Origin of the sequence: Flammeovirga sp. OC4 (assembly GCF_000812565.1) — a bacterium.
GTDB lineage: Bacteria > Bacteroidota > Bacteroidia > Cytophagales > Flammeovirgaceae > Flammeovirga.
The window spans coordinates 57672-115342 of record NZ_JTAM01000019.1 but is presented as its reverse complement, the minus strand read 5'-3'; the positions used below and the strand labels follow the sequence as shown (position 1 = coordinate 115342).

The window sequence follows — 57671 nt, the reverse complement described above, 5'->3', positions numbered from 1 at the left end:
TGAGCGCTGATAGTTGATAGCAGTATTGACTACTATTCTTCGCATCCAGTGTTTTAAAGAAGATTCATTTCTAAACGAATCGATCTTCTTGAATATTTTTACAAAAGATTCTTGCAAAATATCTCTAGCATCTTCCTCGGTTCTTGAATATCGGCATGCAACTGCCATAAGTACTCCGCTGTACTGTTCGTATAATTTACGTTGCATTTTTTTATCACCGACTTTACAACCTTGGATTAATTCTTCATCTCTTAACATGATGGATTAAGTTAAGTTTATACGACCCTAAACAAGGGTTAAAAAATCAATACTACAGCTACTACATGATGCAAGACGTTTCTTATTTAATTTGACACTATCAAGTAGTTTAACTGTTTCACCTTAAGTCAATTGTGTCGTAAGCATTCTTTAAATGCTCACTATTATAGACACATAAAATGTAAAAATTGAATAGAGGTTTATGAAACTGAAGGTATGGAAATATTATTATATACTGATTATTAGGTAGTTATATTTTAAATTATTTCACATCTCTTCTTAATTGATTGTAAAAAATTACTTAATCTATCTTAAAAACGATTGATTTTGTTAATAAAATTCAATTAGAATTTTCCGATAAATCCAAAGTGGATCTTTGCTAATTGAGTAGAGAAAGGAATCTCATTTGTCCTTCCTAATGCATAGGCTATTGAGAAATCTCCTGAGGCTGTTGAAATGTTTACACCGGCACCAACTCCCATCGGAAAATCCCATATGTCTTCTATTCCACTCACTCCAATATCAGTGAATACAAAAAGAAAAGATTGATCTCCCATATTTATTCTTGGCTCAAAAGTGAGGTAAGTATATCGATCTACAAATAATTCTCCTTCATTAAATCCTCTTAATGACCTAAACCCACCCAATCTAAATAACTCATTTTTAAATAAGTGATCTCCCAGCATCTGAGCTCCTTCTAATTTTAAATACCCTTCCAACCACTTTGTGATACCAAAGTAATACTCCAATTCAAGGTACCATTGAAGTAATGATGAGTTTTCAGGAATTCCTTCGTAAACATCAGAAGATAAGGCAGGGTTAAAAATAATATTTCTTTGTCCCCCCGTAAACATCAACTTATACCTCCAACCTCTTCTTGGTGAAATAGGGTTATCTAAGTTTTGCCATTCATATCCTAAAGAATAAAGTACAGACTGAGTATCGTTTAATGTATCCACATCATTTTCATTCAATTCTCTTAGAATACGATTCGATTCCCAAGATGCCCCCAGGAGCAAACTCGCTCTAGTGGATACTCTTTTTTTGACCTGTATAGTGTTATTTACTTTTAAGAAAGTAGAGTCTTGTTGTTGTATATTGATATCATAAGCAAAGTCAACCGTTGATCTAAACAACCTTGGATACTCAAACTTTGCATTAAACCACTGAGAATCGTTATCTGGTTTTCTCCAATCAATATAAAAGCGCTTACCTGTTCCGAAAGGATTCCATAGGTCTAAAAGTATTTGACCTGTAATCAATAATTCTCCTTCATCTTGACCGTTAGGAGCCATCCCCAACATGCCATCAGCTCTGCTTGCTTTTCTTTTTTCTAAGGGAATCTCTACCATTGCTTTCCCATATTCAAAAACTACATCTGGTTTCTTTTTGAGTTTTAAATAAGGTGTTTCTTCTAGAATTACAGTGGCCTTGTCTACATTTCTCTGTCTAAAAGTTTCCCCTTTTTTCAATCCTAAATATGCTTCAAAAAATTTTTTCTGTACACCTAGAGGAGCATTTCTCTTGACAATCAAAGTATCCAAAATCACAGCATCGCCAAGGTTTACTTTCAATAATCCATTTAAAGTTTTTCCTTCAAATCTTATTGAATCTATACTTACTGCTGTAAATGGATAGCCTTGGTTTTCATAATAAGTAACTACTTGATCTTTGGCTTCGTTTAAATCTTTCAATCGTACCCACTTCTCTACAGCATTTCCTCTCCAATACCTTCCTTTTAATATTTGAGGATTGACGGATTTAACATCAACTTTAATTTCCTCTGATTTGGGACCTAAAAATACCTGATTGATATAATCTGTATTATCGCAATAAGATGTATCAATCGATGCTAAAAAGTAACCTTCGTCTCTCCATAAATAAAGAAGGTTTTCACTAAAACCTTTACACTCTTCTATCGAAAAAAAAGTGATATTTTCTTGATAATAAGGTTTGTCTTTTTGATCATCTACAAATTCAAAACGAACTGTATATGCCCCGTCTTGGGCAAATAAAACAGACTTAAAAAGCAAAAGTAGAGTACTCAAAAAGAATACTCTACTTTGGCAAAATGGTATTATATGTTTAAAAATTTTATTCAACCACTATTGATTTTGCTCCATGATATGAGCGATACTCTCCATTGTACATTGCGTCAGCACTTACTGGACCTACCTTGAAAGTACCTTTACTAACTGCTCTTACAACATAATAATATGTTCTCGATTTTGTTGTAGCAGTAACAAAGAAATTCACACGGTCGTCTCTGAAATCAACATGCTGTGGTGTAGAGGCTTTATCTCTAGTCCATTTTACACCAGGAACTGCCCCTAGTCTTGGATTTTCGATTTCAAAACCTGCCGGTAACATGTCTGTAACCACTACATTTTCGATCTTTTTTCCATCTGAATGTAATGATATTCCTACGATGATCAATTCATTTTGCTTAAACTGATCAGAAGTAATTACTTGCCCTTCACGATTGTAATAGATTCTTCTTACTTTCAACCCTTTGTCTTCTTCAGGATATTTTCCAGAAGCATTCAGTCCTTCCAACTCTGCAAAATAATACAATTCTCCATTTCCAGAAGTCGCAATGTTTAATTGCTTACCTAATACCTCCTTAGTTAGAGTTAAGTCTTCATTATCAAAACTTGCTAGTTTTTTACCGTCTGCATTGATTGAAGCCTTCACTTCCTGAGAATTTGCTTTCTTGGCCAACTTTCCTAATGCCAACAAGCTAAATGCTCTTTCTTGGGTCGACATCCAACTTTCTGTCTTCATGCTTTCAGTTAAATGTCTAGCAATAGTTCCTATCTGAGCATTTTTAGGATCAGTTCCTAAAAGTGCATTTAATACTAATGCTTGATCTCTAATGTAAGAAGAGAAACTTCCTCCAAACTCTTTTTCAGCTTTGTCTGAATTCAGTTTATTAGGTAAAAGAAGGCGATATGTTTTTTGATCTCCCGCTCTCAAATAAGTAGTGGCAAGGATGTATTTTGAATTTCTAGGAATCAGTTTTTGATTCTGTTTATAGTAATTCATCGTAGCTATATCTGCTCTGCCAGCTTCTGCTAAGATATATAAAGAGTAAAATACTGTTTTACTAGCCGCTTTTTCAATAACTCTAGTACCATTACTGTAATAATAGTAGTTACGTGTACTCTTCTTCTTTACTTTTTTACTCAAATAATCCAGAAGTTTATCTAAAGTCCTTTGATTTACTTGATACCCATTTTTCTGAGCTTCCATTAAGAAATGAGCAGCGTAAGCTGACCCCCAGAAACTTTCATAGCTCCCTCCTTGCCAATACGTCAAAGCACCATTATAAATCTGCATACTCTGAAGCTTTCTTATTGCCTCATTGATATTATAATCAACACTTCCTTCACTTACGCCTTTTGTCATTTTAGATGCCAAGTCTGCTAAGTACAATTGAGGGAAAACTGCAGAAACAGTTTGCTCTACACATCCATAAGGATATCTCACTAAGTAATTCAAGTCTTCTGCAAATTGTAGCATTGGCGATTTACTCAGCCAAAGTTTACCATTTACTGAAGAACTGATATAATCTTTCTTAAGGTCTACGTTTTTATTACTTCCTGCCTTAATAACTCCTGATGCTGTTGATTTCAATAATGAGGTAACAGGTCTTACATTCAAGTTGGTCTTAGTAATAAAATCTTCACCATTGGCATTGGCAACGACTACTACCTTCCCTTCACCGATCTCTTGAGCTGCTGTTAACTTAAATCCAACTCTCTTTTCAGAATTGGCAGGGATTGTCACCGTTTCTAATTGTGATTGATTTACAGTCAGAGCACCTGAGACATCAACTTTAGTTTTAACCTTCAAGTCTTTATTAGTGGTATTGGTCATCATAATACTAGCATCATTCACATCTGAAGGACTCAAGAATCTTGGTAAAGACGCACTCAATACCAGTGGATCTTTCACTTTCATTCTCGCTTCAGCTGACCCAAATGCTTTTTCCTTATTCGCAACTGCCATAATTCTCAGTTCACCAGAAAACTCAGGAATATCTACTTTAAATGTCGCTTTTCCATCTGAATCTGTCTTCAATGTTCCACTCCAGAAAGCTACTAAGTTTACCCTATTGTTCACCATTGGATTTGCTCTAGCACCTAAATTTGCCATATCAGAACCGAAGCTATTGGCTTGTTGCTTAAACTGCATGACCAATGGATAAACATCATACGTATTTACACCTAATGCTCTATTTTGATAGAAGTAGTTATAAGGACTTGGTGTTTTATAATTTTTGATTTGAAGTATTCCTTCATCCACAACAGCAATAGTCATTTCGATATTTTTCTCACCATTTTCTGCTACTACCTCAATCTCTTGCGTTCTATTGGATCTACTTTCTTTAGGTGCATTGATTTTTAAGGCTAATTTTGATTTTGGTGATTCAACTTTTATAGAAGTAAAACCATGTGCAACAGTCAATGGAAGTGCATTATCTTTGGCGCCTTTGATTAAAGTTGCGGTTACAAATACATTAGGAAGGTGTTCTTCTTTAATTGGTAACTCCAATGAAGCAGATTGCTCATCGGTATCCAATTCATAATGTGATAATACATCATCTTGCTCTACTGTAACCAGTAATTTACCTTTAAAAGGAGCCTTGAATAATAACTTCGCTTTATCTCCAACCTGATATTTAGGGTTCTCAGCTTCAATAGTTACTCTACCTTCTTTATCTACTTGGAAAGCTGTACTTGAAGTCATTCCCCATCCATACGCATAATATCTCTTTGAGATGTAAGTCTTCGCTTTTGGAAGTCGTATTCTTACCTCGTATTCACCTGAAGCTTCAGGTAAGAAATCATACGTAGTGTTTTTACCATTTATAGTAATAGATGTTTTCTCCAGTGCAATTTCTTTCTTACGAGAAACATAGCGGTATCTACCATTATAAGTACTTTCCATCACAGATTGCCACTCATAACGTACTAACTCTACCTCAGCTTTTACGCCACTTTTTACTTTTCTATTTTGATCAACCGCTACTAATGGTAATCTCGCTTGTTGTCTAGTTTTGATATACCAATCTTGATCCTTCACTCCCAAGAAATAGTTTTGAGTAGGAATTTCAATTGTGTTTAATCTTCTGACAGGTCTGCCTGATTCATCAAAAACAGTTGTATACAATTTCCCTTCAAGGATACCACTATTTTTATATATTCCATCTATAAGGAACGTCTCAGCGAAAGAACCACCTGCATCTGTTTTAGCTTGACGCAAATGATCATCATATCGTAAAGATATGTTCCCTTTTAAGTTGAAGTTATATTCCGATAACTCTTTTACATAAAGGTTTTTTCTACTTAACGAGAAGTCGATTTCATAACTTCTATCAGATGCCGGCGTTCCAAATAAATTCATTGCAGTAGCATTTATTTCGAATTTACTATCTACTCCCACCTGCTCCTTATCTAATTTTGTAGTGACCTTAATTCTATCCGGCATAAAGTCCTCAACACTAATTCTTTTTGACGAAAGAATTATATCATTAGCGGTGCTTACTTCAATCGTATAATAGCCAGTCACACCACCGTCCATCAATTTTACCGCTGATTCATAAGAACCTTCTTCATTAAGCATCCCTCTTTCAGATTTCAATAAGTTACCATCTGGTAGGTATACTTTTATTTTGATTGGTTGATCTGAAATAGGATTCCAGTCTTTGTCTCTAGTAATTGTTTTGAAATAAATCGTTTCTCCAGGTCTATATAAATTTCGATCTCCATAAATATAGGTCATCAAACCTGTACTATTTAATCGCATACCACCTACATCAAAACGCTCAGTTGCAACCCTTGTTTGGTCATAGTTTAGATAGTTGAAATCATTATCTTTTTCAGCATAGATCATTCTTATGTTGAAACCTTTAGTAGCACTTTCAAGGTCCTTAAACTCTGCTACACCTTGAGCATTGGTATTGACTGAAATTAATTCTTGATTATTTCTACTGACTAAAGTAATTTTTGTATTCGCAATAGGTGAAGCATCTGCAATTGAATTAGCATATACTAATACACTGTTCTTTCCTTGTTTTACTAAAAGACCGATATCAGAAATACTGATCAGTTTTCTAGCAGCTAAATACCTTTTCTTTGAACTACGTATCTCAACGACATAAACCCCATTGAATCTGTTTTCATCTAAAAAGTCCAATGAGAAAGTCTGGAAATTACCACTCGTTGGTAAATCATTAACGGCTACATTCTTTTGAGAGAATACCTCATCGCCTAGTTTATAATATTGTGGCCCGTAATAGTAGTAATCACTTTCCTGATAATTACTATTATCGTCAAAGAAAGCATAAAGATTGTTCTTATAAATCTTATAGATATTGATGTCTACCTCAGGAACACTGATAATATTTAAATCAATCTTCTTGCTACTTTTGTTAGACATATAAATTGATTTCTTATCCGCAAAAGAAATACTTGGCTCTACTTCACCAAAGACAATCTTCTTTTTATATCTTGACCCGAGCTTAGTTCTAAAAACACCTTTCACTTCCGGTGAAATAGATACGGTATAGGATTGACCTGATTTAAAATTACCCACTAACTGTACACCACTTTCTATGGTTTCCACTTCAAAAGCTACTTTTGGCGAAACAGAAATTTTTGATTTCAATTTCTCATTATAGATTCCTTGATTGGCCTTAATTTCAATCACATTCTGAGTCGAAAGAATTTTAGCAACCACAGATGATATTTGGAATTTTTCCTTTTTAGGAATAATCGATTTCAACTTTTGCTCTTTTGAAGCCACTTTGGCTCCCTTTAGCATAATTCCTTTTTGAACAATAATATTCACTGCCACTTCCTTCTCTGGAACTTCACCTTTAATAGCTAATACTAATTGGGTTCCTTTTCCTTTTGAAACTAACTCACTTTTTAAATCTCTATCACCATCTTTGATAATAATTTTTTGAGCTACCTTTTCTCTATCTACCGAATAGTTAAAATTTAAAGTTAGATGAGGTTCCGCTTGATTATTCTTCCCTAAAGCCCACGCAATACTTGCATAATTTACTTTTAAATAAGGCGTATGAAAAGAATAGTTGAGTTGGCTTTTATCTAATACGATTCCTTCTTTTGCAAAAACACTTTCTGATAGTTTTAGTGTATAATCTGTACTTGGGCTAAATCCATTTTCAGGTGAAAAGATCACAGTATTTTTGGCTGTCCATTTAAACTTACCTTTTACTTCTGGTGAAATTGTAAAATACTGTTCATTCAGCCATTCATCATTTTTTGATTCTCTTATTTCTTTACTAAGGGTAACTGAAAGGTTCTGAAATGTTGAAATTTCACCATCAAAATTATTGTAAATAACCTTCGTTTCTTCATCATCTGAAGTGGTTGTGCCACAACCAATTAATAAATTAAAAAATAAAAGCAGTAATAGGCATGCTTGTAGTTTTTGTTTCATTTTTTTACATGGTTTTGAACACCTTTGAATAATCAGTTACAGCTTAATTGAAGTTCAAAGTATGTTCTTATGGAAAGTTGTCTTTGTGAACTTATTAAAGATACAAAAAAAGTCATATCGTAGATATGACTTTAATATATATTACATAAATGTTTTAATATTCCCATAGTAGGGCTTCGTATTCCATTAACTTATAAACCGCTTCTTGTGATTGATAAAGCGATTTTTTATTATTTCCATACATCATAATGATTGAATTATTCTGTGGGTTTTCGAACTTGATCAATCGTCCATCATATAATTCCAATGCAAATGCATCTCCTAAATTTCTATTTTGAGCTGAATTAGCAGCGTTAAACCAAATTGCATCTGGATCTTCTATTAATTTCCCATTTTCATCTCTTTTGTGGAAAACCAATTCATTTAATTCTCTGTAAGAAAAAGATCCTAATTCAATATCAATACCCTTTGGGTTTTCTGAAGCAGGAATAATTAAATTAATCGCTACTAAGTCATTATACATTTTTGATCTTCTCTTATCAAAAACTCTATCTACTTTTAATTCAATAGCCCATAGTCTTTCAGGAGAATATTCTTCACCTGGTTTTTGACCACTATCATTTTTGAAAGTCATACCATCAACATCTCCCCAAGCTTCGTCATCATCATCAATTGTATCTCCTACAGTTTGAGGAATAATCAAACGAGATAAAAACTCTTCTTTCGATAACCTTGTATCTAAAGTGTCACTTGTGAAAGGTACAATCCTGTCATTCTTAACAGCATCAATTATGATTTTCGTTAATTCTTTATTTTTAGAAAAGAATCCATAATTAATCTTAGTCTGTAAATTCACTCTAAACCATAACGACTTTTTCCACATCACCTCATAATTCTGGATATCCATCATAGAGTGAGGGTTTGTCAAAGTATCTGCCATTTGAGCTTTTGACTCATTGCTTACTATGAATAAAAAAGCTGTTAGTATATATATAAATATTCTGTTCTGCATAATGATAGATGGATTATTTCATATTGTAACAGACTTATTAAAAATATCATGCCACATTGATAAAGTGACAAATTTAAAGAGTATTTACTGTTAATGATTAAAATGATGTAAGTCTAGGCTCAAGATTAAAGGAAATTTAGGTTTAATCAGCAGTTTTTTAAATAAATTATCTGTTATAAAAAAAGTGCCTCAAACTTTCGTTCAAGGCACTTAAATATAAATATTTCTATTTTGAATTACATTGCTAACAACTTGTCTTCTAATTTCTTAAGAATACGTTGTTTTGTCTTCAATTTATTCACATAGTTATTACGCTCTTGGTATAAAGCATAATTTTCAGTGTTTTGCTCCGCATTTGGAGATGATAAAATCGAAGAATACTTCGCATTGAATTCAAATAATTCTTGCTCGTCTTTACGGATAGACTCTCTAAGAATATCTAATTTGATTTTTAATTGCTCAAAATCAGATAAGCTGTATAAGTCTGGCTCCTCATTCTTAGCAGTACGCTCCAAGAAGTGACTCTCAAAGATTTCGTTACAAACGATACGGAAACGTAAGTTCATTTCTTTATCCTCTTGAGAAGGCTCCTTACCTAATGATTTCCAACCATTTTGTAATTGCTTAATGTTAGCAATGTTGAATGGTGCACCATCGCTTAGGTACTTTTCTGCTGTTTCTAGTAAATCTTTTTTAGATTCTAGTGGAGCTTTGTTTGACATCCCACCCATATCTCTTGTGCTATATGCTGGTCTATCACCACCTCCGCCATAGTTGTTATCACGTTGTTGGTATCCACCATTGTCACGTTGTTGGTATCCACCACGTTGTTGGTAACCACCATTGTCGCGTTGTTGGTATCCACCACGTTGTTGGTATCCACCGTTATCACGTTGTTGGTAACCACCATTATCGCGTTGTTGGTATCCACCACGTTGTTGATAACCACCATTATCACGTTGTTGGTATCCACCACGTTGTTGATAACCACCATTATCACGTTGTTGGTATCCGCCACCACCGCGTTGCTGGTATCCGCCACCACCGCGTTGTTGGTATCCGCCACCACCGCGTTGCTGGTATCCGCCACCACCGCGTTGCTGGTATCCGCCACCACCGCGTTGCTGGTATCCGCCACCACCGCGTTGCTGGTATCCGCCACCACCGCGTTGCTGGTATCCGCCACCACCGCGTTGCTGGTATCCGCCACCACCGCGTTGCTGGTATCCGCCACCACCGCGTTGCTGGTATCCGCCACCACCGCGTTGCTGGTATCCGCCACCACCGCGTTGCTGGTATCCGCCACCACCGCGTTGCTGGTATCCGCCACCACCGCGTTGCTGGTATCCGCCACCACCGCGTTGCTGGTATCCGCCACCACCGCGTTGCTGGTATCCGCCACCACCGCGTTGCTGGTATCCGCCACCACCGCGTTGCTGGTATCCGCCACCACCGCGTTGCTGGTATCCGCCACCACCGCGTTGCTGGTATCCGCCACCACCGCGTTGCTGGTATCCGCCACCACCGCGTTGCTGGTATCCGCCACCACCGCGTTGCTGGTATCCGCCACCACCGCGTTGCTGGTATCCGCCACCGCCGCGTTGTTGGTATCCGCCACCGCCGCGTTGTTGGTATCCGCCGCCACCGCGTTGTTGGTAACCACCACGATCTTGGTATCCGCCACCACCGATTGAGCTGAAGAATTTAGCAGTTTCACGTTTGAAGTCTTGTACTAAGAAGCCCATTTTCTTCTTAGGTACGTTACCAACTTCTCTCCATTGAGCCTGTAAATCTTTTACTTCTTGAGCGTGATCTTCACCACCACCCATACGGTTGATTCTTCTTACTTTAATCAATAATGCTTCGTATTGATCAATGTATTCTTCATGAAGAGCATTTTGCTTTTCATAGAAATCACTTCTAGCTTGGTAGAAGTCATCCATATATTGGTTGAACTTCGTAGACAGTTCTTCTTCTTCTTCTTTAATAGCAGAACCTGTCTTGATCCAGTTCATTTTGATCTCTTTGAAACGAAGGGAAGCTTCTTTCCAATCAGTGCTATCTTTCCACTGTTCAGCTTCTTTGAGAAGAGCAGTTTTGATTTCTAGGTTTTTAGCTCGGTTGACAGAAATGTACTCGTTGATTTCATCTTCTAATACATTGATGATTTCGTAAAGTTCAGTAAAGTCACCTAATCCGTTGAATGAAGCTAAGTAAGTACGCATGTGGATCAACTTCATTAAGAATGATCCTTTATTTTCTGCTGTATGTACTGCTTCTTTAACTGCTAAAACTTTGTTTGTTACCATAGTGAAACGGTCTACAAAATATTGTAAACTCTCTTCTTCACTTTCTCTTACGACTCCAATTTCTCTGTCTTGGAAATGGTAATATCCTCTTAAAAATACTTTACCATCTTGTACATAGCCGTACTCTGTAATGTTCTTGTGCTCGATAATTTGGGAATCTGACATCGCTATTCGCCTGTTTGGTCTTTTAAATGATAATAAAAGCTGTTGATTAAATTATTAATAAAATAAATTGGTGAAGATAATATCAATTAATACTTAGTCATTAACGTAGTATTAAAATGCATTTGATCAACTTTAAGAATTGAAATGATCAATAGTTTCTGATAGTCTCTTACAAACCGAATTATGATAATTTTTTAAATTAACTGTAATTTTTATCTATACGTTTTTAAATTATTTTATTAGTCAAACTATATATTTACTACGAATGAGATATATACTTAAATAAGTTATAAGAATTGTGCCACTTTATATTATATACATGGTGTTTTTCTCACATTCTCTAATTATTATGCAATTTGCTACCTTTGATTTTGATTTGCAAATTTTACCACGATATACTCACTTTTATTAGTGATTAATTTAAGTATTCTCCTACATTTACGGAAAATATGAGTTTTTAGTTCAATAATTTAAAGATATGAGCAACAATAACGAAACTGTCATCTTCTCAATGGCGGGTGTAACGAAAGTATATCCTCCTAATAAACAGGTCCTTAAAAATATTTATTTATCCTTTTTCTATGGAGCCAAAATTGGTGTCTTAGGTCTAAACGGATCAGGTAAATCTTCTCTTTTAAGAATCATTGCTGGGGTTGATAAAGAGTATCGTGGTGAAGTCGTTTTTTCTCAAGGATATAGCATTGGTTACTTAGAGCAAGAACCACAACTAGATCCTGAAAAAACGGTGAAAGAAGTTGTTCAAGAAGGAGCTAAAGAAACGGTAGATTTACTTCAGGAATTTGAGGAAATCAACTTGAAATTTGCTGAGCCTGAGATTCTTGAAGATCCTGACGCAATGAACAAACTCATTGAGCGTCAAGGAGAAGTACAAGAGAAATTAGATAATCTTGATGCTTGGGAATTAGACAGCAAGTTAGAAAGAGCAATGGACGCTTTACGTTGTCCTCCTGAAGATCAAAAAGTAGGTGTACTTTCTGGTGGTGAGAAACGTAGAGTTGCTTTATGTAGATTATTATTACAAGCCCCTGACGTTCTATTACTTGACGAACCTACCAACCACTTGGATGCGGAGTCAGTATTCTGGTTGGAGCAACATTTACAACAATATAAAGGTACTGTAATTGCCGTAACCCACGACCGTTATTTCTTGGATAATGTGGCAGGGTGGATTCTTGAATTGGACCGTGGTGAAGGTATTCCTTGGAAAGGAAATTATTCTTCTTGGTTAGATCAGAAACAAAAGCGTTTAGCGAAGGAAGAAAAGCAAGAATCAAAACGTCAGAAGACATTAGAGCGTGAGTTGGACTGGATCCGTATGACTCCTAAAGGTAGACATGCCAAACAAAAAGCGCGTTTATCGTCTTACGAAAATCTCTTAAACGAGGAAGCGAAGGAGAAAGAACAACAGTTGGAACTTTACATCCCTGCTGGACCAAGGTTGGGTAGTAAAGTAATCGAAGCAAAAGGTGTTTCTATGGCTTTTGATGATAAAGTGCTTTATGAAGACTTAAACTTTACGTTACCACAAGGTGGCATTGTGGGGATTGTTGGGCCGAACGGTGCTGGTAAAACTACTTTATTCAAATTGATCACGGGTCAACTTCAACCTAATAATGGTACTTTTGAAGTTGGAGATACAGTTCAAATTGGATATGTAGATCAAGAACATGCATTGATGGATCCTAACAAGACAGTTTGGGAAACTATTTCTGAAGGTAATGAAATCATGGAAATTGGTGGCAAGCAAGTCAACTCAAGAGCTTATGTGAGTAAGTTCAACTTTGCAGGAAATGATCAATCGAAAAAAATCAGTGATCTTTCTGGTGGTATGAGAAACAGAGTGCAGTTAGCAATGACCTTAAAAGAAGGTTCTAACTTGTTATTACTTGATGAACCTACCAACGACTTGGATGTTAACACTATGCGTTCGTTAGAGGAAGCATTAGAAAACTTTGCAGGTTGTGCCGTGATTATTTCTCACGACCGCTGGTTCCTTGACCGTTTAGCTACTCACTTATTGGTATTTGAAGGTGATTCAAAAGTACGTTACTTCGAAGGTAACTTCTCAGAGTATGAAGCGAAGAGAAGAGAAGAAGTAGGTGATACAACGCCAAAAAGATTGAAATATAAAAAATTGATGAAATAGTTTTTTTACAAACTTTTCTAAAAGATGCTTCTTTTATCTAATAATGATAATAGAAGCATTTTTTTTAAACAAAAAGAGGTTATTTTTGTAATTCTGATGAGATTCTTTTTTATTGAATTTTTTCAACAAGAATTTTGAAAAATCACTATATCAAATATAGTTAAGAATTAAATATGCAAGACGTCATACGATTATTACCTGAGTCATTAGCCAATCAAATTGCAGCTGGAGAAGTGGTACAACGCCCCGCTTCAGTGGTGAAAGAATTGGTGGAGAATGCCATCGATGCTGGTAGTAAATCTATCGTGCTAAAAGTAAAGGATGCCGGTAAAACATTGATTCAAGTAATTGATAATGGATGCGGTATGTCTGAAACTGATGTGCGAATGAGTTTTGAACGTCATGCTACTTCTAAAATAGGTTCTTCTGAAGACCTCTTTAATATCAATACATTTGGTTTTAGAGGTGAGGCTTTGGCTTCCATTGCAGCGGTAGCTCAAGTGGCTGTCAAAACTAGAAAGGAAGAAGATGAATTGGGTGTTTTATTAGAAATTGAAGGTTCTGAGGTGAAAAAGCAAGAACCAATCAGTACTCCTAAAGGCACTGCTTTTTCAGTAAAAAACCTTTTCTTCAATGTTCCTGCAAGAAGAAAATTCTTAAAATCAAACCCTGTTGAATTAAAACATATCATTGATGAATTCCAGAGAGTGGCATTAGCTCACCCTGAAATCTCAATGACCATGATTTCTGAAGATAAAGAAATCTATAATCTTAGAGCTGGAAATATCGCCAAGCGTATTGTTTCCATGTTCGGTAAATCTTATCAGGAACAACTTTACCCTTGTCAAGAGGATTTAGGAGTAATCAAAGTAAAAGGTTATATCGGGAAGCCTGAAAACGCAAAGAAAACACGTGGTGAACAGTTTTTCTTTGTCAATGGAAGATATATCAAGCATTCTGCGTTAAACCACGCTATCATGACGGCTTATGATACTATACTTCCTGACAATCATTTTCCATTCTATCTTTTATTTATTGAGCTTGATCCTGCCAATGTAGATGTCAATGTTCATCCTACAAAAACGGAAGTTAAATTTGCTGACGAAAGAACAACCTATGCAATTGTTAGTGCCGCTGTAAAACAAGCATTGGCAAGTTATGGGGTTGCACCTTCTATTGATTTCGGTATTGATGTCAATTTTGCAAAAGATGAGGATAAAGGACCAATTGTGACCTCTACTCCTCCAAGTATAGATAGTATTGAAATTTCTTCTAACCTTCCAGACCTGCCTCCTCCATCTGAAAGTAATTCAACTTCTTTCTCAGAGAATGTTGGCAGCACTTCAACTCCGTTGGATGATTTTGTAGTCAATGTACCTTTTGATCAAGGGAATGATGGAGAAGACTTCGTGAAAGTTTCTTCACGTTTGAATTCTTGGAGCAACAAAGAATCTGGCGAAATGCCTGACTTTACTCCATGGAATCCAGATGAAGAACAACTTTCTTCTAATAACTTCTCTACTTCTGAAACGCCTGACGAACCAATTACCTACAGTTCAAGAGCTAACGATATTGATCAGTCTGTAGAAAAGCTTTCTGATAATGAAGGTTTTCCTTCTGACAATGTCATTCCTACGCAATTGCATCAGAAATTTATCATGTATCAGGTAAAGTCTGGCGTGATGCTGATGAATCAAGAAGCGGCACATGAACGTATTTTATATGAGAAATTCCTTTTACAGATTGAAAACTCTTCAGGTGTTTCTCAACAATTACTTTTTCCTAAAAAAGTAGCCCTCAACCCTTCAGATTTTGTATTATTTACAGAGTTTTCTCCTGAAATCACTGCCTTAGGTTTTGGTTTCTCAATGGAAGAAAATAATGAAATTCTAATCAAAGGTATTCCTGCAATTATCCAAGGTGGTGATGAGCAAGAAATCCTTGAGGAACTATTAGAACAAGTAAAACACAATCAAGAGTTGCGTCTTTCTGCCAATGAAAACATTGCGAGAGCATTAGCAAAAAGAGCTTGTATCAAAAGTGGTCAGGTATTAGAATTACAAGAGATGAAATCGATGATTGAACAACTTTTCTCTTGCGAATCACCCAACTATACTCCTGACGGTAAGAAGACAATTGTCCTTATGGATACTGCTCAAATTGAAGGTTTATTCAATATCCGCTAATCCAATAATTGATCAATTGCTTCTGCTAAATTCTTATCCTTTTCCGTTACTGTATTTCCCGCATCGTGTGTAGTGAGATGGATTTCCACTGTATTCCATACATTCGACCAATTGGGATGGTGTTGATGCTGTTCCGCTAAAAATGCTACCCTTGTCATAAAAGCAAAAGCTTCTGAAAAGTCTTTAAAAGTAAAAGTCTTCTGGAGTTTATTGTCTTTTTCTATCCAACTCATTTTCTTGTTTTATTATGTGTTCAAAAATTTTTTGGGGCGATTTCCCTAAAAAAGAGAACTCTTCTAGTTAGTATATTATAACTAAGCTAATGATAAGTTGTTTAAAGAACAATATATAGCAAATAGTTTAGCAATAGAACAAAAAAACCGACACCCTAAGGCATCGGTTTCTTTAAAAGCAAAGTGCTTAATCTATATTCTAGTGTTTGAAATGACGAACACCTGTCATTACCATAGCAACACCATTGTTGTTACAGAAATCAACGGAATCTTGATCTTTGATTGATCCACCTGGCTGGATTACAGCTTCAATTCCTTCTTTTTGTGCTATTTCTACACAATCAGGGAATGGGAAGAACGCATCTGATGCCATTACAGCTTCTGATAAATCAAATCCAAAGCTTTTCGCTTTTAAGATTGCTTGATTTAAAGCGTCCACTCTTGAAGTTTGACCCACACCACTTGCAAACAACTGACCATCTTTCGCTAAAACGATAGCATTAGATTTTGTGTGCTTACAGATTTTGTTAGCAAAAAGTAAAGCGGCAGTTTGAGCATCTGAAGGTGCTTTTTCAGTTACCGTTTTCAAATCCTCCCAAGTTTCAGTTTGAAGGTCTTTGTCTTGAGCCAATACACCATTCAATAATGATTTGTACTGAACCTTACCAACAGTTACTTCTTTTCTGTTAAGGATGATACGGTTTTTCTTTCCTTTTAATAATGCTAATGCATCTTCTGCAAAACCTGGAGCAATAACTACTTCACAGAATAATTTGTGAATTTCTTCAGCAGCTGCTAAATCAATTTCTTTATTACTGATCAATACACCACCGAATGCAGAAACAGGATCACAAGCTAATGCTTTTACATAAGCATCTTTGATATCGCTACCTAAAGCAACACCACAAGCATTTGTATGCTTCAAGATTGCAAAAGCGGCACCTTCCTCAGCAGGGAATTCGTCGATCAATGCTACAGCAGCGTCAACGTCTACCAAGTTATTGTATGAAAGTTCTTTACCATTTAACTGATCGAACATTTCTGATAACTCACCGTAGAAAGTTCCTTTTTGATGAGGGTTTTCACCGTAGCGAAGTGTCTTAGCAGAACGCTCAGATACTTTCAAGCTTGGGATTTCTTCTTCCTCTTCAGCTACCACACTATTGAAGTACTCAAAGATTTTTGAGTCATAGTGAGATGAGATGTCAAATGCTTTTGCAGCGAAACGTAAACGATCTTTTAGATCTGTTGCTCCGTTTTTCTCTGATAAGATTTGAGCTACTTCATCATACTGCTCTCTTGAAGATACAATTAAAGTATCTTTATAGTTCTTAGCAGCAGCACGGATCAAAGAAATACCACCGATATCTACTTTTTCTACGATTGCTTGATGCTCCGCTCCTGAAGCTACAGTCTCCTCAAATGGATACAAGTCTACGATTACCAAATCGATGTTTGGAATATCGTATTCTGCAATTTGAGCTTGATCTGTTTCGTTGTCTCCTCTATTAAGGATACCTCCAAAGATTTTAGGGTGCAAAGTTTTAACACGTCCTCCAAGGATAGAAGGGTACGAAGTTAAGTCTTCAACAGCCGTTACTTCGGCTCCTAGTTCTTCTATAAAACTCTGTGTGCCACCTGTTGAATAAATTGTGACACCATTTTCTTGTAACAGTTTTACAATTGGCGCTAGATTGTCTTTGTAAAAAACCGAAATGAGTGCTGACTCGACCTTTTTCATATTATATTATTGATAATCTTTGATTTGTGATTATAGCGCGAAATTAATCATTTCATGTTTAAAAAAAGACTGAAGAAATAAAAAAGACTAAAAATTATAGTATTCTATCTATAATTTTTAGTCTTTTTGATGAATTAATTATCAAGTTTAGATTAATTCACTTTCTTTTTCACCTACTGAAAAAGTTTTATGAAGTTCTATTATTTGTGGAATCAATAAAGTAGAGTCATCATTATTTAATCTATAATCCGCTAGATTAAATAACTCTTCTTCTTTTTTTTGTTTCTCAATGATATCTTCAATTTGCTTTGCTGACCTGTGATCCCTTGCTACTACCCTTTGAATTCTTTTTTCAATAGGTGCATCAACCACAATAACTTTGTCCATCTTTTTATAGTTACCATTACTAAACATCAATGCTGCTTCTTTTACAACATAGGGATGTTTTTTTAACTGAATTTCAACCCAGTTTTCATAGTGAGTAGCTACCCGAGGGTGAACAATTTCATTGATAGCTGTTAGCTTTTTTTGGTCATTAAAAATCTGATTCGCTAAATACGTACGATTTAGTTTACCATTTTCTAAGTACGCTTCTTCTCCAAAAACCTCTTTTATTTCATTTATAATTTCTGGGTCTTCGGTCATAAGCATCTTAGCACTGGCATCTGCATTATAGATAGGCGTTCCCAATACTTTGAAAACTCTACATATAAAACTTTTACCAGCACCAATACCGCCAGTAATTCCTACCTGCATGTTTAATTTAATTTCGTTTTTCGCACTCTAAGGTGCTTCGGTGAGAGTAAAATGTTCTCGTAATTGTCGTTGTCTAAAAACACCTTTGGTGTTACCGTAGAATCTGCCCAATTAATATCCTTGAAGTCAACAACCACAGGGATAGAATCAATACTATTGATTAGGTCTTCTCTGATGATATAGCTAATATAAACATCCTTTGGATCTAATAAAAATGTTGAATCTTCTAGTTGAGGAAAGTTTACTCTTAAAATACGTGTTTTTTCCGTTGAAGAGATAAAATAGTGTACATCAAATTGTACTTTCACCTCATCGTACTGCGAAACTACTAATCGTTTTTGGTTTTTAAAAGGTGTTTCTATCGGTATGTATTCATTTAAATCTTCTGCAATCGGTTCCACATCATCGGAACTTAACAGTAATACATCAGGGTACTTTGCAAGCTCTGTAGCTGGCCCTCTGAAAGTAACACTATCAGGGGTCACATTAATCTTTCCTACCCTCCTGTAACCATTTTGAAAATGAAAAGACGAAGAATCAATTTTTATTGCTAACCTTTTATTAGTCAAAGTGTCATAATCAAAGGATAATGTATCTTCTAAAATATAGTTGACTTTTAAACCTTTTAGTACCTGAGATAATTCCTTTAATAAAAACTTACCTGCCAAGTATTTTACAGAAACTGGATCCTCTAAGTTGATCGTCAACTTACTTTTCCCAACCCCTACCGATTTTGAAAGTAATGTCCAGCCATTTCCTGTTGCATTGACGCTCACATATTGTGGAGGTTCCTGCAAGGCGACTACATTGTCTTCTTTTACCTTTACATCAACGGGTATTTCAATGGTAGACGTATGATCATCATTTAATGAATGGAAAATCCAAAAAATAAATGCTGTCATAAAACATATCATCATAGCACTCCAATCCCAAGTTTTCATCTCTTGGAAAAAGGTACTATCTTCTATGAGTTCGTCCAGCTTTTTTTTTGACCACTCAATAAGTTTTTCAAAATCAGGGATGTGATATTTCTTATTATCAGGCATATTCTAATTTAAAACCTCTCAGAGCATGTTCCAAATTTGCTCTGGTAAACTAAGGAAAGCTAATTCTTATTTATTCAATACTGCAATGTACTGAAAAAGAAAAGCCGTTGCACAATTTAATTTGTACAACGGCTGAAAATTTATTTCAACTACTTCAGGAAAAGGTATTCCTTAAGCTTTCTTTTCTTTTTTAGGACCGAAAACAATGTTTGTATTTTCAGCAGAAATTGAAGATTTCTCAAAAGTTACTTTAACGCCTCTATCAATTTCTAACACAACTGAAGAAGAATTTACTTCATATACTTTTCCGTGCATTCCACTTACAGTCACTACCATCTGACCTTTCTTTACCGCATCAGAAAACTTTTGTTGTTCTTTTTGTTTCTTTTGCTGTGGTCTTATCATAAAGAAGTAGAATACAGCTACCATCCCCACGATAAAAATCAAGTTCATAATATTAGCTGACTGTCCTGCAGCTTGTAAAAGTATGTTCATTGTAAGCATAATGTAATTTTATTTATATGAGCCACAAAAATACAAACCTCTACTAGGTATATTTCCTAATAGAGGTTTTTTTTTGTGAATTATCAGAAAAAAGAAGGAATTACATTGAAGCTTTCTCTTCTTTAGGATTCACCTTAGCTCTGATTGTTACTACATCCATACCATCTTCTACATTGGCACTGATTGTAACTCTTTTCACTTGTGTTCCTTTTTTATGAGCACTGTTGAATGTCACTGTTAATTCAGCTGATTCACCTGGTGCTAATGGTTCTCTACTCCAGTTAGGTGCTGTACATCCACAAGTTGTTCTAACGTTTGTGATGGTCAAAGGCACTTCACCTTCATTTGTATAATTAAATACGTGTGTAACTTTATCGCCTTCTGTAATTTCACCAAAATCAAATTCTTTTTCTGTGAATTTAAATTGAGCTAATGGACCTGTTGGGGCGCTTGGTTGTTTTACTTCCTCAATTTTTGCTTGAGTTGCATCTGCAGTAGACGAAGATTCCGATTTCTTCTCTCCACATGCTACCATTAATAATGTTAAGGCTAGAACTGAAAGTGCTTTTATAAATTTCATTTTTCTAAAAAATTAGATTTTACCTAGTAACTGATTTTTTATTGTAGGAATAAAGTTAAGAATAAAATTAACATTACTTACTTCACCTAGAGACACAATTATAAAAAACTTTTTGATGAAAAAAGGCAAGGAATTCAAAATTCCTTGCCTTCAAACTAAAATATATTAAAATTATTCATTGTCATCCTCTAAAACAGGCTCGGCGATACTCTCTTTAATCGCATCAACTTCTCCCATTAATTCTTCAGCACGCTTGATTGCATCATCAATCACTTTTTGACCTTCAGATTTTGCAGCTGTAACGGCAATGTTTCTTTCTTCCATTAAGTCTTCTACAAGATCTTCTAAATCTTCACGATACTTATCTAATTTATACGAAAGACGTTCTCTAGTATTTCTTCCTTTATCTGGAGCGAATAAAACGCCTAATAAAGCACCTGCTGCAGCACCGGCAACAAAGCCTAAAAATGAATTTCCACCGTTTTTTGCCATCTTAAAAGTAATATTGTTTAATTATTTGTTATCTAGTAAGCCTTTTCCACTCTTCTTAATCTTCCCTTCGCTTTGAAGCTCTTCAGAGATTGAATCTAACATACCGTTGATAAACTGCCAACTTTTTGGCGTACTATATTGCTTAGAGATCTCAATAAACTCATTTATGGTCACTTTTACAGGAATATTTCTGAAGTTTAACATTTCTGCCAATGCCATGTTGATCAAGATTCCATCTACTTTAGCAATTCTATCAACAGCCCATTTTTTGGATTTATTCTCGATAATTCCTTTGAAACTTTCCTCTTGATTTAAGGTATAAGTGTAAAGATCTTCGAAGAATTCCTTATCCTCGTCCCAGTTTTTAGAGATTGATAAGATTTCAGTCTCTTCTCCTTCACTTAAGTTTTTCACTGTCTTCAACACCATACTTCTTAGTATTTTTTTGTTTTCAGACCAGTTCAAATCCTCCGCTTCAAATGTAGATTCAATTACCTCATTTTTAAAGATGAAGTCTCTAACAATTAAACGTAATATTTCCTGCTGTGTTTCAAATGAATTTGATTCTTTTAAAAGATCTTCAATTTTAGAAATAATCTCTTCATCCTTCTTAAGAATTCTCAACCACTCCAACACTCTTTCATCATCCTCAATTCTTCTTAATTTCTTTTCAGAAAGGATTTCGTTCAAAGCAGCATCTTCTCTTAATAGTTTAAATGCATCATTGTTGTAGAACCAATCCACAAACTTCTGATCCATTTCCATATTTCTTGCACCTCTTTCTGCTTTACGTTCTAATTCTTTTTTAGAAAGCACAGAGATATCAATGATATAAGATAACAGCTTCAAGTATTTTGTAAATAATTGCTCTGTCTCAATGACCATTCTTTTTCTGAACTCCAATTGATCATTGGATACTAAATCTTCATAGTGACCTCTAGCATTAGAAGCTACTTTCAAAAGCTTAGCATCTAGGTTTTCTGTTGAAGCCTCAGCGTCTTCATCCACATAGTTATTGAAGTACTCAATTACTTTTGCTTGCTCTTCATCAATTCTAGCTTTTTCTTCTTGGCCTAACTCCAAAAATTCTTCTCTGAATTCCGCTTTGATTTTATCAATCGTTAATTCTTTGTTAGAAGCTTTACTTTGCTTAAATGCATAAACGCTTTGCATCACTTTGATGCGTAATAACCTTCTGTTGAGCATGGATTTATATTTTTTCCTAAAACCTAAAGAACATTTACTATTAGTTGACGATAACATTCTATTGAAAGTTCATATCAATCAACTTTATTAAGAGAGTATGTTATATAAATTGTGTGGAAAAGGGAATGATATAGATGGGATTCTCTTTCAAACAGCAAACAAACATACTCTAAGATACTATCTAATTATGGTATTTCATACATGATAATCAGATATTTAAGTATACTTAAAGATGAGATGTTTGTTTTACAAGTTTTTGATTTTGCTTGATGAACAAAGCGTAACTTCCCCTTTAATGGTACTTGGAATGCAATAAAAAAAGGCTAGTCTTTTACGACTAGCCCTACTTGGTAGCGGGGACCAGACTCGAACTGATGACCTTCGGGTTATGAGCCCGACGAGCTACCAACTGCTCCACCCCGCACTGTTTTTCTTAAATGCTTGGCAAAAGTAGAGGTTTATTTTTTACCAACCAAATAAACTTTCAATGTTTAAAGTTAACATACTATAATGCAGACTAGTAAAATTAAAAATAAATATATTTCACTACATTTTAACTGCAATAGTGAGTATAGAAATTGATTTCGCACCATTTTCCAGCAAAGTATTTCCCAATGACTCCAAGGTGGCCCCTGTTGTTAAGACATCATCTACTATCAGAATATTTTTGTCAATAATTGATTCTTGAGTTGGAATCGCAAAGACTTCTTCCATACTTTTCAATCGCTGCTCTCTTGTTTTCTTCGTCTGAGATGTAGTATACTTAACTCTCCTCACCGCACTAGTGTCATACTTTATCTTCGTTACATTAGCAATAGAATTACATAAAACATCAACTTGATTATACCCTCTTTCTTTATACCGTTTTGAATGTAACGGCACTGGTATCATCACATCAAGGTCTTCAAAGAAAGGTTGCTTATCATGATCCAAATAAAAGTCTGTGATCCATTTTCCAATATTCTGATTTCCTTTATACTTTAAATTATGAATTAAACTCTGAACTGCCGATGTATTCTCAAATACAAAAAATGAAGCCGCTTTCTTTAAAGGCATTCGGAAGTGAAGTTTATTAGTGATATAGTTTTCATCCGAAATTCCCCAACTGAATGGGTAACTAATAATGGTAAACTGACATTTGAAACAGAGTATCTCTTCACCCTCTTTTAAAAGCGAATCACAATGAACACATGTCTTTGGAAAAAGACCATAGAAAATTAAATCAAAAAGTTTAGTAATATTATGCATTGAAAAAATAATTAGTTTGAATATGTCGCTCTAAGTAGACAGAAAAGGTAACTTAATCATAAGATTACTCTATTTTTGAGATAGTCATACAACTGTATAGATTGTATTTATAAATGGAGTAAATAGTTTATTGCTCTTCATTTCTGTTAGAATACTAATGTAGTGAAATATTCAATGAGAAAAATAGAATAAAGTTGGAAAACGAAGATTTAGAAAATATTAAAATTGAGTGGTCTCGATTAATCAGTGTTTTAACTGAAGTATTTGAAAAACAACCTAATGACCTCAATAGTATTTTATTTATGATTGGAGTTCAGGAACTAGGAAAGGGCCCTATTCCATTTTCTAAGGAAGAAAAACAGGACCTTATACATATTGCTACTTGTAAAGTGTTAAGCTATTCTGGATACTATGAATTAGAAGGACTTGATAAAGAAGGTTGGCCACATTGGAAACTCCTTAAAAAGATCCCTTCTATGGATCTATTGGCTCAGGAACAACTCATGAGATGGCATATCTTAGAGTATTTTAAAAATGAAACGGACCTATTAGATTAGATAAATGAAACTCATATCTTATAATGTAAATGGCATTCGAGCGGCTTTAAAAAAAGAGCTCGACCAATGGATAGCCAGTGTAAATCCTGATATAATCTGCCTTCAGGAAGTAAAAGCAAATCCAGAACAAGTTGATCTTACAATTTTTGAAGGTTTAGGATACAAACATGTATACTGGCATTCGGCCGAAAAGAAAGGATATAGTGGAGTCGCTATTTTATCAAAAATCCCTGCAAAGTCTACTAAAATAGGCATGGGAATTGATATATACGACAATGAAGGAAGAACGATACTGTGTGAGTTCGATAATTTCACTTTAATCAATACATATTTTCCCTCTGGAACATCGGGAGACGAGAGACAAAATTTTAAGTACAGCTTTTTAGATGATTATTATAATTATATAGAAAGTTTAAAAGCAGATTATAAAAACTTAATTGTATGTGGTGATTTCAATATTTGTCACAAAGCAATTGACATTCATAACCCTGAAAGAAATAAAAACACATCTGGCTTTCAACCTGCAGAAAGAGCATGGGTTACGAAGTTCATTGAAGAAGGAGGTTTTGTAGATGCTTTCAGAAAATTTGACCCTAGTCCTGGTAAATACAGTTGGTGGACCTATAGAGCAGGAGCTCGAGGAAAGAACTTAGGTTGGCGCATTGATTACTTTATGGTACAGAATGAATTTGCTCATCAATTAACAAACGCTGTATTGCATAATGACGCTTTCCATTCTGATCACTGCCCTGTAGAAATTGATTTTTGAAATAAATTTCATAAATAATTGGTCTTTTGTAGGCAAATGATCAATTTTTTGAATATTTTTAGTCTTGTGCATATTAGATGTATCTCTTTCAAAATAAATGATTAATCCTAGTTATACACTTTGTGTAACTGTAACAAATAGAAAATTTCATTGCAGATGAAAAAGCTAATAGCTATTACATTCTCTTTATTGACTTTATTGACCTTCACAGGTTGCACCCCTGGCGATTCTGAAAACAATTCGGAAGAAAATACTTTAACCCCTGCAAAAGGAAATAAGTATTACGGAGGAGTCTTTAGAGTGAATGAATCTGAGTATATCAAAAACTTATACCCTCTTAGTATAATTGATATTTACTCTTACAGAATTGCATCTCAGATTTACGAAGGGTTATTTAAGTTTGATCAGCAAACACTCCAAGTAACTCCTAGTCTTGTAGAAAGCTATGCAAAATCAGATGATCAATTAGTTTATACTTTTAAGCTGAAAGACAATGTCTACTTTCATGATGACAAATGTTTTGAAGATGGAAAAGGTAAGAAACTGACAGCTCAAGATATTTTCTATAGTTTTAATCTTATCTGTACTTATAATAAGAATAATCAGTATGCTCACTTATTTACAGACATTGTTGTAGGTGCAGCTGAATATTATGATGCTACTAAGGAGGATTTATCATTTATCAGAACTCCAAAAGGCTTAGAGGGTGTTTCTGGTTTTAAAGTAATTGACGAACATACTTTTGAAGTTACTTTGATCAAACCAAACTCAATGTTCTTATACAACCTTGCTAGACCAGGTGCTTTTATCTTCCCTAAGGAAGCTAGAGAGTTTTATGGAGATGATATGCGTACAAAATGTGTAGGTACAGGTCCTTTCCAAATTGCATCTGTAGATGAAGATATTAGCATTATTCTTTCTAAGAATGAAAACTACCATGGGACTGATCAGTATGGTAACAAGCTTCCATTCTTAAAAGCAATTGTGGTTTCATTTATTAAGGATAAAAAGATCGAATTCTTAGAGTTCAAGAAAGGCGAGTTAGATATGATGTACAGAATTCCAACGGAAGACATCATTGACATCTTAACTGAATCTGATGAAAGCTCTGAAAATTATAAATACCGTTTACAAAGAGTTCCAGAAATGTCAACACAATTCTTGGCTCTGAATAACCAAAGTAAAATTTTCAGCGATGTAAATGTTAGAAAGGCATTTAACTTTGCGATTGACAGACAACGTATTCTAGAATACATCCTAAATGGTGAAGGATACATGGAAGGATACAATGGTATTACTCCTCCAGTTTTCAAAAACTATGACATTGGTGAAATCAGAGGTTATTCAATGAACATTGACTCTGCGAAGTATTATTTAGCAAAAGCAGGTTATCCTAATGGTAAAGGTTTCCCAAAAATTACATTGGACCTCAATACAGAAGGAGAACAATACAGTAATGTTGCTTTAGAAGTGAAAAAGCAATTAAAGGATCAACTGAATATCAATATTGAATTGAAGTTCTCTCCATTTGCTCAAATCGCCGAAAAAAGTATTATGGGTAGATATGATTTCTTGCGTTTAGCATGGATTGCGGACTATCCAAGTCCAGAAAATTACTTATGGGCTTACTACTCTAAAACATTGCCTGATAATCCTAATGAAAAATCATGGCCTAACTTAATTCGTTACAAAAATCCTAAGTTTGATGTTGAATATGAGAAGGCATTAGCTGCGAATACACAAGAAGAGGCTTTGAAGCATTTCATGAAAGCAGAGCAAATTCTAATGGCTGATGCACCTTTCATTGTACTGTGGTATGACGAAGGATATAGACTAATTCAGCGTTCGGTACAAGATTTTCCTAATAATGCGATGTAATATCGTGATTTCAGTGCCGTTTATTTTGACAAAACTAATTAATATTAATTATATTACTATAGATTAATAATAAGACTGATTTTACAATAAAATCAGTCTTGTTTTTTCAAGAAGTAAAGGGTTCTACCCATTTTATTTAATCATTAATTTATAGCCCATGTTCGAAAGTAAAATCAAAGCCTATAAACAAAAGCTGTATAGAAATGCGATTCTAAAAGGAGCAATTCTAACCTTTGCCGCTGTTCTAGGTTTACTTTTACTTTTTAGTATTTTAGAGTACCTCAATAATTTTGGTACGACAACAAGAACAATTCTTTTTGGGTTGTATATCTCTACTTTTGTTTATACCCTCTTTATTTGGGTATTAAAGCCTGTTGCGAAACTGAATGGTATCAGTAACCAAATTTCGGATGAAAGGGCTGCTGAAGAGATTGGGAAGTACTTTCCTGAAATCTCCGATAAATTACTCAATACCATTCAACTTCAATCAGAAGCAAAGAAGAATAGTCTCATTCAAGCCACTCTTGAACAAAGAGATAAGCAATTCTCTCCTATCAATTTTACATTAGCAATTTCCTACAAAGAGAATTTAAGATATTGGTATCAATATTTATTACCAGCTCTTTGTATTTTATTAGGGATATTACTGATCAAACCTCAGGTTCTTACTGAAAGTACACCTAAGATTGTTCAATTTGATAAAGAATTTCTTCCTGTAGCACCTTTCTCTTTTGAATTAATCTCTTCTGACTTAGATGTATTCAAGGGTGATGACTTCAAGTTAAAAGTAGAATTAAAAGGTGAAGCTATTCCTAATGATGTTTATATAGAAACAGATAAAGGCTCTCTTATCAAGTTAGAAGCCTCTACTCCAGGTTTCTCATTTAATCATACTTTCAAAAAGCTACAACACCCTATCAGATTTCGATTTAAAGCTGCTGGATACTACTCTAAGGAGTTTAAAATGAACATGCTAACAAGACCTAGTCTTTCAAAATTTAGTGTTCAGATTGAGTATCCTCGATATACCAACAAGAATAATGAAACAATAGCCAATACAGGAAACCTATTAGTTCCTGAAGGTTCAAAAATAACATGGCTGTTTGATACAAAAACAGCCGACTCTATTCGTCTTTACTTTAAAGAATTAGTTATAAATCAAAATGCTGAAAATATTGATGATAATGTTTTCCGCTTTGAATACACTTCAAGTAACTCAACAGAATACAGTGTTACCCTTTCTAATATTTATGGTACTAATAAAGATAGTATCTCCTATTATCTTAATGTCATAAAAGATCAATACCCAAGTATTAGTATGCGTCAATATCAAGATACAGTGATGTACGACTATTTGGTATTTGGTGGAAACATTGGTGATGATTATGGTATCACTAGATTGAGAACGAGGTATAGAATAAAAAGAAAAGACGATAAGAAAGCTCCTAATACTTTTGAGAAAATTGATATTCCTTTTAATAGAAGAGCTATTGATCAAAGTTTCTACTATCAATTACAAACGGATCAGTTCAACTTAAAAGAAGGTGATAAATTAGAATACTTTGTAGAGGTATATGATAATGATGGCGTTAATGGAAATAAAAGAAGTAAAACTCCACTTTATACTTTCCAGTTGCCAACTTCAGAAGAAATTGAAAAAGATCTAGAACAGACAAAAGAGGAGACGAAAGATCAACTAGAAGAAACACTTGCAAAAGCAGATCAGTTAGATCGGGATTTAAAGAAGCTAGAAGAAAAATTAAAAGGTAAAAGACAACTTACTTGGCAGGATAAAAAAGATATCCAAAAGCTGATTGAACAGAGAAAAGCACTTGAAAAGGAAATTGAAAACCTTCAATCACAAAGCCAGGAACTAAAAGACAAACAGAATAAATTTTCTGATCAAGATAAAAGTACAGCTGAAAAATCTGAACAGCTTCAGAAAATTATCAACGATATCAATGATGAAGAGACGAAAAAACTCTATGAGGAATTGAGTAAACTTATGGAACAAAATCATATCAACCAATCTCTTCAAGAAAATTTAAAAAATATAGAAAAGCAGCAAAAGAACCTTAAGCAGGAATTGGAGCGAACGATTAAGCTTTTCAAAAAACTTCAAATGCAGCAAAAAGCAAATGAAGTTTCAAAGAAATTAGAAGACCTATCACAAGAACAACAGAAGTTAGCCAAGGAAACAAAAGATTTAGAAAATAAAGAAAGTGAAGCTTCTTCTGAAGAGCAGAAGAAAGAAAATGCAGAGGAGAAAAAAGAACTTGTTAAAAAACAGGAAGACCTCAATAAAAAGTTTGACAAAATCAAACAAGAAATGGATCAACTTCGTAAGATGGATAAAGAAGAACGAACGAATCAAGACTTCGAACAATTTACCCCTAATGAAAGATCTATTTCCAAAGAACAACAAAATGCTTCTGAACAATTAAAACAAAATCAGAAAAAGCAAGCCCATCAATCGCAGAAAAAAGCAGCCAACAAAATGCAACAAATGGCGAAGCAAATGCAACAAAGTATGCAGTCTGCAGAGATGGAACAAATCAGTGAAGACCATGATGCTTTAAGGCAGATCATGGAAAATTTGATTAAACTTTCCTTTGATCAGGAAAATCTAATGGAATCCTTTAAGGAGGTTAGAAGAATTGATCCTAAATTTGTGGAATTATCACAAACTCAGCTTAAATTGAGAGATGATTCTAAATACATAGAAGATAGCTTGGTTGCGTTATCAAAACGAGTATTCCAAATTGAATCATTTGTTACTAGAGAAGTAACAGATATGAATAAATATATGGATGAAAGTTTAAATGCCATTAAAAGAAGAGTTCCAGAAGTGGCCGCAAGTAAGCAACAATTTTCTATGACCTCAATTAACAATCTAGCTTTGTTATTGAGCGATATTTTAGATAATATGCAACAGCAAATGAGTCAGAGTATGGCAGGGCAACAGATGAACCAAAAACAATCGTCGTCCTCTCCTAGTCCGAGTCAGATGCAACAGCAATTAAATCAACAGATGGAAAACTTGAAGAAAAGTGGAAAGTCTGGTAAAGAATTATCAAAAGAACTTGCTAAACTTGCAGCTCAACAGGAAATGATCAGAAATGCTTTGAAACAAAGTATGGGTAAAGGTCAGGAACAAATGCAAGGAAAGGATAAAGATGGCAAAGACGGAGAAGGTACAGGAGAAGGGGATGCTTATAAAAAAATCCTTAAGCAAATGGAACAAACAGAAGATGACTTGGTCAACAAGCGTCTTACTGATAAGCTAGTAAAAAGACAGAAAGAAATTTTAACTAGAATGCTTGAGTCTGAAAAGGCGAAGAAAGAGAAAGGTAAAGATGAAGAAAGGAAAGGTGAAACTGCCAAACAACAAAAACAGATTCCACCACCAGATAGTTTTGATGAGTACTTGAAACAAAAAGAAACTCAAATTGAATTACTGAGAACAATTCCTACTTCTTTAAATACCTACTATAAGCAGGAAGTGAACAAATACTTTGAAAAGATAAAAGATTGAAATGCCGAGTAGCACAATGAATAAGCCGTTCAAATTAAAGATACCTTCGTTAATTGAAAACGTTCGTATCGCAGAGAGTTTTATCGACCAAGCTCGTGACGAGTTTAATTTTAATGACGACATCTATGGTAACATCATGATTGCCGTAACGGAGTCGGTCAACAATGCTATCATTCATGGTAACAGAAATGAGAAAGAAAAAAATGTACATTTAGAATTAGATGTATCTGATAAGGAAATCTCATTTACTGTTGAGGATGAAGGAAAAGGTTTTGACTATGATAGTCTTCCTGACCCTACTGCCCCTGAAAATTTAGATAAGCCTGGTGGTAGAGGTATTTTCTTGATAAAACATTTAGCTGACGAAATAGAATTTTCTAACGAGGGGAAAGCAATTACGCTAAGATTTTATATTTAATGGAGAACATTACTTTTTTCAATGAAGACATTGATTTTACAGTTCAGAACGCTGATGAAGTAAAACAATGGATTCATGAAGTAATTACAAAGTTTAACTTTGAGTTGATTGAAGTCAACTACATTTTATGTTCTGATGAATATCTTCATAAAGTAAATGTTGAGTATCTAGATCATGATACATATACCGACATAATTACTTTTGATAATTCAGAATATGAGAATGAAATTGAATCAGACATTTTTGTAAGTATTGACAGAATCAAAGAAAATGCTTTGACAATTGGTACTTCAGAAACGGATGAATTACATAGAGTCTTAATTCATGGAATTCTTCATCTTTTAGGTTTTAAAGATAAATCTGAGGAAGAAGCCGAAAAAATGAGAGCTTTAGAAGATGAACAATTAGGCATTAGAAATGAAAAACTGAAATCTTAGTTTTTTCTTTTATCAAAATATTTAATGTTCCACGTGAAACACTTTTGATCATTAGTATCAATTTGTTCCACGTGGAACTTTTTGTTTTATGAATTAGATATAATAATAAATGAAGTTAGGTATAGTAGTTATTAGTGATTCGACTTTATAAGTTTTAAGTGATTTTATCAGATAAGGATGAGAACTTTGATAAAAGAAATAAGACAAAACAGATAGTACTATGGCTGAAGTTATGGTAAAGTGATATGCCCTCACCAAACTTTAAGTGTTACTAACGGTACAAAACTTCAGTCTTGATGAGATTAGGCTATTACTGAATAGTTTCAACAATGGTGTACGAAATATCTATTTTCGTCTGTCCTAGTACTTAAGTACTTTTCCATTTAGAGAATAGGTTTTCTATCTGTCCGATTCTAATGTTGAAATTACTCTTTCATTAAAGAGTGATATTACCATAAAAATGAGTGCGTCAATATCTTTTCATACTAACTGATTACCTATTAAAATTGAAGCAGAGAGGAGGCTTTTCTATCAAAAAAATAAATTGACAATAAAGAATTATTAATAAATGTATTCCTAAAGAATAAATACATCACTTCATTTATTATCTTTGCACTGCTTTGTTAGTTACTACCTATCTGTTAATCAAAGTTTAACTAATAAACATTTCAATTACTGTTTCAGTTTAATACAAATAGATACGAAATAGTATAACAACAACTACTATTATTCAATGGTAGTTTCCACAAAAAGAAAAACATGTTCCACGTGGAACTTTAAAATAAGGAGAAAGAATGTATCCATCTTATGACGTTATTGTAATTGGCGGAGGACATGCTGGATGTGAGGCTGCACACGCTGCTGCAAACCTTGGATCTAAAGTATTACTGATTACAATGAATATGCAAACCATCGCTCAAATGAGCTGTAACCCAGCGATGGGTGGTGTTGCTAAAGGACAAATAGTAAGAGAGATTGATGCTCTTGGAGGTATGTCAGGTATTATCACAGACAAGTCTATGATTCAGTTCAGAATGTTGAACAGATCAAAGGGACCTGCGATGTGGAGTCCAAGAGCTCAAAGTGACAGAATGGTATTTGCTCAAGAGTGGAGAGATGCTTTAGAAGCAAATCACAATGTTGATATATGGCAGGAAATGGCTACTGAAATAGTAATGGAAGGTGACAAAATCACTGGAGTAAAAACTAGTTTGGGAGTTGTTTTCAATACAAAATCTGTAGTACTAACCAATGGTACTTTCTTAAATGGTTTGATCCACATTGGTGAAAAGCAATTTGGAGGAGGACGTAGTGGCGAACATGCTGCGAAAGGTTTGACAGAACAATTAGTACAATTAGGTTTTGAAGCGGGAAGAATGAAGACAGGAACTCCTCCAAGAGTTGACGGTCGTTCATTGAACTGGGAGAAAATGCAAGAGCAAGCAGGTGATGAAAATCCTGAGAAGTTCTCTTTCTCTGACAGTACTTCTACACTGACAAAACAACGTAGCTGCTTCATCACATATACAAGTAATGAAGTACATGATATCTTGAAAACTGGCTTTGATAGATCACCAATGTTCAATGGTAGAATTCAAGGTTTAGGTCCAAGATACTGTCCTTCTATTGAAGATAAAATCAACCGTTTTGCAGAGAGAGATCGTCATCAGATCTTTGTAGAACCGGAAGGATGGAACACATGTGAGATGTATATCAATGGTTTTTCAACATCACTTCCTGAGGATGTACAGTACAAAGCACTCCGTAAAATTGAAGGTTTTGAAAATGCAAAGATGTTCAGACCAGGATACGCGATAGAATATGACTTCTTCCCTCCTACTCAATTGAAGGCGACATTGGAAACGAAGCTTGTAGAAAACCTTTATTTTGCTGGTCAGATTAATGGTACTACAGGTTATGAAGAAGCAGCTTCTCAAGGTTTGATGGCAGGTATAAATGCTCATAACAAGATCAATGAAAGAGAGCCTTTCGTTCTAAAAAGATCGGAAGCTTATATTGGTGTTCTTATTGATGACTTGATCAACAAAGGAACGGAAGAACCTTATAGAATGTTTACGTCTCGTGCAGAGTACAGAATCTTATTGAGACAAGACAATGCTGACTTAAGATTAACTCACTTAGGTCATCAATTAGGTCTAGCTTCTGATGAACGTTTTGAAGCGGTTCAGAAGAAAAAAGAGCAGATTGAAAAAGCTACAGAAGTCTTAAAAGAGACAAGTGTGAAGGTGAGCAATGCCAATCCTCATCTTGAAGAAAGAGGTTTACAAACGATGAATCATGGTTTGAAGGCTGATAAATTCTTGAAGAAGACGAAGGTAGATATGGCACTAACACTAGAAAGTGCACCTACTTTAAAAGAAGCTTTTGAAGGTTTCGGAGAGAAGGCTTTAGAAGAAGTAGAGATTCTTTTGAAGTATGAAACCTACATTGAGAAGGAAGAAAAGATCGCAGAAAAGTTGACAACTTTAGAGAATTATAAAATTCCTGAAGGTTTTGACTATAGACAAATCAATGCGTTATCAGCTGAATCAAGAGAGAAACTAACAAGAGTTGCTCCACTTACATTAGGACAAGCATCAAGAATTTCAGGTGTTACACCTGCAGATGTTACCATCTTAATGGTGTATTTGGATAAGCAAAAAGCTTAGTTATTTCGAGATCAAAAAAAATAATATATTTTTAGATAAAAGGCATATTTCTTTATGGAGATATGCCTTATTTTGTAAGTGCATTTTTTGTAACGAAGAATAGAGTTACAATTCTGCTTTTACTGAAAAATATGTCTTAGAAAGTCTATCATAATGAACTTAACCTTAAGAATAATAATTTCTGTATATATACTTTTTACAGTGTATGCTTGTGCTGTCATCTCCTCTCCTACTGGAGGTCCTAAAGATGAAATTCCTCCAAGGTTTGGTGCCAGTACTCCATTCAACGGACAAACAAATGTGGATACCACAAAACTAAAGATTACACTTTATTTTGATGAATATGTACAGGAAGAAAAGTTAAGACAGAACTTAATTATAACCCCATACAAACCCACTTTTCAATACAAATCTAGGTTTGCCAGAAACAAAGTTATCATCAACGTTTTAGATACTCTTGAACAAGACATGACTTATTTCTTTGACTTTGGAAATTCGATAGTTGATGTTACAGAGAAAAACCCGGCAAAAAATGTTCGTTTTTCATTTAGTACAGGAGATTATTTAGACTCTCTAGAAGTTACAGGGCAAGTCAGAGATTTATTGACAGACGAACCTATTGAAGGTGCAATTATCGCTTTGTACGATCCTTATGATTCTCTTGATGTCAACACAGATCCACCTGTTTATTTTTCAAGAACAGTTAAAGATGGCCTTTTCATTTTAGAAAGATTTAAACCAGGTTACTATAAAGTTTATTGTATTGATGATACCAATGGTGATTACAAATACACCTTGAGAGAAGAACGTATTGGTTTCTTTAGTGATTCAATTTTACTAGATAGAAATATTGATGATGTACAATTATTCGTGAGAGACTACGACTTAGTAGATTTTAAATTTAATAATGTCAAAGTTGATAATAAAGAAGATCTCTTAGTTAAGTTCAATAAATTCGCCGTTGAATATGATATAGATTTCCCTGAAAAAAATTCTTACACTGACAGTATTTTTCATCAAGATCAGAAAGGAGAAATTAAACTAATCTATATTGGTGAAAGAGATATGGAAGATTCATTAAGAATGACAGGATATGCCATTGACTCTATTGAGCAACGAATCGAATTTGATACAATGATTATGTTCCCTAGTAGATCTGAAATAAAAGCAGAAGAGCGAAAAGAAAAAAATAAAAAGAACGGTGGTTTAATTGGTGGAGCTTTAAAATCAATCGGTGATGCTGTAGGTGTTACAGAAGAAGAAGAAGAGGAAATTGTTAGAATTAAATTCGATAAAAAAATTCCTGAAGATAATGACCTTATTCCTGAAGACAGTGTAGAGATCGTTTTAGAATTTCCATTACCAATGAAAGAATGGAATCTTGATAGTATGTATTATGTATATAGTGAAGACACTACAAGATTAGATAGTATTTTAGTTGATAAAAACTTAGAATTTAATTTTAATCACACTGAAGTTAGTTTTCCTAAATTTTATGCAGACTCTGCCTTTAGTTTAATTTTTACAGATAATGCTTTCGTATCTGTAAAAGCAGATTCTACACAGGCAAAAACACTAAACTTTACGATTAAAGAATTAGATAAATATGGAATTGTAGAAGGTCAAGTGGTAGGAAGTCATGAAAGTTTCTTTGTACAATTAGTAACATCAAAAGGAGAAGTGATCCAAGAAGTACAAAATGAAAGACTTTTCTCTTTTGAATATGTGAAGCCAGGAACTTATGGTATCAGAGTTTTAATTGATGAAAATAATGATGGAATTTGGTTCCCAGGAGATTTTGAAAATAGAATTCCTCCAGAACCGACAGCTTTCTTCCCGAAAGAGATTAAAGTTGAAGCCAACTGGGAAATCAGAAGAGAAGATACAATCATCAATACAGATAAAAAATAAAATAGAAATTCAGCAGAAAGAAAGTGAGCAGAAATGTTCACTTTTTTTTTGAGCAAAAATTTAATGAAAGCAATTCCATATTTAAGTACAAAATCAAAATTATCTAATACTAATTCTATTTATTATTTTTCGATTACTTCCTTTAAAAAACTTTCAATAGAACCACTCACTATTAATACGTTTTTTAGCGTTGTACTCACAAAAAACAAATTAGAATTAACTATAATTTATTTTTGACTTTGTACATACTCTCAATTATTTACTCTTAGAATCAACTCCCTCTTTCCTATCATTTGTCCTCTATACGATATGTTGATAAAAATAAAACGATCAGATATGGAGGATAGTGATCAAAGTTTTTTGAATACTCTAGTTCATTAGAAATAAAAATGGTTTTTGAAAATGTATAACGATAACTAGCGAAGACACTATTGTTTTAGTTTAACTATACTTCCATATATCCTTGACGAAAAGTTATCCCCATTTATGTAGTAGCGTAGAAAATAAATTAAAAGCTGCATGATAAAGTAGACTTTATAATTAGATTATAAACTATAGTTGTGAACAATAAATTGATTCTACATAAAATGAAACTCAAAATCATCAAAAAATAAACAAAGTATCATATAAGTGTGAATAACATTTTATTGTTTATTATTCTTATCAATACATTTAATAATGGAAGGTATCACGATCATAGAATTAGCCTTCACATAGTCAAAAACAGCGATTATTAGCTAAGTCAATATAAATCAGTAGAATAAGAAATAGAACTATAATATAATCTTAATTCTTATTTACTAACATTAAATATTGATTTTTGTGAACAACTAATGAAGTTATCAACAGACTTATAAACATATTGATGATTTCAAACAATATTCACCTATTTATGAACATATAAAGACGTAAATCAGGACATTATAAACATATTAAGTATCTGATTATCTGATATTTAATTATAAAATAAACCAAATTATAAACATATAAACAAAAGCCTAATTCACAGTATGTGTATGAGTTAGCATAAAATTTCAAGTATTGACAAGGAAGTTAAAGGTGCAATGCATACAGAGAAGTATAGAATTGCCAGCTATGAAATAAGAAAATTATAGTGTTGATAAATCTTCTAAATGCGCTGTTATTTTTAGGCGCAAAAATGATTGATAAATGAACAAAGTATGTATATTGATAATAAGCTTAAGAGTTATTCACTGTAATTATCCTATTTGGTTAAAAAATTGGACATTAAAGATATTTATTCATAAGTTATCCACATTATTCACACGTTTTTTACACAAAATTGTGATTAGTGAGTAAAATGTTGAATAAGCGTTGATAATATCCACAGTAATTCACAAATGGCTCTTATTCACACTATTCACACGGGTGTTTATAAAGTGATGTGATTAAAAATGGCGCTTTTAAACACACCAATTAACTGAATAACTTCTGAGTGAATAATGCTGTGAATACTGTTGAAAAGCGCTATAAATCTTTGTTTTTGAATAGTTTAGGCGGTTTATAAGGCATTAGCAATAATGTTTATAAGTAAGGAAAACCTGTTGGTATGTAGAGTTATCAACTTATAAACACCCCTAATAACAATAAAAGAGAATTTTAAATTTTTATTTTTTTATAATCTATTAAAGAGTGAAATGTTGAAAACCTTATTTGGTCAAAAAAAAACGTATCTCTATTTTTTCCTTTGTTTTATTATTTCTCAAATCAGTTGGGGGCAAAGTAAAACAGAAGAGAAGTTAAACTTAGCCCAGGAATATTATAAAACGGAAGAATTCGACAAAGCCCTTGAATTATACAGGGACTTAATTAAGAACAAAGAATTGCTGGGACAAATCCATGAAAACTATTTAGATCTACTTTTAAAAAAAGAAGAACTCAAGGAAGCTGAGAAGTATTTAAAAAAACTATCCAAGAATAATCCTGACAATTCAATGTACAATGTGGATTACGCTAGGGTAAAGTTGATAGAAAAAGATACCCTTGCAGGAAACAAGATCATGGAGACGTATATTAGACAAGTTGCCAACAATACAACAAAGCTGAGGTATGCGGCTTTGTACTGTATCGATTTGGGATTGTATAACTATGCTGAACAATGCTACAGGGTTGGTGAGAAGAATCAAGGAGAGACTTTTTACTACGAGTTAGCTGATCTTTATGCCAATTGGGGGAAATACGAACAGATGATCGATGAGTACATGCAGCTTTTGTCTGTGAAGCCTGATCAGCTTGAATATGTTGAAATGGCCCTACAAGACCGTCTAACGACAGAAGAGAAGTTTGAGCTCATAGAACCTCAGTTACTCACAATGGTGCAGAAGAACGCAAATATGACGGTATTCAACGAGCTGATCGTTTGGTATTACTTACAGCAGAAGAAGTTTTACGCAGCATTTATACAAGCGAGAGCGTTAGATAAACGTCTTCGATTGGAAGGATACAAGATTTTAGAAATTGGTCGATTGGCTAAAAACAATAAAGATTATAAAAATGCTTCTAAGATCTTCCAGTATTTGGTAGATCGCTACAAAGAGTATGCAGTATACCCAATGTCAAGAAAACTGTTGATAGAGACTAAAGAGGAGATCATTAAGAGCACCTACCCTATTGATAAAGATCAAATCAACTCATTAGTGAAAGATTATCAACAAATCATTGATGAAATTGGTGTAAATGGACAGACAGGAGATGCTTTGAGGAATATGGCGTTGCTTCAAGCATTCTATTTGGATGAAAAAGAGAAAGCAATTGTTGAATTAAAAGAACTTATCAACAATCGATCAATTCCAAAGTCATTAGTTTCACAAGCTAAGCTGGATCTTGGGGATATCTATTTGCTTCAGGACAATCCTTGGGAGGCTTCTTTACTTTATTCACAAGTAGCCAACAGTAATCGTGAAATGACGATTGGACACATTGCAAAATTGAAAAATGCAAAGCTGTATTACTATACAGGAGATTTTCTATTGGCACAGTCACAATTAGATATTTTGAAATTAGCCACTTCCAGAACGATTAGTAATGATGCTATGGCACTATCTATGTTGATAAGTGACAATTTAAACCTTGATACCACTTCTCTAGCTATGGAACAATATGCAGCGATTGATTTGTTGGTATTTCAAGGAAAATACCTGGAAGCGATAGAGAGTTACGAACAAATGTTAGTAAAATTCAAAGGACATCGTTTATCTGACGAAATTCTTTGGGAAAAAGCACATTTGTTAATAAAATTGGGGAATTATAAACAAGCCACTGAACCTTTAAAAGAAATAGTAGAGTTTTATGGCTATGATATTCTTGCTGACGATGCACATTATCTCTTGGGAACTATTTATCAAGATCATCTGAACGATAAAGAATCAGCTATGAACTACTTCAAAGATATTCTGATTAAGTTTAAAGGTTCAAGCTATGAAGTGGATGCTCGTAAACGTTTTAGAGCACTGAGAGGTGATAACGTGAATAAATCATAGATAAGAGCACATTTTCGTTTCTTTTTGTTGATAAATACCTTTTTGAGATCGTTTTTATTCGATTGTTGTCAACAAAAAGTTTATAATTTCTTCAAATAATTAAAAAATCAAGATTTTATTCAGAATAATGTGAGTAAGTAATTGAAAATCGATGTTTATAAGATCATTTTCACAATTCACATTATAAATTATACAGAATAAGCAATTTATTCCCTAAAAAGAGAAAGTTATCCACATTGAAACAGGTGTTTTGTGAATAACTTTCTCTTTTTTGTGGATAAATATTTACTTTTAGAGCTAAAAAAGTAAATGATATCAACAAAAAAAGGGATACTCAATGAAGAATATCCCTTTTTTATATCTTGAAATTATATAATTATGTGATTAACTCTTTTGAACCACGAAAATCATACGGTCAGATGTCTCTTTATCAAAAGAATTTAGCTTATAATCCCCAAAAATGTTGATAACTTTTAGGTTTACCTTTTCAAATAGGCCTAAAAAGTCTGATTTTCTTAAAGCCTCCACTCTTTCTGTGAATATGTAATGCTTTCCTTTATCTGTAAACTCAATTTGCTTCATCACATGACGATTATTGAGAAACTTATGCACATTAAAAGAGAGTTCTGGACGCTCAATTACTGTTTTTTCTGGAAGATTGCTGATTACTTTATAGGTATTAAAGTAATCAAGTACTAAAACACCTCCTTCTTTTAAGCTATGGGCAATCATTTGTAAAGCAGAAAGGTCTTCCTCTTCTGTTTCGAAATAGCCAAAACTTGTGAATAAGTTAAGAACAAAGTTATATTCCTGTTCTTTATAGAGTTCACGCATATCATGCACATTAAACTTCAATCTGTCATTTTCAAATTGATGTGCATGTTGAATACTTTCTGTAGAAAGATCAATTCCTTCCACATCGAAGCCTTGTTTGTTTAGAAAAATGGAATGTCTGCCTTTTCCACAAGCTAGATCAAGTACTTTGTCGTTTTTGGAGATTCCCAAATGATCAGACAGTGCACACATAAACTGTTCTGCTTCATTAAAATCTCTGTTCTGATATAGAATGTGATAATAAGGTGTATTAAACCATTGATCAAACCATTCTTCTCCCTTTTGCATTTTATTCACTAGTTTTTATTTTTCTATAGTAAACAACTATTACCTTTGTGCTGTTTTGAGAAAATTATACCCGAAAGTATAATTTTCATTTTTAGGGATCAAACCAATTTTGATTACTGTTCATAAGTTTTTGAAAATTCCACCTTTTTTATTGAAAATTCATGATTTTCGTTGAGTTATCAACAATTAGAAGTATAAAGTGTGAATAACTTCAATTTCCAATACTTAAATCATCTGTAAATCAGTATTAATAGGAGATGATTTAGAAGTGCAAAATGTTTATCTTTGCATCGACTTGAGTAATAAAAATTGAGTGCCTAGTCATTTTAAAAGCATAGAAATTTAAAGACAATCCATGTCAAAGCATTACAATAGATACACTGTAACAGCGGCATTGCCGTATGCAAACGGGCCTTTACACATTGGACATATCGCAGGTGCATATTTACCTGCTGATATTTATGTAAGATCATTACGTCAAAAGGGAAAAGATGTAGCGTTTATTTGTGGTAGTGATGAACACGGTGCTGCGATTACTATTCGTGCACAGAAAGAGGGAATTACACCTCAGGACATCATTGATAAATACAATAAACAAATTGGTGATACATTTAAGAAGTTCGGAATTGCTTTTGATTTATTTCATAGAACTTCTGCTCCCGTTCACCACGAAACAGCTCAAGATTTTTTCAAGACTCTAAATGATAAAGGAGAGTTTGAATTGAGAGAGTCTTCTCAGTACTATGATGAGGAAGCAAAACAATTCTTAGCTGATAGATATATTGTTGGTACTTGTCCTAAGTGTGGTCATGATGCAGCTTACGGTGATCAATGTGAAAAATGTGGATCTTCTTTAAGTCCTACTGATTTGATCGACCCTAAATCTCAGATTACAGGGAATACTCCAGTTTTAAAAACAACACGTCACTGGTACTTACCAATGAATCAGCATGAGGATTGGTTGCGTGAGTGGATCAACGAAGGTACTTTAGAAGGTAGAGAACATCATACTCCTTCTGAGTGGAAAAACTCTGTTTTAGGTCAGTGTAGATCATGGTTGGATCAAGGTTTACAGCCTAGAGCTATGACTAGGGATCTAGATTGGGGAGTTAAGGTACCAGTAGAAGGTGCAGACGGAAAAGTTTTATATGTGTGGTTGGATGCTCCTATTGGATATATTTCAGCAACAAAAGATTGGGCGGCTTCTCAAGGTAAAAACTGGGAGGACTATTGGAAGAAAGCAGATACGAAATTAGTTCACTTTATTGGTAAGGATAATATCGTATTCCACTGTTTGATTTTCCCTATCTTATTAAAATCTCATGGTGAGTTCATTTTACCGGACAACGTCCCTGCTAATGAATTCTTAAACCTTGAAGGTGCGAAGTTATCAACATCTCGTAATTGGGCGGTTTGGTTGCATGAGTATTTAGAAGACCTACCTAACCGTGAGGACGAGTTACGTTATGTATTAACATCAATTGCTCCTGAAAATAAAGATTCTGAATTCACATGGAAAGATTACCAAGAACGTGTGAATAATGAGCTAGTTGCCATTTTAGGTAACTTTATCAACAGAGCGGTTGTACTTACTCACAAATATTTCAAAGGAGAAGTACCTGTAGCAGGTGAGTTCACTCCTATGGAAGAAGGTATTGTGAAGGAGATGAAAGCGATTCCTCTTCGTGTTGAAAAATTAATCGAGCAATATAAATTCAAAGAAGCTTTGACAGAAGCGATGAAGTTAGCTCGTTTAGGAAATAAATATTTAGCAGATACAGAACCTTGGAAATTGTTTAAGCAAGATCCAGAGTTAGTGAAGACAATTTTAAATATGTCTTTACAGATTGCTGCCAACTTAGCTATCACTATTGATCCATTCTTACCAAATACGGCGAAGAAAATCCAAAATATGTTGGGTATGGAATCATTGGATTGGAACCAAGTAGGAAATCCTGAGTTGATTACTGCTTATGATCGTTTGGCTCCAGCTGAATTATTGTTCAGCAAAGTTGATGATAAAGTGATTGAAGCTCAAATTGAGAAATTAGAGAAAACAAAAATCTCTCAGGCTCCTGTTGAACCTCAAAAAGACGAAACTACTTTTGATGATTTCCAGAAAATGGATATTCGTGTAGGTACTATCGTTGAAGCAGAAAAAATGAAAAAGGCGAAAAAGCTTTTGAAATTGACTGTAGATACGGGTATTGACAAGAGAACAGTAGTAAGTGGTATTGCTGAGTTTTTTGCTCCAGAAGATATCATCGGAAAGCAGGTTTCTATTTTAGTGAATTTAGCACCAAGAAAAATCAGAGGTATTGAATCTCAAGGTATGATCTTGATGGCTGAAGACAAAGACGGAACATTATCGTTTGTATCTCCAACTTCGCAGATTGCGGAAGGAGGTATTATTCGTTAATTATAAATCATAAATAAAGCCCACGATTTCACCTAGTCGTGGGCTTTCTCACTATTAACTACTAAACTTATGAGCAAAGGATTCGGAAACATCGTCAATATCATTTTTGCCATTACTTCAGTTTCATTATTTATTCTTGCCTATTATGCCTATGATAGAGGTGAAGAATATATGGAAAACCTTCAATTGGCAGGTTTGACAACATTACTATTAGTATTAAGAGTATTTATGTCAAAACAAGCTGCTAAAAGAGACCGTAATAGAAGGAACGGTAAATTCGGAAAATAAGTACTATGTATTCAGTTCGTGAAATTTATACTTTAAGGGAAGAAGGAAAATACCAAGAGGCTTTTATTACAGCTAGAGGACTTTTGGAATTGTCACCTAATGATGAAGAAATTCATGCTGCTATGGCATGGGTACTTTATGATATGCTTAAGGTAGCGCAACAGGAAAATGAACACGAACAGTTTTTAGAACTTTATTCCGCTTTTGTCGAATACATTCCAACAGAAGCTGATCGATTGCAATACTGTGCTTGCTTGTCATTTTATGATGAGTTAAGATTATTACTGGAGCAGGAAAAATATGAATTGGCAGATCAGCTTTTACTTTTATTTGCTCCCCTCTCCTTTCATCCACAAAAAGAGAAACCAAAACCTTTTTATCAGATATTGGAATTGGTGATGCACTTCAATCAATACTTACCTAATTTTCTAGCTTTTATTCGTAGTTGGAGATTATCCAATCTACAACCTCAGCACTATCAAACCAATGGACAAAATATGTCGATTGCAGAAAGGGTACATTGGTTGGTAGGTCAACATCTTTATGAAAGAAACAGAGATAATTATGATCTCATTGAAGCTTATGTGAAGCAGTTAGATTTACTCTTGGAAAGATGTCCTCAGTTTCATCATATCAAAAAAATCAGAGAAAAACTTATCAATAATTGATCTGGGTAACATTGTAAATAATGGTTACATAATATCTATTAACCTTTAAAAGTAACAATGTTTCTTTTTTGTCGTATATTTGTATTATACAAACGAAAATAAAGATAGTAGTAGTTATAAAATTCTTTACCCACGTTATTTCATAATTACTTGAGGCAAGTTTGATGCAGCAAAATAAATGACGAATAACAATCAGCTATAAAACACCTTGCAAACTATTAGTTGATTTGGCTCTTACAAATAGTATTATTTGTAAGAGCCTTTTTTATAATAATACAAAGAAAATTCTGCATTAAAAGTAGATTAGATAATGGAAGTCAAGAAGTTAAGTTGTGAATGATCATCTATTTTGTAATTCGAAACACCTATCTTAAAACAAACTAATCTTAAGAAAAACTAATGCTACTTTACTCAAGCAACTATTTAGAAATCTATTATGAACCTCAATACGAAAGGTGCATTTTAAATTGGATTGATTCGCCACCTACTGTTGAGCTTTTTAAAAAAGATATAGCAGAATATACAGAAATAGCTTTGACTTTTAAAAGCAAACAAGCCCTTTGGTTACAGCAGAAACTCACCATTAATATGGATAGCGAATTGATAGAATGGTTAGAAGAAAACATGAATAAGCCAATCATCAATACTATTCTTGCAGACAATTTTTATCCATTGGATTGTAATCAAAATTACCCCGTCGCACTTGTATTAGGGCAGAAAGAATATAACCTACTCCAGCTTTACAGCTTGACCGATGGTAAAACAGATAAATCATTGATTATTGAAAAAATGCCGCGATTTTTTTGTGATGAAAAAGAAGCAAGAAATTGGTTGGATCAGTGGAGATCTTCTAAAGAGGTTGAGTCTACCAAGAGTGTTGTCCAAAATGAGCAATTTCAATCTCATAAAGAAATGAAGGCACTTACGAAAAGAGAAAGGGAGATCATTGAATTGAAACACCAAGGTAAAACACCTAAGGAAATTGCTGAATTAATGAATATTTCTATCAATACAGTAAGAACCCATTGGAAAAATATTAAGAAGAAGGTCAATATTAAGTCGACTATAGATTTTACCATAAGCTAATAATCTACCCAATGTTGGGTATTTATTCTTTCTTATGATTTAATCAATTTTGTTTTCATAATCATTAAAGCATGTAATTATGAGAGACTGTAAAATACCCTATGTTCTTTACCTATTAGTGATCATTCTGTTTGTGGCATGTGAAGACAAAGAAGAAACTTTAGAAGAAGAGAAAAATGAAAAAATAGCAGCATTCAACGGTGAATATCATGGTTATACTTATGATAGTGACAACCTAATAATGACTGACTGGTTTATTAAAGTTGAAGATGGTGTATTGTTTGGCAAATTTGATTTAGACGATCAATACCAACAATATGAAGGAGGGATTGATGAAAATGGAGTTATTAATGCTGTTTCTGAATTTGATGACTCCAATATGCGACAACTAGAAATGTTGACTATTACTATTAAAGCATCAGTTTCATTAAAAAGTGGTACGATGTCAGGTACTTGGTCAAATCAAAATGGGCATTCTGGAAGTTTAGAAGGTTTAAAATTTGAAGATACAATCGACTTGTTCGATGGTGAATATTATGGAAATTCTTACACATCATCAGAAGAAGTCATTACAGATTGGTATTTCAAAATAAAGAAAGGTGTAATGTATGGAAAATATTCATCTGCTGAAGATTACGAACGTTTTGATGCAAAAATTAATGAGGACGGCACTTTTACCTCAATATCAATTTATACTAGTGATGGAAAAGAGATGCAAATCAACTCTTCAGGAACGATTGATTTAGATAATGGTTCCATACTTGGAACTTGGTCAAACGGGCAGGGTGATGAAGGAACTTTTGAAGGCTCTAAAATTTAATTTTATCACTCCAAATTATTAAAAAGGAACTTAAAAAATATGCCCAATTGATATTAAAAATGGACACCTCTTATAATAGAGAATGTCCATTTTTTTTATCTGATGGTCAGTTTCCCATTTCTGTAACACGAGCTAAAATGGTTACATAATATCTATTAACTCTATAAAAGTAACATTGTTTCTTTTTCGTCGTATATTTGTACTGTATCATGAAAATCAATCAACTAAAAATAGATCGAAAATGAAAAATCTTTTATTATCTATCGTATTAATCACTATCTCATTTGTTTCATTCTCTGAAGAAACAGAACCAAAAAACATCAATCTTTTTGATGGAAGAGTAGAGGCATATTTAGATAAAATGGGCATTCTTTCAAGAATTGATCCTGACCTATCTTTTAGAGATCAATATCAAAATAAAACAAGATATGTCTTAGTACAGTATTGTGGAGCAGTAGCTGTATTTGACCTGTACAACTCTGGTTCGGTCAACTTTATTCATAAAAATGATTGCCTTTCAACAGATGATCAAGCAAAAATCTGGTTGAGTGAAGTCAATAAAGAGTCTAAAGGGACTATTGCCAGAGCTAAATTTTTGAGATAAAAAATTTTAAATTAAAAAGTAACATTGTTTCTAATTATTAAAGTAAATATTAAAATGAAAAAAGTTTTACTACCAATCTTATCGTTATTCTTATTCTTTTCATGTAACGAAAAGAATGATTCAATTGAAGAACCTGTAAAAGAAGGTCGTGTCATCACAATTAGACCTGTCATTGAAGAACAAATTACTCCAATGACAAAGAGTGATAGAGATCCACAAGAGGGATTAGAGTATCATGGTTATTCTATTCTTGTAAAAGATGAAAATGGAGAGAAATACTCTACTGAAGAATTTTCTTTACTTGATACTACAGTAGTTGTTGATAATGTAGTTGGGGATTTCTCTATCACTATTTCACATATTAATTCATATGAAACAGTATCAGAAAAGTATTATTTAATTGGTGAAGCTCAAGGAACAAATGTTACCGAATCAGTGACTGTTCGTATGCAAAATAAACAATTTGCATATGTCTTGGTAGATGGTGCAGAAGATGAAGTTACTGAATCAAGAATTGGTGATTTTGAACTTTTGCCAGACAGTGATGAGAAATATCCAAACTTCTATGCTTATGTTCAAGCCAATGAATCACATAATATTGTCATCAATACAGTGAGAGGTTATGCAGGGGTAGAATTAGAAAATGCAAAAGCAGACAAACAGTATACTTACTCTGTCAACTTTACTACTGATGGTAGTATCATTATCGATCCTGGATTTGATGGAATACCTATCACCAAACCAATTACTGAACCCACTTCACCAGTTGTAGAAATTGTTGATGGAGTAAAAGATTTAGTTATTGATCCTTTTTCAGGTGCAGTAAGTGGTACATCAGTAGCAAGAAGAGAAGATGACTCGCATCAAGTATGGGCTTACGGAGTAACAGGATTAAATAAGAATGATGAAATTTTTGTTGAAGAGATTAATCCTACTTTTTCTGCGTCATCTTCTACAGATGAAATTCATATGTCTATTTATCTAAAAGATGAGAATAAAAATATAGTGAAGGTATCTATGTTTACTGATAAATCCATAAGAGATACAAAAGGAGATAAGATTGCTGATTCGTGGGAACAATATGTAACTACTCATAAAGCTTATACAGTACATACTACTTGGGCAGATGGAGTAAGGCTAAATTGCAATTTCATCGTAAGAATTGGATGGTCTGAGAACAGAGAAGAAGTAAGCTTTACGATTGATGAATTAAGCTATTAAAAAGAAAAGTAAGGTTGATGTTTATGTTAGTGATGGTGGATCTTGTATAAGATCTTGACCTATTGATTTACCCCGGTTATCATTTTTGATAGCTGGGGTATTTTTTTGCATTAACCTATATCATCAATATTTATTAGTGTATTTTTTACTTTTGAAAAACGACAATTTTATGACTAAATCTTTATGGAACCTATTTTAACAAACCAACCTTTCTCCAAAGCTTCTACATCAAGGATTGATGTAATTGATGTCTTGAGAGGATATGCTGTAGCGGCAATTATGTTAATTCATAATATTGAGCATTTCAACTATTACCATTATCCTGATAAAGCATTAAATCCAGATTGGTTAAATACACTTAATACAGGAGTGTTTAATCTTACTTTTTTTCTTTTTGGAGGGAAGACATATTCAATCTTTGCTATTTTGTTTGGGTTCACTTTTTATTTGATGAATAACAAACAGACGAAAGCAGGAAAAGACTTTGGACCTCGATACTTATGGCGTCTCTTTACTCTTACCTTTTTTGCATTGATTAATGCCACTTTCTTTCCTGGAGAAGTATTAATGCTTTATGCTTTGACGGGTGTCATTTTATTCTTTGTCAGAAAATGGAGTAATAAGGCATTACTTTTTGGAGCTTTCTTTTTCTTATTACAACCCACTGATTTATTACATTACGTCTACTCTATTTTTAATCCTGAATATACACCTGCAGTGAGAATGTTTGCAGCACCATGGAAGGCGTCTATGGACATTATCAAAGAAGGAAACTTCTTAGAAACGCTATGGGGAAATATCACTTATGGACAACAGTTTTCATTACTCTGGGCTATAGAATGTGGTAGGGCTATTCAAACTATGGGCTTATTTATATTTGGTTTCTGGTTAGGAAAAGTAGGAGCATTTAAATCTGAACATTACAATAAATGGAAAAATGTATTGGCCGTTTCATTTGCAGTAATGATTCCATTGTATTTCCTTAAAGTGCACTTTATGGGAGGAGATCAAACTGAAGTTATCAAAAGAACAATAGGAACTGCTTTTGATATGTGGTGGAAGTTTAGTTTTACACTGATATGGATCTCTTTCATTATCCTAATTTATAAGTCAGATACAGTAAAAAGACTTTGTAGACCTTTACAAACCTATGGCAAGATGAGTATGACAAACTATATCGTACAGTCAATTATTGGAGGTATTTTATATTTTGGATACGGATTTCATTTGGCAGATACATGCGGAGTGGCTTTTAGTTTGTTAATTGGTTTTATCTTTTTGATTGCTCAAATAAGAATGTGTCAACTTTGGTTGAAGCATTACAAACAAGGCCCTTTTGAAATGTTATGGCATAAGTTGACTTGGCTGAAATAATACATTAAAACGCTATATTATCTTGGGTGATGTAGCGTTTTTACTTTCTAATTGAAAGGAAATATGAAATGAATAGAGGGAATTCGGATCCAATTTATTTATATACTATTATGAAGGGTTTGTTTCGAAAAGCCAAAGACACCATTCATACAGAGATATAATGATATCTAAAATGAAAACTCCGGTTAGATAGCTCATTCCTCCTATTAATGGTAATGATATAATAAATAAAGACCATTTAATTCCTTTTTTTCCAGTTTTGATATACCCTATTAGAAACATTAATCCAATTAAAAAAATAAAAACCCAACTAAGTACTTCATTTAAATTAGGATATGGAGTTAAATTTAAAATGAATTGAATAATATTATTTGTAATATTAGATAGATAACCCCAACAAAAAACGTAAATAGCAGTAACTTCATAATAAGGTGTAGCCCATGATTCCCACTTAAGAAATAATTTTTCAGCATAATTATCTAATCTATCAAACCATAATATCATCCAACCTATGATCAAAATAATTAAAACAATACCACCTCCACCGCCGCCATATTCATTAACACTTCCAACTTTTCTACCAGATCTGTCAAATAAATCCATATTAATATATTTTGATTAAGAACATAATTAGTTTGTTAGTGATTTCCTTCTACTTTGAATGTTTAATACCATATTTTAGTTTCAGATGTAACTCATTTTAGAAAAGCTAAAATTATTTATAGATTATAGTGTTTTCTTTTTCAAGGTGAAAAAAGATATGAAATGGATAAAGGTAGTTCGTATCCAATTTCTTTATTATACTCTTCCGGTGATTTTCGACAGTGTACTTACTAATACTTAGAACAACACTTATTTCATTATTTGTTTTTCCTTCGCAAATAAATTCTAAAATGCTACTTTCTCTTTTTGAAAGAGTATTGAATTTACTGAAATTTTCCTCGATGAAGTATTGATCTTGTACAGTTTTATTGATAAATATCGAAAATGAATTATCAATAAGTAAGCATTTGGATAATATAAAATCTTCTTTTTTAAGCAAATGAAATAAGAACGTTTTCTTTCCAGTTTTAGCTAATTCTAATTCACTAATATAAGAGTAATGTTCTTTGTTAGATTGAATGAAATCGATAAATTCTAATTCGTTAGTATTAATTTTTAAATCATGTTCTTCATAATTTCCAATAATATCGAAAACACATTTCACAGATATTTCAACTAACCTATTAAAATTTAAATTATTACTTCTATTCCATAAAAGAGTTGATAATTTTGTTTGCATGATAAATCGGTAAAAATAGTAAAGCCACTACTAAAAATATTAAAATTCATTAAACACTCTTTATACTGTAATTAACTATCCATAAATAGTAATGAAGTGAATTATGTTATTATCATATTTTAATAATTGTACACCTTTTTGTTTAAACAAATCTGATTAAATTTCAAATTAATATCAATAACTACATCTAGTCATTTTCTAACTTTATTTCTTTTTTTTGTATCTAAAAGGTGTTTATAATGAGGACGTAGACAGGTTTTAAAATATGACAAAAATGATTAGATATACGATCCTTATTCTACATTTATTATTTTTAAGGATCGCATATGAAAGCATTATTCTTTAATATAAACCGCTAGGTAAGTAACACCACTAACACCAATACCTAAACATCCTGTTTTGGTAACAGAAATTACAGAATGAAATTTATAACCATCATTAGCATTAGCTGTAAACCTATCAGCTAAAGCAGTTACACCTTTATCCGAAAATCTAGCACCAATTTCCTCAACTTTGTATTGCATAATAAAATTTAGTTTAAATTATAAAAAATCATTTCCTCCATTTTGAGGTTGACACCTCTTTAGTCTATCAATTGTAAGAATAAGTCCTTTATAGAATCCCTTTTTTCTAAAAGCCATTTCCGAATACCTTGAACAACTTGGGTTATATACACACCGATTCCCTAATCTTTCAGATAAATATTTCTGATAAAAACGAATTGATTTCACTACACAAAAAAGCCAAAATGGTTTTTTGGGAATTGTTTGAGAATGTATTTCAATATCCTCTGGAGTGTGTTTGAATATAGCTCTGTAAACTATTGGTTGATCTTCATCAGGAGCATTAATAATAATTTTATTCATAAAGTATCCTTATATATTTTTAATAAGAAGAATAACTATTAGTAGTCAATTGATATGGTTCTTAATATCATACTTTATAGTAATTAATTTTCTTTCTAAGAATTTATACCATTTGATACTTAGTTCCCAAAATCTAAGAGCTACTATTTGGTTAATAGTAGCTCCAATGAATACTTTTAATTATTAGTTAGTAGGTTTTACAATGGTACCCATATATTTAGAAAGTTGCCTTCCAAAGAAATCTTGGTAAACATCAATTTTGTTTATTTCTGCGATGAAGTATTTTTTCTCACCTTTTGTATCCATTTCTATTACATTGAAATGAGTTACGAAATAAATTTTTCGATTTATATTTCCAAGATTATCTTTTCTACCTGCAATAAAAAGTTGAGCAGCGTCTCCACTCAACGGTAAGAAATTGAAATCATCTTGGTTGGTAAATTTTACTTCAATATTTGTAAATTTTACTCCCTCCTTATTCATATCATTCTGTATTAATTTATGCCCTTCAGAGCTATATGAACTTGAAGTAAGTCCAGTTGAATTTTTATTTATAAAATGAAATCCTTCTTTATCAAAGTCATATCTTCCAAAAGTATTCGACATAATTGTATAATATTCGAGACTCTTTGGAGTCATTGCTTTTACTTCTTTCTTAAATTGAGCAATAGCTTTATGGTATTTGAATTCATCATCTCGAATGAAGTTATATTTGTCTCTATTGAAACGCACAAAAAACTCTTTGGCCATATTCTCTGTTACTTCTGGTTCGCGTAGTATATATTCCATAAACATCAAACTATCAGATAAAAAAGTAGAAGTAATTTCAGGTGCTTGAATTTTGTCTAGCTCATTTTCAAATCTAATTTCACCAGCGTCAAGAGCGTTTTCAATTTCAACATAAGACGGTAAAATAGATGGCCAACAAGAGAAGTATATAACTTCTTCTTTTTTAAAAAATGCTTTTATTTTTAATGGCTTTCCTGCATAAGCAGGTTTATTTGTTTCAGTTATATAAAGATTACTCATTTTATAACTTACTTTTTTGTCATCGAAAGCATAATCATATTTTGCTTTACTTTTTGGATATTCAGTAAAGTAAAAAGTATCTCCTACTTTTATTTCTTTTCCAGATGAGAGAGTAACCGAAGCATCTTCAATTTTTTTGATTTTTTGAGCAAATGAGTTTACTCCTAATAATAGTAATAAGAGTGATAAAAATATTTTCATGTTATTTGATTTTAAAAAGGCAACAGTTTTCACTGTAACCAATTATACATGTGACTATTGTTTTTTCCACTTACCACCTGCTTGAGAACAAGCTGACTTAGCCATTTTTATTTTTTCGCTACTTGCTTGATCTTCGCAAAATGTTGTTTTTGGAATTTGTATACCTGCAGTAGAAGCAGAATCCAATTCACATTGATAGCATGATGGACCACATCCAATGATAAGTGTGGAAGTTAGTAGTAATAGAAAAGTTTGATTATAGTTTTCATTGATAAAAAATATTTAAATAAAAACATTTTATTTTAAACTAATGTGGGTATACAAATTCTATGATTAGTAATCATTAAGTGCACAAGTAGAATCAATATACCTCTAAATTATTAATAGATAGAATACACAATATTTGAATATGAAATCCATTAATAATTCAATTACAATAGCTTACTTTACAAATGTATAAAGGTGTAAGTTGTTAAAAAATAGCTGATTATGGTCATTTTTGGCTTCAATTAAGAAAAAATTGCTTGGGTAATAAAAAAGCTACCATAAAATGAATTATGATAGCTCTTTGAAATACTTTTTAAAATAACTCTAACGGAGTTATTTATCGACTTATTCTCAATAAAGAATTAGTTACAGTAAAGTGCTGTTTGAATATCTTTAGTAAGTAATACTAAGTCGATGTCTGCTTCAGTAAGTGTACCATTAGAATTTTCTGCGATACAGCTTTTGTTTTCTTCCAAGAAAGTAAAGTACTCAGTGTATAGTTCACACAAGTCATCATCCTGAGCACTAAGCTTTGTGATATATTCAGTGTAACTAGTAAAGCAGTTTGCTTCTGGAGTAACATCATCTTCATCGAAACACCCTGTTAAGGCAAAAAGTGATACAAATAACAAGGCAGTAGATAAAAGAAAGTTTTTCATCGTTCTAAAAAATAAAAAATATTAAAAAAATTAGTTTGCATTACGAATTTTAATATTACAATATTTTTATATTATTAACAATGAGTTGTTAAAATATAGAATTAGTCTAATTAAAAATACTTAATCATAAAGTCAGTAAGTTTCTTTGCTAGATTGCCATAAGGAGGATAAATCGTTTTAATTGTTGTCATCCCTATTCTATTTTTTAATACTGAACGCTGATTTGAGAACCCATCAAAACCAAACTTTCCATGTGACTTACCAATTCCACTATTGTTGACTCCACCAAAAGGTAATTCTGGATTGTTGATGTGAAGAATCGTTTCATTGATACAAGTTCCCCCTGCCGTAGTATTGTTGAGTACTTTTTTGATAAGCTTTTTATTCTTACCAAAAATATAGAGTGCTAATGGTTTTTCTTTTTCTTCAATGATATTGAAAGCTTCTTCCAATTGCTCATACTCCATTACAGGTAGTATTGGCCCAAAGATTTCCTCCTGCATAATTTTCATATCATTGGTGACATTGGTGACAATCGTTGGAGGAATAAATTTAGTATTCTCATCCATTTCACCATTCATTATGATAGTGGCTCCTTTGTCAGCAGCATCTTCAATAATTCCTTTTAGTCGGTTAAAATGATTGTGATTGATAATTCTGCAAAAATCTTCTGACACACTTACCACTTCACCATTTGGAGAGTAAAACTCATTGATGGTGTTGGACATTTGTTCTATAAATTCTTCTTTTCTTGATTTAGGGATTAATACATAATCAGGTGCAATACAGGTCTGACCTGCGTTTATAAATTTACCCCAAGTCATTTTATCAGTGGTATCTTTCAGGTCCGCATCTTCACAAATTACAGCGGGCGACTTTCCTCCTAATTCTAATGTTACTGAAGTAAGATGCTCAACCGCAGCACGCATCACAATTTTACCTACTTGTGGACTTCCTGTAAAGAAAATATGATTGAATTTTAATTTTAATAAAGCCGTAGAAACATCTACACCTCCCTGCACTACTTTTACCTCTTCAGGAGGAAAAAGATTATCCATCATCGTTTGGATAAAGGCGGCAGTATGATTCGAAATTTCACTCGGTTTTATCATCACGGTGTTTCCTGCTGCAATAGCATAAACTAGAGGCGTGATCGCCAAGTAAAAAGGATAATTCCAAGGGGCTATAATCAAACAAACTCCTTTAGGTTCAGGAAGAATGTAAGAAGACGTTCCTAACATATTCAAAGGACTGCCTACTTTACGTGGCTTCATCCATTTCCTTAAATTTCTCTTTGCATGACGTAATAGACCTAACGTACTCAATATTTCGGTGGTATCAGCCTCTGTTGGACTTTTTCGGAAGTCATTATAAACAGCTTTTTGAATATCTTCTCGGTACTTAAGGATATATTGTTCTATTTTTTCAAGCTTTTGTATACGTTCCTTAGCGTTAGTATCCTTTATACTTTTAGCGTTATTTCTAAGTTGAATGAATATATCTTCAATTTTCAATTCCGAAGGAGAAAGGTCTATTATAGTGTCCATGATAAAGGTGTGATAAGGTTTTGATTAAAAATAATAGCGAAACACTATTTTTAAATGTGAGAATTACGTTAATTACACTAATATCTTTATAACATGCAAATTAAATTAAGTGTTTGGATAAAGTATAATTCTTTGTTAAAAACTTAATTTTCATGTACTAACCAAATCATAAACACAATAAACTATGGCTATTGATCTTACTAATGATCCTTCGGTACAATCCTGGGTGAATGTTCCCGATAACTCTTCATTTCCGATTCAAAATTTACCTTTTGGAATCTTCAGTACTTCATCAAGAGATCGAAGAGCTGGAATTGCAATAGGAGAACAGATTTTGGATTTGGTGGAAGTAGCTAAGCTAGGGCATTTTTCTTTTATAAAGGAAGCAGAAGTGCTTTTCTCCCATGAAGTTTTAAATCCCTATATAAGTCTAGGAAAAGAGGTACATAAAAAAGTACGTTCTACTGTATTTGAACTCTTAAAGGAAGGAAACACTTCTTTGGAAGGGAAAAATGTATTAGTGGCTCAAAACGAAGCTTCATTGCACTTGCCTGTTCAGATTGGTGATTATACCGACTTCTATTCTTCAGAAGAACATGCGGTCAATGTAGGCACAATGTTCCGTGGGAAAGACAATGCATTAATGCCAAACTGGAAACACCTTCCGGTAGGTTATCACGGACGTTCTTCTTCTATAGTAATTTCTGGAACACCCATCATTAGACCCAACGGACAGAAAATGCCTCCGGGAGCTGAAACTCCTGTTTTTGGAAAATCCAACCGAATGGACATTGAATTGGAAATGGGTTTTGTGGTAGGAAAATCAACTGCATTAGGAGAAAGTGTACCTGTAGATAAAGCAGAGGATTATATTTTTGGTTTGATGCTTTTTAATGATTGGTCAGCCCGTGACATTCAAAAATGGGAATATGTTCCATTAGGTCCTTTCTTGGGAAAAAACTTTGGATCTACCGTTTCTCCATGGATTGTGACATTGGATGCTCTAGAGCCTTTTCGTACCAAAGGACCGGATCAGTCTCCTACGCCATTACCTTATCTTCAATCAGACAAACCTTCTACTTTTGATATTCAATTGGAAGTACATCTGAAAACAGAAAGCGGAAATGAAGCTCAAATAGCCACTTCCAATTTCAAGTATTTGTATTGGAGTATGGCACAACAACTGGCCCATCAGACAGTCAATGGTTGTAATTTGAATGTAGGTGATCTATGTGCTTCAGGTACTATCTCTGGCCCTACCAAAGATTCTTTCGGCTCATTATTGGAGCTTACTTGGAATGGAAAAGAACCTCTTCAAATTGGTGAAGAAACACGTACTTTCCTCGAAGACAATGATACCATCACCTTAAAAGGTTTTTGTGATAATGGTGAATTGAGAATAGGCTTCGGTGAAGCAGTAGGGAAAATCCTGAAATAATAATTGAATTGATGGAGAGTCAAAATAAAGTTTTTGGCTCTTCATTATTTTATCAAATGCATTAGATATTGTACTTTGCGAAAAAGTCAAATTAGTCAAATATGCTAAACAAACTCACCTTACTTCTTCTTTTTACTTTCATCTCATCACTAAGTAGCGCCTCTTCTTCAGATACCTTACAAGTGAAAGAAAATACATCTCAGTTGCAAGAGGTGATTCAAAAATTAGACGCTGAGAGCTTACAAGATTCTATTCATTTAATACAAGTTAACGATAAAAAATATACAGTAATTGAAGGTGATACCTCTTTTCAGGTTTTTCGTTTTGAGATGTATGAAATATTGGGTGTAGTGGTCATTGCCATTGCCTTAATAGGTATTGTTATTTATCTCCTTCTTTTTTGGAAAAAGAAACAACAACAGCATCAATCTAAAATAGAACTTTTATCCGAAAGAGAACTCTTGGTTGCTCAATTGATTCAATCAGGAAAAATGAATAAAGAGATTGCTGATGAGCTCAATATCTCTATCAGTACAGTAAAAACACATATCAATAATCTGTATAAAAAATTAGAATTAACCGACCGGACTCAACTCAAAAAGCTTGATTTAGATACCCTCAGAGGGGTATGAGTCTAAAATCCACCCTATTCTCCACCCCTTTTCAACCTTACATTTCATAGAGAAACATTCTTTGTCTTCTACTTTTGATTCATCACATCAAAACAAAAAAACAGATGAAGAATGTATTAAAACTCTTATGGATTTCTCTTTTATTAGAAAGTATAACACTGCAAGTTTATGCTCAAGAACAGGAGAAATGTAAACTATTTTCGGAGCAGTTAGTGACCGCTATTAATCAAAAAAATGTAGAAAATTTGACCGAATGGTTGTCGGATGATTTTACTATTTTAAATCAAAAAGGAGTGATTGCTCAGAAAGTATTGGACATGTTGATTACGCAAAGTATCAATGATACCGTTTTGAATTATTCAGAAAAGGACGCTCAAAAAAATGGAAACACATTGACCTTGAAATATGACTTTGAATACGAACAGAAAGGAAATCAAGAAATAACCATTGTGTTTGATACATCCAATAAGGTGAGCAGTTTATCACTGATCAAGGCTGAAGTAAAAGTGATGATGGCCGAAGATAAAATGCAGGTGAAAAATAATTCATCAGAAAGTTATCAACAGATTCCTTTTGAGCTTAAGAGTAACCTGATTATAGTAGATGCTATTGTGAATAATGAAAAGCAACAGTTTATTTTTGACAGTGGTTCTTCAAGGACAATATTAAACTCAGCTTATCAAAACAGTAAAGTCAATTCTGTTTCCAGTGCAAAAGGCATCAATTCTCATATCAACAATCAAGACATTATTGAGATCCCTAAAATTGAATTTGGAAAATTGTTGGTTGAAAATGAAAGAGTGTTAGTCTCGGACCTTTCTCATTTAGAAAAAGAAACAAAAACTAAAATCTATGGTATCATAGGCACTGATTTCATCAATCAGTTGGATGTGATGTATGATTATGCTCAAAAGCAATTGATGTTAATAGCTCCGGACCAATTTGAGACTCTTCAAACTACTCACTTATCAGATATGGAATTTCAAACTTTTCCTATGACCACTTTACTGGGACATTTACCAATTGTGACTTTGTCCATCAATGGGCAAAAATATAATGTTGCCATAGACAGCGGTGCAGGCGCCAATGCGTTTTCGA

At 33.4% G+C, this 57671-nt stretch carries 44 protein-coding genes and 1 tRNA gene (2 of these 45 cut by a window edge); 22 read left to right on the top strand and 23 right to left on the bottom strand.

What is annotated here, in order from left to right; translation table 11 throughout:
• The 5 genes from PL77_RS13735 to PL77_RS30560 all read right to left on the bottom strand — a co-directional run.
• Positions 1 to 258 carry the beginning of an RNA polymerase sigma factor gene (locus tag PL77_RS13735; RefSeq protein WP_044206220.1) on the bottom strand. 303 nt of this gene lie to the left of the window's left edge, so the window shows 258 of its 561 coding nt (coding positions 1–258); it begins with the start codon at positions 256 to 258; its stop codon lies beyond the left edge, outside the window.
• Between the two features lie 344 nt (positions 259 to 602).
• A complete protein-coding gene (locus PL77_RS13730; RefSeq protein WP_044206217.1) occupies positions 603 to 2306 on the bottom strand; it encodes a BamA/TamA family outer membrane protein in 1704 nt (567 codons plus the stop codon).
• A 46-nt stretch (positions 2307 to 2352) separates the two neighbouring features.
• A complete protein-coding gene (locus PL77_RS13725) occupies positions 2353 to 7731 on the bottom strand; it encodes an alpha-2-macroglobulin (RefSeq protein ID WP_052444396.1) in 5379 nt (1792 codons plus the stop codon).
• A 154-nt stretch (positions 7732 to 7885) separates the two neighbouring features.
• The gene (gene gldN, locus PL77_RS13720; protein WP_082026531.1) at positions 7886 to 8743 is read right to left on the bottom strand and encodes a gliding motility protein GldN; all 858 of its coding nucleotides are present in this window, start codon (positions 8741 to 8743) and stop codon (positions 7886 to 7888) included.
• A 236-nt stretch (positions 8744 to 8979) separates the two neighbouring features.
• Positions 8980 to 11217, bottom strand: a complete 2238-nt coding sequence (locus tag PL77_RS30560) for a DUF349 domain-containing protein (protein WP_052444395.1) — start codon at positions 11215 to 11217, stop codon at positions 8980 to 8982.
• A 478-nt stretch (positions 11218 to 11695) separates the two neighbouring features.
• Here PL77_RS30560 and ettA point away from each other — a divergent pair, with 478 nt between their 5' ends.
• Both ettA and mutL read left to right on the top strand, forming a co-directional pair.
• Positions 11696 to 13384 (top strand): energy-dependent translational throttle protein EttA, encoded by a 1689-nt coding sequence (gene ettA, locus PL77_RS13710; protein WP_044206212.1) that lies wholly within the window; start codon positions 11696 to 11698, stop codon positions 13382 to 13384.
• A gap of 173 nt (positions 13385 to 13557) precedes the next feature.
• Positions 13558 to 15570, top strand: a complete 2013-nt coding sequence (mutL, locus tag PL77_RS13705) for a DNA mismatch repair endonuclease MutL (protein ID WP_044206208.1) — start codon at positions 13558 to 13560, stop codon at positions 15568 to 15570.
• Here mutL and PL77_RS13700 read toward each other — a convergent pair.
• The 10 genes from PL77_RS13700 to PL77_RS13655 all read right to left on the bottom strand — a co-directional run bounded on the left by PL77_RS13700 (position 15567) and on the right by PL77_RS13655 (position 23376).
• Positions 15567 to 15803, bottom strand: a complete 237-nt coding sequence (locus PL77_RS13700) for a 4a-hydroxytetrahydrobiopterin dehydratase (RefSeq protein ID WP_044206204.1) — start codon at positions 15801 to 15803, stop codon at positions 15567 to 15569. The two genes, mutL and PL77_RS13700, sit on opposite strands and share 4 nt — an antisense overlap.
• A gap of 199 nt (positions 15804 to 16002) precedes the next feature.
• Positions 16003 to 17544: a bifunctional phosphoribosylaminoimidazolecarboxamide formyltransferase/IMP cyclohydrolase gene (gene purH, locus PL77_RS13695; RefSeq protein ID WP_044206201.1), complete on the bottom strand. Its 1542-nt coding sequence runs from the start codon at positions 17542 to 17544 to the stop codon at positions 16003 to 16005.
• Positions 17545 to 17691: 147 nt separating this feature from the next.
• Complete coding sequence (coaE, locus tag PL77_RS13690) at positions 17692 to 18300, bottom strand: dephospho-CoA kinase (RefSeq protein ID WP_044206198.1); 609 nt, start codon at positions 18298 to 18300, stop codon at positions 17692 to 17694.
• A gap of 2 nt (positions 18301 to 18302) precedes the next feature.
• Positions 18303 to 19346 (bottom strand): hypothetical protein, encoded by a 1044-nt coding sequence (locus PL77_RS13685; RefSeq protein ID WP_044206196.1) that lies wholly within the window; start codon positions 19344 to 19346, stop codon positions 18303 to 18305.
• 171 nt (positions 19347 to 19517) lie between these two features.
• Positions 19518 to 19841, bottom strand: a complete 324-nt coding sequence (gene yajC, locus PL77_RS13680) for a preprotein translocase subunit YajC (protein ID WP_044206262.1) — start codon at positions 19839 to 19841, stop codon at positions 19518 to 19520.
• A 109-nt stretch (positions 19842 to 19950) separates the two neighbouring features.
• Positions 19951 to 20430 (bottom strand): DUF1573 domain-containing protein, encoded by a 480-nt coding sequence (locus PL77_RS13675; RefSeq protein ID WP_044206193.1) that lies wholly within the window; start codon positions 20428 to 20430, stop codon positions 19951 to 19953.
• A gap of 171 nt (positions 20431 to 20601) precedes the next feature.
• Complete coding sequence (locus PL77_RS13670) at positions 20602 to 20922, bottom strand: YtxH domain-containing protein (protein ID WP_044206191.1); 321 nt, start codon at positions 20920 to 20922, stop codon at positions 20602 to 20604.
• Positions 20923 to 20943: 21 nt separating this feature from the next.
• The gene (gene nusB / locus PL77_RS13665; RefSeq protein WP_044206188.1) at positions 20944 to 22128 is read right to left on the bottom strand and encodes a transcription antitermination factor NusB; all 1185 of its coding nucleotides are present in this window, start codon (positions 22126 to 22128) and stop codon (positions 20944 to 20946) included.
• Between the two features lie 348 nt (positions 22129 to 22476).
• Positions 22477 to 22552, bottom strand: a tRNA-Met gene (locus PL77_RS13660).
• 122 nt (positions 22553 to 22674) lie between these two features.
• The gene (locus PL77_RS13655; RefSeq protein ID WP_044206185.1) at positions 22675 to 23376 is read right to left on the bottom strand and encodes a ComF family protein; all 702 of its coding nucleotides are present in this window, start codon (positions 23374 to 23376) and stop codon (positions 22675 to 22677) included.
• Between the two features lie 194 nt (positions 23377 to 23570).
• Here PL77_RS13655 and PL77_RS13650 point away from each other — a divergent pair, with 194 nt between their 5' ends.
• The 9 genes from PL77_RS13650 to PL77_RS13610 all read left to right on the top strand — a co-directional run bounded on the left by PL77_RS13650 (position 23571) and on the right by PL77_RS13610 (position 39050).
• A complete protein-coding gene (locus PL77_RS13650) occupies positions 23571 to 23933 on the top strand; it encodes a hypothetical protein (RefSeq protein WP_044206183.1) in 363 nt (120 codons plus the stop codon).
• 4 nt (positions 23934 to 23937) lie between these two features.
• Positions 23938 to 24702: an exodeoxyribonuclease III gene (locus PL77_RS13645; protein ID WP_044206180.1), complete on the top strand. Its 765-nt coding sequence runs from the start codon at positions 23938 to 23940 to the stop codon at positions 24700 to 24702.
• A gap of 156 nt (positions 24703 to 24858) precedes the next feature.
• Entirely contained in the window at positions 24859 to 26580 is a 1722-nt protein-coding gene (locus PL77_RS13640; protein WP_044206177.1) for an ABC transporter substrate-binding protein, read from the top strand.
• Positions 26581 to 26737: 157 nt separating this feature from the next.
• A complete protein-coding gene (locus PL77_RS13635; RefSeq protein WP_044206175.1) occupies positions 26738 to 30115 on the top strand; it encodes a DUF4175 family protein in 3378 nt (1125 codons plus the stop codon).
• Position 30116: 1 nt separating this feature from the next.
• The gene (locus PL77_RS13630; RefSeq protein ID WP_253273987.1) at positions 30117 to 30533 is read left to right on the top strand and encodes an ATP-binding protein; all 417 of its coding nucleotides are present in this window, start codon (positions 30117 to 30119) and stop codon (positions 30531 to 30533) included.
• Complete coding sequence (ybeY, locus tag PL77_RS13625) at positions 30533 to 30970, top strand: rRNA maturation RNase YbeY (protein WP_044206172.1); 438 nt, start codon at positions 30533 to 30535, stop codon at positions 30968 to 30970. Before PL77_RS13630 ends, ybeY begins: the two co-directional genes overlap by 1 nt.
• A gap of 794 nt (positions 30971 to 31764) precedes the next feature.
• Positions 31765 to 33639 (top strand): tRNA uridine-5-carboxymethylaminomethyl(34) synthesis enzyme MnmG, encoded by a 1875-nt coding sequence (mnmG, locus tag PL77_RS13620; protein WP_044206169.1) that lies wholly within the window; start codon positions 31765 to 31767, stop codon positions 33637 to 33639.
• Between the two features lie 153 nt (positions 33640 to 33792).
• On the top strand, positions 33793 to 35550 hold the full coding sequence (locus PL77_RS13615; protein WP_044206166.1) for an Ig-like domain-containing protein: 1758 nt from the start codon (positions 33793 to 33795) through the stop codon (positions 35548 to 35550).
• A 1658-nt stretch (positions 35551 to 37208) separates the two neighbouring features.
• Positions 37209 to 39050 carry a tetratricopeptide repeat protein gene (locus tag PL77_RS13610; protein WP_044206164.1) on the top strand — a complete coding sequence of 614 codons (1842 nt, stop codon included), beginning with the start codon at positions 37209 to 37211 and terminating at the stop codon, positions 39048 to 39050.
• A gap of 384 nt (positions 39051 to 39434) precedes the next feature.
• On the opposite strand, the gene PL77_RS13605 is transcribed toward PL77_RS13610, so the two are convergent.
• Entirely contained in the window at positions 39435 to 40172 is a 738-nt protein-coding gene (locus tag PL77_RS13605) for a cyclopropane-fatty-acyl-phospholipid synthase family protein (protein WP_044206161.1), read from the bottom strand.
• 355 nt (positions 40173 to 40527) lie between these two features.
• Here PL77_RS13605 and metG point away from each other — a divergent pair, with 355 nt between their 5' ends.
• The 8 genes from metG to PL77_RS13565 all read left to right on the top strand — a co-directional run bounded on the left by metG (position 40528) and on the right by PL77_RS13565 (position 48652).
• Entirely contained in the window at positions 40528 to 42591 is a 2064-nt protein-coding gene (gene metG, locus PL77_RS13600; protein WP_044206157.1) for a methionine--tRNA ligase, read from the top strand.
• 69 nt (positions 42592 to 42660) lie between these two features.
• Entirely contained in the window at positions 42661 to 42879 is a 219-nt protein-coding gene (locus tag PL77_RS13595) for a hypothetical protein (protein WP_044206154.1), read from the top strand.
• 5 nt (positions 42880 to 42884) lie between these two features.
• Entirely contained in the window at positions 42885 to 43547 is a 663-nt protein-coding gene (locus PL77_RS13590; protein ID WP_044206151.1) for a hypothetical protein, read from the top strand.
• A 399-nt stretch (positions 43548 to 43946) separates the two neighbouring features.
• Positions 43947 to 44633: a LuxR C-terminal-related transcriptional regulator gene (locus tag PL77_RS32295; RefSeq protein WP_044206148.1), complete on the top strand. Its 687-nt coding sequence runs from the start codon at positions 43947 to 43949 to the stop codon at positions 44631 to 44633.
• A gap of 79 nt (positions 44634 to 44712) precedes the next feature.
• Positions 44713 to 45453, top strand: a complete 741-nt coding sequence (locus tag PL77_RS13580; protein WP_044206145.1) for a hypothetical protein — start codon at positions 44713 to 44715, stop codon at positions 45451 to 45453.
• 241 nt (positions 45454 to 45694) lie between these two features.
• The gene (locus tag PL77_RS13575; protein ID WP_044206143.1) at positions 45695 to 46057 is read left to right on the top strand and encodes a hypothetical protein; all 363 of its coding nucleotides are present in this window, start codon (positions 45695 to 45697) and stop codon (positions 46055 to 46057) included.
• Between the two features lie 54 nt (positions 46058 to 46111).
• A complete protein-coding gene (locus PL77_RS13570; protein ID WP_044206140.1) occupies positions 46112 to 47278 on the top strand; it encodes a hypothetical protein in 1167 nt (388 codons plus the stop codon).
• A 183-nt stretch (positions 47279 to 47461) separates the two neighbouring features.
• The gene (locus tag PL77_RS13565) at positions 47462 to 48652 is read left to right on the top strand and encodes a DUF418 domain-containing protein (protein WP_044206138.1); all 1191 of its coding nucleotides are present in this window, start codon (positions 47462 to 47464) and stop codon (positions 48650 to 48652) included.
• 108 nt (positions 48653 to 48760) lie between these two features.
• Here the strand turns inward: PL77_RS13565 and PL77_RS13560 are convergent, their stop codons facing one another.
• The 7 genes from PL77_RS13560 to PL77_RS13530 form a co-directional block, all read right to left on the bottom strand.
• A complete protein-coding gene (locus PL77_RS13560) occupies positions 48761 to 49255 on the bottom strand; it encodes a hypothetical protein (protein WP_044206135.1) in 495 nt (164 codons plus the stop codon).
• Positions 49256 to 49367: 112 nt separating this feature from the next.
• Entirely contained in the window at positions 49368 to 49934 is a 567-nt protein-coding gene (locus PL77_RS30555; protein ID WP_052444394.1) for a helix-turn-helix transcriptional regulator, read from the bottom strand.
• Positions 49935 to 50269: 335 nt separating this feature from the next.
• Positions 50270 to 50458 (bottom strand): hypothetical protein, encoded by a 189-nt coding sequence (locus PL77_RS13550; protein WP_044206133.1) that lies wholly within the window; start codon positions 50456 to 50458, stop codon positions 50270 to 50272.
• A gap of 18 nt (positions 50459 to 50476) precedes the next feature.
• Positions 50477 to 50800: a membrane protein insertion efficiency factor YidD gene (gene yidD / locus PL77_RS13545; protein WP_082026529.1), complete on the bottom strand. Its 324-nt coding sequence runs from the start codon at positions 50798 to 50800 to the stop codon at positions 50477 to 50479.
• Between the two features lie 183 nt (positions 50801 to 50983).
• Entirely contained in the window at positions 50984 to 52030 is a 1047-nt protein-coding gene (locus PL77_RS13540; RefSeq protein ID WP_044206130.1) for a DUF4852 domain-containing protein, read from the bottom strand.
• Between the two features lie 629 nt (positions 52031 to 52659).
• Positions 52660 to 52956: a hypothetical protein gene (locus PL77_RS13535; RefSeq protein WP_044206128.1), complete on the bottom strand. Its 297-nt coding sequence runs from the start codon at positions 52954 to 52956 to the stop codon at positions 52660 to 52662.
• Positions 52957 to 53066: 110 nt separating this feature from the next.
• Positions 53067 to 54503: an aldehyde dehydrogenase family protein gene (locus PL77_RS13530; RefSeq protein WP_044206124.1), complete on the bottom strand. Its 1437-nt coding sequence runs from the start codon at positions 54501 to 54503 to the stop codon at positions 53067 to 53069.
• 184 nt (positions 54504 to 54687) lie between these two features.
• Here PL77_RS13530 and fahA point away from each other — a divergent pair, with 184 nt between their 5' ends.
• The 3 genes from fahA to PL77_RS13515 form a co-directional block, all read left to right on the top strand.
• The gene (gene fahA / locus PL77_RS13525) at positions 54688 to 55941 is read left to right on the top strand and encodes a fumarylacetoacetase (RefSeq protein ID WP_044206121.1); all 1254 of its coding nucleotides are present in this window, start codon (positions 54688 to 54690) and stop codon (positions 55939 to 55941) included.
• 101 nt (positions 55942 to 56042) lie between these two features.
• Positions 56043 to 56573 (top strand): helix-turn-helix transcriptional regulator, encoded by a 531-nt coding sequence (locus PL77_RS32515; RefSeq protein ID WP_044206119.1) that lies wholly within the window; start codon positions 56043 to 56045, stop codon positions 56571 to 56573.
• Between the two features lie 104 nt (positions 56574 to 56677).
• Positions 56678 to 57671: the 5' portion of a retroviral-like aspartic protease family protein gene (locus PL77_RS13515; RefSeq protein WP_044206117.1), read on the top strand. The gene runs 287 nt beyond the window's last position; 994 of the gene's 1281 nt are visible here — the first part of the coding sequence; the start codon lies at positions 56678 to 56680; its stop codon lies off the right edge, out of view.

Excerpts from the sequence above, each read along its gene's own strand:
- PL77_RS13725 (WP_052444396.1), bottom strand. The coding sequence starts at position 7,731 with ATGAAACAAAAACTACAAGCATGCCTATTACTGCTTTTATTTTTTAAT.
- gldN (WP_082026531.1), bottom strand. The coding sequence starts at position 8,743 with ATGCAGAACAGAATATTTATATATATACTAACAGCTTTTTTATTCATA.
- PL77_RS30560 (WP_052444395.1), bottom strand. The coding sequence starts at position 11,217 with ATGTCAGATTCCCAAATTATCGAGCACAAGAACATTACAGAGTACGGC.
- ettA (WP_044206212.1), top strand. The coding sequence starts at position 11,696 with ATGAGCAACAATAACGAAACTGTCATCTTCTCAATGGCGGGTGTAACG.
- mutL (WP_044206208.1), top strand. The coding sequence starts at position 13,558 with ATGCAAGACGTCATACGATTATTACCTGAGTCATTAGCCAATCAAATT.
- PL77_RS13700 (WP_044206204.1), bottom strand. The coding sequence starts at position 15,803 with ATGAGTTGGATAGAAAAAGACAATAAACTCCAGAAGACTTTTACTTTT.
- purH (WP_044206201.1), bottom strand. The coding sequence starts at position 17,544 with ATGAAAAAGGTCGAGTCAGCACTCATTTCGGTTTTTTACAAAGACAAT.
- coaE (WP_044206198.1), bottom strand. The coding sequence starts at position 18,300 with ATGCAGGTAGGAATTACTGGCGGTATTGGTGCTGGTAAAAGTTTTATA.
- PL77_RS13685 (WP_044206196.1), bottom strand. The coding sequence starts at position 19,346 with ATGCCTGATAATAAGAAATATCACATCCCTGATTTTGAAAAACTTATT.
- yajC (WP_044206262.1), bottom strand. The coding sequence starts at position 19,841 with ATGAACATACTTTTACAAGCTGCAGGACAGTCAGCTAATATTATGAAC.
- PL77_RS13675 (WP_044206193.1), bottom strand. The coding sequence starts at position 20,430 with ATGAAATTTATAAAAGCACTTTCAGTTCTAGCCTTAACATTATTAATG.
- PL77_RS13670 (WP_044206191.1), bottom strand. The coding sequence starts at position 20,922 with ATGGCAAAAAACGGTGGAAATTCATTTTTAGGCTTTGTTGCCGGTGCT.
- nusB (WP_044206188.1), bottom strand. The coding sequence starts at position 22,128 with ATGCTCAACAGAAGGTTATTACGCATCAAAGTGATGCAAAGCGTTTAT.
- PL77_RS13655 (WP_044206185.1), bottom strand. The coding sequence starts at position 23,376 with ATGCATAATATTACTAAACTTTTTGATTTAATTTTCTATGGTCTTTTT.
- PL77_RS13645 (WP_044206180.1), top strand. The coding sequence starts at position 23,938 with ATGAAACTCATATCTTATAATGTAAATGGCATTCGAGCGGCTTTAAAA.
- PL77_RS13640 (WP_044206177.1), top strand. The coding sequence starts at position 24,859 with ATGAAAAAGCTAATAGCTATTACATTCTCTTTATTGACTTTATTGACC.
- PL77_RS13635 (WP_044206175.1), top strand. The coding sequence starts at position 26,738 with ATGTTCGAAAGTAAAATCAAAGCCTATAAACAAAAGCTGTATAGAAAT.
- PL77_RS13630 (WP_253273987.1), top strand. The coding sequence starts at position 30,117 with ATGCCGAGTAGCACAATGAATAAGCCGTTCAAATTAAAGATACCTTCG.
- ybeY (WP_044206172.1), top strand. The coding sequence starts at position 30,533 with ATGGAGAACATTACTTTTTTCAATGAAGACATTGATTTTACAGTTCAG.
- mnmG (WP_044206169.1), top strand. The coding sequence starts at position 31,765 with ATGTATCCATCTTATGACGTTATTGTAATTGGCGGAGGACATGCTGGA.
- PL77_RS13615 (WP_044206166.1), top strand. The coding sequence starts at position 33,793 with ATGAACTTAACCTTAAGAATAATAATTTCTGTATATATACTTTTTACA.
- PL77_RS13610 (WP_044206164.1), top strand. The coding sequence starts at position 37,209 with ATGTTGAAAACCTTATTTGGTCAAAAAAAAACGTATCTCTATTTTTTC.
- PL77_RS13605 (WP_044206161.1), bottom strand. The coding sequence starts at position 40,172 with ATGCAAAAGGGAGAAGAATGGTTTGATCAATGGTTTAATACACCTTAT.
- metG (WP_044206157.1), top strand. The coding sequence starts at position 40,528 with ATGTCAAAGCATTACAATAGATACACTGTAACAGCGGCATTGCCGTAT.
- PL77_RS13595 (WP_044206154.1), top strand. The coding sequence starts at position 42,661 with ATGAGCAAAGGATTCGGAAACATCGTCAATATCATTTTTGCCATTACT.
- PL77_RS13590 (WP_044206151.1), top strand. The coding sequence starts at position 42,885 with ATGTATTCAGTTCGTGAAATTTATACTTTAAGGGAAGAAGGAAAATAC.
- PL77_RS32295 (WP_044206148.1), top strand. The coding sequence starts at position 43,947 with ATGCTACTTTACTCAAGCAACTATTTAGAAATCTATTATGAACCTCAA.
- PL77_RS13580 (WP_044206145.1), top strand. The coding sequence starts at position 44,713 with ATGAGAGACTGTAAAATACCCTATGTTCTTTACCTATTAGTGATCATT.
- PL77_RS13575 (WP_044206143.1), top strand. The coding sequence starts at position 45,695 with ATGAAAAATCTTTTATTATCTATCGTATTAATCACTATCTCATTTGTT.
- PL77_RS13570 (WP_044206140.1), top strand. The coding sequence starts at position 46,112 with ATGAAAAAAGTTTTACTACCAATCTTATCGTTATTCTTATTCTTTTCA.
- PL77_RS13565 (WP_044206138.1), top strand. The coding sequence starts at position 47,462 with ATGGAACCTATTTTAACAAACCAACCTTTCTCCAAAGCTTCTACATCA.
- PL77_RS13560 (WP_044206135.1), bottom strand. The coding sequence starts at position 49,255 with ATGGATTTATTTGACAGATCTGGTAGAAAAGTTGGAAGTGTTAATGAA.
- PL77_RS30555 (WP_052444394.1), bottom strand. The coding sequence starts at position 49,934 with ATGCAAACAAAATTATCAACTCTTTTATGGAATAGAAGTAATAATTTA.
- PL77_RS13550 (WP_044206133.1), bottom strand. The coding sequence starts at position 50,458 with ATGCAATACAAAGTTGAGGAAATTGGTGCTAGATTTTCGGATAAAGGT.
- yidD (WP_082026529.1), bottom strand. The coding sequence starts at position 50,800 with ATGAATAAAATTATTATTAATGCTCCTGATGAAGATCAACCAATAGTT.
- PL77_RS13540 (WP_044206130.1), bottom strand. The coding sequence starts at position 52,030 with ATGAAAATATTTTTATCACTCTTATTACTATTATTAGGAGTAAACTCA.
- PL77_RS13535 (WP_044206128.1), bottom strand. The coding sequence starts at position 52,956 with ATGAAAAACTTTCTTTTATCTACTGCCTTGTTATTTGTATCACTTTTT.
- PL77_RS13530 (WP_044206124.1), bottom strand. The coding sequence starts at position 54,503 with ATGGACACTATAATAGACCTTTCTCCTTCGGAATTGAAAATTGAAGAT.
- fahA (WP_044206121.1), top strand. The coding sequence starts at position 54,688 with ATGGCTATTGATCTTACTAATGATCCTTCGGTACAATCCTGGGTGAAT.
- PL77_RS32515 (WP_044206119.1), top strand. The coding sequence starts at position 56,043 with ATGCTAAACAAACTCACCTTACTTCTTCTTTTTACTTTCATCTCATCA.